This window comes from Streptococcus sp. Marseille-Q6504 (assembly GCF_965111625.1).
The window spans coordinates 230,687-286,907 of record NZ_CBCOON010000001.1; the positions used below are offsets into that span (position 1 = coordinate 230,687).

Annotated in this window: 61 protein-coding genes (2 of these 61 cut by a window edge); 44 read left to right on the forward strand and 17 right to left on the reverse strand. The window is 39.7% G+C overall.

Annotated elements, in window-relative coordinates; translation table 11 throughout:
- Positions 1-3,207: the 3' end of an SIALI-17 repeat-containing surface protein gene (locus ACWPUA_RS01105; protein WP_454378641.1), read on the forward strand. Its footprint begins 5,289 nt before the window's first position; only the last 3,207 of its 8,496 coding nucleotides appear in the window; its start codon lies off the left edge, out of view; its stop codon occupies positions 3,205-3,207.
- A gap of 144 nt (positions 3,208-3,351) precedes the next feature.
- Here the strand turns inward: ACWPUA_RS01105 and ACWPUA_RS01110 are convergent, their stop codons facing one another.
- The gene (locus ACWPUA_RS01110; protein ID WP_371500712.1) at positions 3,352-3,753 is read right to left on the reverse strand and encodes a DUF6556 family protein; all 402 of its coding nucleotides are present in this window, start codon (positions 3,751-3,753) and stop codon (positions 3,352-3,354) included.
- Positions 3,754-3,889: 136 nt separating this feature from the next.
- On the opposite strand from ACWPUA_RS01110, the gene ACWPUA_RS01115 reads away from it, so the two are divergent.
- The 10 genes from ACWPUA_RS01115 to abc-f all read left to right on the forward strand — a co-directional run bounded on the left by ACWPUA_RS01115 (position 3,890) and on the right by abc-f (position 14,037).
- Positions 3,890-5,032 (forward strand): cysteine desulfurase family protein, encoded by a 1,143-nt coding sequence (locus ACWPUA_RS01115; protein WP_223332786.1) that lies wholly within the window; start codon positions 3,890-3,892, stop codon positions 5,030-5,032.
- An 8-nt stretch (positions 5,033-5,040) separates the two neighbouring features.
- Complete coding sequence (gene thiI, locus ACWPUA_RS01120; protein WP_454378644.1) at positions 5,041-6,255, forward strand: tRNA uracil 4-sulfurtransferase ThiI; 1,215 nt, start codon at positions 5,041-5,043, stop codon at positions 6,253-6,255.
- A gap of 135 nt (positions 6,256-6,390) precedes the next feature.
- On the forward strand, positions 6,391-7,215 hold the full coding sequence (locus ACWPUA_RS01125) for an alpha/beta hydrolase (protein WP_368910780.1): 825 nt from the start codon (positions 6,391-6,393) through the stop codon (positions 7,213-7,215).
- A 21-nt stretch (positions 7,216-7,236) separates the two neighbouring features.
- Entirely contained in the window at positions 7,237-7,977 is a 741-nt protein-coding gene (locus tag ACWPUA_RS01130) for an esterase family protein (RefSeq protein WP_075567841.1), read from the forward strand.
- Positions 7,978-7,989: 12 nt separating this feature from the next.
- The gene (locus tag ACWPUA_RS01135) at positions 7,990-9,156 is read left to right on the forward strand and encodes an ATP-grasp domain-containing protein (RefSeq protein ID WP_454378647.1); all 1,167 of its coding nucleotides are present in this window, start codon (positions 7,990-7,992) and stop codon (positions 9,154-9,156) included.
- A 158-nt stretch (positions 9,157-9,314) separates the two neighbouring features.
- Entirely contained in the window at positions 9,315-10,220 is a 906-nt protein-coding gene (gene gla / locus ACWPUA_RS01140; RefSeq protein WP_006153421.1) for an aquaglyceroporin Gla, read from the forward strand.
- A gap of 163 nt (positions 10,221-10,383) precedes the next feature.
- Positions 10,384-10,917 carry a YutD family protein gene (locus tag ACWPUA_RS01145; protein ID WP_006148789.1) on the forward strand — a complete coding sequence of 178 codons (534 nt, stop codon included), beginning with the start codon at positions 10,384-10,386 and terminating at the stop codon, positions 10,915-10,917.
- Positions 10,918-10,933: 16 nt separating this feature from the next.
- A complete protein-coding gene (rlmN, locus tag ACWPUA_RS01150) occupies positions 10,934-12,019 on the forward strand; it encodes a 23S rRNA (adenine(2503)-C(2))-methyltransferase RlmN (protein ID WP_004253810.1) in 1,086 nt (361 codons plus the stop codon).
- 1 nt (position 12,020) lies between these two features.
- Positions 12,021-12,494 (forward strand): VanZ family protein, encoded by a 474-nt coding sequence (locus tag ACWPUA_RS01155; protein WP_025170416.1) that lies wholly within the window; start codon positions 12,021-12,023, stop codon positions 12,492-12,494.
- A gap of 1 nt (position 12,495) precedes the next feature.
- Positions 12,496-14,037 carry a ribosomal protection-like ABC-F family protein gene (abc-f, locus tag ACWPUA_RS01160; RefSeq protein ID WP_454378651.1) on the forward strand — a complete coding sequence of 514 codons (1,542 nt, stop codon included), beginning with the start codon at positions 12,496-12,498 and terminating at the stop codon, positions 14,035-14,037.
- A gap of 101 nt (positions 14,038-14,138) precedes the next feature.
- Here abc-f and ACWPUA_RS01165 read toward each other — a convergent pair whose 3' ends face one another.
- The 8 genes from ACWPUA_RS01165 to ACWPUA_RS01200 all read right to left on the reverse strand — a co-directional run bounded on the left by ACWPUA_RS01165 (position 14,139) and on the right by ACWPUA_RS01200 (position 19,604).
- A complete protein-coding gene (locus tag ACWPUA_RS01165) occupies positions 14,139-15,434 on the reverse strand; it encodes a hypothetical protein (protein WP_004253049.1) in 1,296 nt (431 codons plus the stop codon).
- Between the two features lie 111 nt (positions 15,435-15,545).
- Positions 15,546-15,785, reverse strand: coding sequence for a zinc-ribbon domain-containing protein (locus ACWPUA_RS01170; RefSeq protein WP_004253050.1), 240 nt, complete (start codon positions 15,783-15,785; stop codon positions 15,546-15,548).
- Between the two features lie 26 nt (positions 15,786-15,811).
- Complete coding sequence (locus ACWPUA_RS01175) at positions 15,812-16,618, reverse strand: peptidylprolyl isomerase (protein ID WP_004253053.1); 807 nt, start codon at positions 16,616-16,618, stop codon at positions 15,812-15,814.
- 65 nt (positions 16,619-16,683) lie between these two features.
- Complete coding sequence (locus ACWPUA_RS01180; RefSeq protein WP_004253054.1) at positions 16,684-17,502, reverse strand: Cof-type HAD-IIB family hydrolase; 819 nt, start codon at positions 17,500-17,502, stop codon at positions 16,684-16,686.
- A 13-nt stretch (positions 17,503-17,515) separates the two neighbouring features.
- Positions 17,516-18,259, reverse strand: a complete 744-nt coding sequence (locus ACWPUA_RS01185) for a DeoR/GlpR family DNA-binding transcription regulator (RefSeq protein WP_004253055.1) — start codon at positions 18,257-18,259, stop codon at positions 17,516-17,518.
- 112 nt (positions 18,260-18,371) lie between these two features.
- A complete protein-coding gene (locus ACWPUA_RS01190) occupies positions 18,372-18,581 on the reverse strand; it encodes a hypothetical protein (RefSeq protein WP_004253056.1) in 210 nt (69 codons plus the stop codon).
- Between the two features lie 199 nt (positions 18,582-18,780).
- A complete protein-coding gene (locus ACWPUA_RS01195) occupies positions 18,781-19,005 on the reverse strand; it encodes a helix-turn-helix transcriptional regulator (protein ID WP_216730594.1) in 225 nt (74 codons plus the stop codon).
- Between the two features lie 2 nt (positions 19,006-19,007).
- Positions 19,008-19,604, reverse strand: coding sequence for a DUF3796 domain-containing protein (locus tag ACWPUA_RS01200; protein WP_454378655.1), 597 nt, complete (start codon positions 19,602-19,604; stop codon positions 19,008-19,010).
- 484 nt (positions 19,605-20,088) lie between these two features.
- Between ACWPUA_RS01200 and rpsP the strand changes: the two genes are divergently transcribed.
- The 5 genes from rpsP (at position 20,089) to ACWPUA_RS01225 (ending at position 22,344) form a co-directional block, all read left to right on the forward strand.
- Positions 20,089-20,361 carry a 30S ribosomal protein S16 gene (rpsP, locus tag ACWPUA_RS01205; protein WP_004253064.1) on the forward strand — a complete coding sequence of 91 codons (273 nt, stop codon included), beginning with the start codon at positions 20,089-20,091 and terminating at the stop codon, positions 20,359-20,361.
- A gap of 19 nt (positions 20,362-20,380) precedes the next feature.
- Positions 20,381-20,620 (forward strand): RNA-binding protein KphA, encoded by a 240-nt coding sequence (gene kphA / locus ACWPUA_RS01210; RefSeq protein WP_454378658.1) that lies wholly within the window; start codon positions 20,381-20,383, stop codon positions 20,618-20,620.
- Between the two features lie 145 nt (positions 20,621-20,765).
- Positions 20,766-21,284 carry a ribosome maturation factor RimM gene (gene rimM, locus ACWPUA_RS01215; RefSeq protein ID WP_454378660.1) on the forward strand — a complete coding sequence of 173 codons (519 nt, stop codon included), beginning with the start codon at positions 20,766-20,768 and terminating at the stop codon, positions 21,282-21,284.
- On the forward strand, positions 21,274-21,993 hold the full coding sequence (trmD, locus tag ACWPUA_RS01220; protein WP_036754201.1) for a tRNA (guanosine(37)-N1)-methyltransferase TrmD: 720 nt from the start codon (positions 21,274-21,276) through the stop codon (positions 21,991-21,993). Before rimM ends, trmD begins: the two co-directional genes overlap by 11 nt.
- Positions 21,994-22,005: 12 nt before the next feature.
- Entirely contained in the window at positions 22,006-22,344 is a 339-nt protein-coding gene (locus tag ACWPUA_RS01225; RefSeq protein WP_004253071.1) for an ATP cone domain-containing protein, read from the forward strand.
- 29 nt (positions 22,345-22,373) lie between these two features.
- On the opposite strand, the gene ACWPUA_RS01230 is transcribed toward ACWPUA_RS01225, so the two are convergent.
- On the reverse strand, positions 22,374-22,694 hold the full coding sequence (locus ACWPUA_RS01230) for a hypothetical protein (protein WP_454378663.1): 321 nt from the start codon (positions 22,692-22,694) through the stop codon (positions 22,374-22,376).
- A gap of 92 nt (positions 22,695-22,786) precedes the next feature.
- On the opposite strand from ACWPUA_RS01230, the gene ACWPUA_RS01235 reads away from it, so the two are divergent.
- On the forward strand, positions 22,787-23,002 hold the full coding sequence (locus tag ACWPUA_RS01235; protein ID WP_006145796.1) for a YdbC family protein: 216 nt from the start codon (positions 22,787-22,789) through the stop codon (positions 23,000-23,002).
- Between the two features lie 54 nt (positions 23,003-23,056).
- Here ACWPUA_RS01235 and ACWPUA_RS01240 read toward each other — a convergent pair whose 3' ends face one another.
- Together ACWPUA_RS01240 and gor are read right to left on the reverse strand one after the other, a co-directional pair.
- On the reverse strand, positions 23,057-23,596 hold the full coding sequence (locus ACWPUA_RS01240; protein WP_006153208.1) for a biotin transporter BioY: 540 nt from the start codon (positions 23,594-23,596) through the stop codon (positions 23,057-23,059).
- Between the two features lie 140 nt (positions 23,597-23,736).
- The gene (gene gor, locus ACWPUA_RS01245; protein WP_454378666.1) at positions 23,737-25,083 is read right to left on the reverse strand and encodes a glutathione-disulfide reductase; all 1,347 of its coding nucleotides are present in this window, start codon (positions 25,081-25,083) and stop codon (positions 23,737-23,739) included.
- 237 nt (positions 25,084-25,320) lie between these two features.
- On the opposite strand from gor, the gene ACWPUA_RS01250 reads away from it, so the two are divergent.
- The 10 genes from ACWPUA_RS01250 to ACWPUA_RS01295 all read left to right on the forward strand — a co-directional run bounded on the left by ACWPUA_RS01250 (position 25,321) and on the right by ACWPUA_RS01295 (position 34,409).
- The gene (locus ACWPUA_RS01250) at positions 25,321-26,508 is read left to right on the forward strand and encodes an efflux RND transporter periplasmic adaptor subunit (RefSeq protein WP_454378668.1); all 1,188 of its coding nucleotides are present in this window, start codon (positions 25,321-25,323) and stop codon (positions 26,506-26,508) included.
- A complete protein-coding gene (locus ACWPUA_RS01255) occupies positions 26,492-27,193 on the forward strand; it encodes an ABC transporter ATP-binding protein (protein WP_036754211.1) in 702 nt (233 codons plus the stop codon). Before ACWPUA_RS01250 ends, ACWPUA_RS01255 begins: the two co-directional genes overlap by 17 nt.
- A 1-nt stretch (position 27,194) precedes the next feature.
- Positions 27,195-28,454, forward strand: a complete 1,260-nt coding sequence (locus ACWPUA_RS01260) for an ABC transporter permease (protein WP_036754215.1) — start codon at positions 27,195-27,197, stop codon at positions 28,452-28,454.
- A 133-nt stretch (positions 28,455-28,587) separates the two neighbouring features.
- A complete protein-coding gene (gene metG / locus ACWPUA_RS01265) occupies positions 28,588-30,585 on the forward strand; it encodes a methionine--tRNA ligase (protein ID WP_454378671.1) in 1,998 nt (665 codons plus the stop codon).
- Positions 30,586-30,684: 99 nt separating this feature from the next.
- A complete protein-coding gene (locus ACWPUA_RS01270) occupies positions 30,685-31,611 on the forward strand; it encodes an aldo/keto reductase (protein ID WP_454378673.1) in 927 nt (308 codons plus the stop codon).
- A 98-nt stretch (positions 31,612-31,709) separates the two neighbouring features.
- Positions 31,710-31,946, forward strand: a complete 237-nt coding sequence (locus ACWPUA_RS01275) for a DUF2829 domain-containing protein (protein WP_000141913.1) — start codon at positions 31,710-31,712, stop codon at positions 31,944-31,946.
- Positions 31,939-32,637, forward strand: a complete 699-nt coding sequence (locus tag ACWPUA_RS01280; RefSeq protein ID WP_454378676.1) for a 3-oxoacyl-ACP reductase — start codon at positions 31,939-31,941, stop codon at positions 32,635-32,637. Before ACWPUA_RS01275 ends, ACWPUA_RS01280 begins: the two co-directional genes overlap by 8 nt.
- 9 nt (positions 32,638-32,646) lie before the next feature.
- Positions 32,647-33,147 carry an NUDIX hydrolase gene (locus tag ACWPUA_RS01285; protein WP_371500747.1) on the forward strand — a complete coding sequence of 167 codons (501 nt, stop codon included), beginning with the start codon at positions 32,647-32,649 and terminating at the stop codon, positions 33,145-33,147.
- Complete coding sequence (locus ACWPUA_RS01290; RefSeq protein ID WP_454378678.1) at positions 33,125-34,000, forward strand: putative PEP-binding protein; 876 nt, start codon at positions 33,125-33,127, stop codon at positions 33,998-34,000. Before ACWPUA_RS01285 ends, ACWPUA_RS01290 begins: the two co-directional genes overlap by 23 nt.
- Complete coding sequence (locus tag ACWPUA_RS01295; protein ID WP_454378680.1) at positions 33,969-34,409, forward strand: ASCH domain-containing protein; 441 nt, start codon at positions 33,969-33,971, stop codon at positions 34,407-34,409. Before ACWPUA_RS01290 ends, ACWPUA_RS01295 begins: the two co-directional genes overlap by 32 nt.
- Positions 34,410-34,598: 189 nt before the next feature.
- Here the strand turns inward: ACWPUA_RS01295 and ACWPUA_RS01300 are convergent, their stop codons facing one another.
- Positions 34,599-36,539, reverse strand: coding sequence for a Cna B-type domain-containing protein (locus ACWPUA_RS01300; protein ID WP_454378682.1), 1,941 nt, complete (start codon positions 36,537-36,539; stop codon positions 34,599-34,601).
- Positions 36,540-37,238: 699 nt separating this feature from the next.
- Between ACWPUA_RS01300 and ACWPUA_RS01305 the strand changes: the two genes are divergently transcribed.
- The 3 genes from ACWPUA_RS01305 (at position 37,239) to ACWPUA_RS01315 (ending at position 41,899) form a co-directional block, all read left to right on the forward strand.
- Positions 37,239-39,785, forward strand: a complete 2,547-nt coding sequence (locus ACWPUA_RS01305; RefSeq protein ID WP_006153324.1) for a M1 family metallopeptidase — start codon at positions 37,239-37,241, stop codon at positions 39,783-39,785.
- Positions 39,786-39,900: 115 nt separating this feature from the next.
- Positions 39,901-40,572, forward strand: coding sequence for a response regulator transcription factor (locus ACWPUA_RS01310; RefSeq protein ID WP_006153276.1), 672 nt, complete (start codon positions 39,901-39,903; stop codon positions 40,570-40,572).
- Positions 40,565-41,899 (forward strand): sensor histidine kinase, encoded by a 1,335-nt coding sequence (locus tag ACWPUA_RS01315; protein WP_006153196.1) that lies wholly within the window; start codon positions 40,565-40,567, stop codon positions 41,897-41,899. The genes ACWPUA_RS01310 and ACWPUA_RS01315 overlap by 8 nt, the downstream gene beginning before the upstream one ends.
- 27 nt (positions 41,900-41,926) lie before the next feature.
- Here the strand turns inward: ACWPUA_RS01315 and ACWPUA_RS01320 are convergent, their stop codons facing one another.
- Positions 41,927-42,202: a DUF3270 family protein gene (locus ACWPUA_RS01320; protein ID WP_006153244.1), complete on the reverse strand. Its 276-nt coding sequence runs from the start codon at positions 42,200-42,202 to the stop codon at positions 41,927-41,929.
- 368 nt (positions 42,203-42,570) lie between these two features.
- On the opposite strand from ACWPUA_RS01320, the gene ACWPUA_RS01325 reads away from it, so the two are divergent.
- The 9 genes from ACWPUA_RS01325 (at position 42,571) to deoD (ending at position 51,071) form a co-directional block, all read left to right on the forward strand.
- Positions 42,571-43,626 (forward strand): ABC transporter permease, encoded by a 1,056-nt coding sequence (locus ACWPUA_RS01325; protein ID WP_414265421.1) that lies wholly within the window; start codon positions 42,571-42,573, stop codon positions 43,624-43,626.
- A gap of 13 nt (positions 43,627-43,639) precedes the next feature.
- Positions 43,640-44,320, forward strand: a complete 681-nt coding sequence (locus tag ACWPUA_RS01330) for an ABC transporter ATP-binding protein (protein ID WP_006153298.1) — start codon at positions 43,640-43,642, stop codon at positions 44,318-44,320.
- A gap of 111 nt (positions 44,321-44,431) precedes the next feature.
- Complete coding sequence (locus tag ACWPUA_RS01335) at positions 44,432-45,361, forward strand: peptidase U32 family protein (RefSeq protein WP_006153309.1); 930 nt, start codon at positions 44,432-44,434, stop codon at positions 45,359-45,361.
- A gap of 104 nt (positions 45,362-45,465) precedes the next feature.
- On the forward strand, positions 45,466-46,149 hold the full coding sequence (gene rpiA / locus ACWPUA_RS01340) for a ribose-5-phosphate isomerase RpiA (RefSeq protein WP_006153251.1): 684 nt from the start codon (positions 45,466-45,468) through the stop codon (positions 46,147-46,149).
- 23 nt (positions 46,150-46,172) lie between these two features.
- Positions 46,173-47,384, forward strand: coding sequence for a phosphopentomutase (locus ACWPUA_RS01345; RefSeq protein WP_006153223.1), 1,212 nt, complete (start codon positions 46,173-46,175; stop codon positions 47,382-47,384).
- A 1-nt stretch (position 47,385) separates the two neighbouring features.
- Complete coding sequence (locus ACWPUA_RS01350; RefSeq protein WP_006153279.1) at positions 47,386-47,946, forward strand: DUF1697 domain-containing protein; 561 nt, start codon at positions 47,386-47,388, stop codon at positions 47,944-47,946.
- The gene (locus ACWPUA_RS01355) at positions 47,943-48,752 is read left to right on the forward strand and encodes a purine-nucleoside phosphorylase (RefSeq protein ID WP_454378688.1); all 810 of its coding nucleotides are present in this window, start codon (positions 47,943-47,945) and stop codon (positions 48,750-48,752) included. The genes ACWPUA_RS01350 and ACWPUA_RS01355 overlap by 4 nt, the downstream gene beginning before the upstream one ends.
- A 2-nt stretch (positions 48,753-48,754) precedes the next feature.
- Positions 48,755-50,035, forward strand: coding sequence for a chloride channel protein (locus ACWPUA_RS01360; protein WP_454378690.1), 1,281 nt, complete (start codon positions 48,755-48,757; stop codon positions 50,033-50,035).
- Between the two features lie 325 nt (positions 50,036-50,360).
- On the forward strand, positions 50,361-51,071 hold the full coding sequence (gene deoD, locus ACWPUA_RS01365; protein WP_414277045.1) for a purine-nucleoside phosphorylase: 711 nt from the start codon (positions 50,361-50,363) through the stop codon (positions 51,069-51,071).
- Between the two features lie 170 nt (positions 51,072-51,241).
- On the opposite strand, the gene ACWPUA_RS01370 is transcribed toward deoD, so the two are convergent.
- The 3 genes from ACWPUA_RS01370 to coaA form a co-directional block, all read right to left on the reverse strand.
- Positions 51,242-51,757 (reverse strand): DNA topology modulation protein, encoded by a 516-nt coding sequence (locus ACWPUA_RS01370; RefSeq protein WP_454378693.1) that lies wholly within the window; start codon positions 51,755-51,757, stop codon positions 51,242-51,244.
- A 65-nt stretch (positions 51,758-51,822) separates the two neighbouring features.
- Positions 51,823-52,071: a 30S ribosomal protein S20 gene (gene rpsT, locus ACWPUA_RS01375; protein WP_006148721.1), complete on the reverse strand. Its 249-nt coding sequence runs from the start codon at positions 52,069-52,071 to the stop codon at positions 51,823-51,825.
- A 52-nt stretch (positions 52,072-52,123) separates the two neighbouring features.
- Entirely contained in the window at positions 52,124-53,044 is a 921-nt protein-coding gene (coaA, locus tag ACWPUA_RS01380; protein ID WP_006148720.1) for a type I pantothenate kinase, read from the reverse strand.
- Positions 53,045-53,167: 123 nt separating this feature from the next.
- On the opposite strand from coaA, the gene ACWPUA_RS01385 reads away from it, so the two are divergent.
- The 5 genes in view from ACWPUA_RS01385 to ACWPUA_RS01405 are tightly spaced (at most 57 nt apart) and all read left to right on the forward strand, a layout consistent with a single transcriptional unit that may run on beyond the window.
- Positions 53,168-53,446 (forward strand): 1,4-dihydroxy-2-naphthoate prenyltransferase, encoded by a 279-nt coding sequence (locus tag ACWPUA_RS01385; RefSeq protein WP_320693381.1) that lies wholly within the window; start codon positions 53,168-53,170, stop codon positions 53,444-53,446.
- Between the two features lie 57 nt (positions 53,447-53,503).
- Positions 53,504-54,094, forward strand: coding sequence for a class I SAM-dependent methyltransferase (locus ACWPUA_RS01390; protein WP_152905313.1), 591 nt, complete (start codon positions 53,504-53,506; stop codon positions 54,092-54,094).
- The gene (locus tag ACWPUA_RS01395) at positions 54,091-55,374 is read left to right on the forward strand and encodes a pyrimidine-nucleoside phosphorylase (RefSeq protein WP_454378697.1); all 1,284 of its coding nucleotides are present in this window, start codon (positions 54,091-54,093) and stop codon (positions 55,372-55,374) included. The genes ACWPUA_RS01390 and ACWPUA_RS01395 overlap by 4 nt, the downstream gene beginning before the upstream one ends.
- 17 nt (positions 55,375-55,391) lie before the next feature.
- Positions 55,392-56,054 carry a deoxyribose-phosphate aldolase gene (gene deoC / locus ACWPUA_RS01400; RefSeq protein WP_036754504.1) on the forward strand — a complete coding sequence of 221 codons (663 nt, stop codon included), beginning with the start codon at positions 55,392-55,394 and terminating at the stop codon, positions 56,052-56,054.
- On the forward strand, positions 56,041-56,221 hold the start of the coding sequence (locus ACWPUA_RS01405; protein WP_320693384.1) for a cytidine deaminase. Its footprint extends 209 nt past the window's final position; 181 of the gene's 390 nt are visible here — the first part of the coding sequence; it begins with the start codon at positions 56,041-56,043; its stop codon lies off the right edge, out of view. The genes deoC and ACWPUA_RS01405 overlap by 14 nt, the downstream gene beginning before the upstream one ends.

Genomic DNA, 56,221 nt, shown 5'->3' on the forward strand with positions numbered 1-56,221 from the left:
GAATTTGCTAAAATAAAAGCTGCAGCACAACTTTATAAAGAATCTGGTGACGAAAAGATGCGTGCTCAAATCCACTATTGGTTGGATAATGCTATTGACCAAATGGATGCTTTGAGTGCTTTCCTAGATGGATCAGAAGCTATTGAAAACAATGATTCTGCTAGACTTTGGGATAGCTATTACAAGGGCTTGAAACTTTATGAACAATCACAAACTTATACTTTCCATTATGTAGATCATGATGAAAGAGCTGAGTTGGGTGTACAACATATCCGTCCATTCTTGCTTGGCCTTCGTGAAGTATTGGCAACTGAAGTTCAAAAAGCCCTACACCCAGACCAAGTAATCAGCACCTTTATCACAAACCGTACAGGTGTAGAGGGTGGACTTGCTGAAGTCACTGACGGAGATTTAGGAACACATGCCCTTATCAAATCACCAAACAGCATCCAAACTGGTGACTATATTGGTTTGAAATTTAACAAAGCTGTTCCAATTCAAAACTTGACATTTGCAATGGGAACTCAAGCAAATCCACGCGATACCTTTAACAATGCTAAGGTTGAGTACCTCAATGAAAATGATGAGTGGGTAACACTTTCAGAACCAAGCTACACTGGTAATGAGCCTCTTCTTAAATTTGAAAATCTCAATATCAATGCTAAAGCTGTTCGAATGATTGCAACTTCTGATCGTGAGAACACTTGGTTTGCTGTCCGAGAAATCGCTGTGAACCGTCCTGTAGAAGTAAGTCGTCCTAAACAGGCAGCTACAGTGACCATCAGTCCAAATCTTATGTACAAGTACAATACGACAGTTGCTCAGATTACAGATGGTCGTGACAATACAGAAGCCATGCTAGCAAATGTCGATCGAACAGATACAACTCCAGTCGGTGGTTGGGTTCAACTAGACTTGGGTGGAATCAAACCTGTAACTAAGGTTCGCCTCGTTCAAGGTTCTGGAGATAAATTGGCAGAAGGTGTTCTTGAGTATTCTACAGATGGTACTTCATGGCAAGAATTGGATCGTTTAGCTGGTGAACAAACCAAAGAAATTGAAACTCCAATTTCAGCTCGCTACATCCGTGTACGTAACACCAAGAATATCAATCTATGGTGGCGTATCGCTGACTTCTCAGTTGAAACACGTGCTGGCAATAGCGAGATGACAGATACTAATGTTGAAAGTTTGAAATCAACACCAGTATATGACAGTCTCGGTCGTTATGACATGCAAATTCCAAGTGGAACTAAGCTTCCAGCTCATAGCTACTTGGGTATGAAGCTAGACCGTCTACACCAGGCTGAAAGCATTCAGGCTATTGGTATTGGAAATCCAGCCCTTGACTTGGAATTCTCTCCAAATGCACAAGAATGGTATCCAGCTAGCCAAGTGACTGATAAGTCCTTGGTACGTTATGCTCGTTTGGTTAATAAGACCGACCAAGAACAAGCAGTGACAGCAACATCTCTACTCGTTAAGACAAAAGAAGTGGAGCCAACTAAACTTGATTCTACATCAATGGGAATTGATGCCTACTATGGTGCAAATGATGTTCGTAAGATCAAGAATTTGGATCAGTTGTTTGATGGTGTTTACAATAACTTTGTAGAGTTCTCTGACTATGCACGTAAAGATGGTCATATTACCTTGAAACTTGGTAGTGAACGTGAAATCAAGAAGATTAGAGCCTATATCCAAGATGGTACGAAGAACTATCTTCGTGATGGTAAGATTCAGGTTAGCCAAGACGGCAAGACATGGACAGATGTTGTGACAGTAGGTGATGGTGTCGCTAATGAAATGCGTGATGATTCATTGACAGATGGATGGACACATGATTCTAAGATGCCTGGAAATCGCTACATCGAAGGTGAACTTGCAAGTCCAGTTAAAGCTAACTATCTCCGTGTTCTCTTTACTGCTAATTACGATGCTCGTTTTGTTGGATTTACTGAGTTAGTTATCAATGACGGCGAATTTGTGAAACCTATCAACGACCCAACTGTTCAAGGAAACGGTGGAGAAAGTAGAGGCAACCTTTACACAAATCTTGTAGATGGCAAAGTATTGACAAGCTATAAGGCTGAGAAAGACCAAGGTGAGCTGGTTTACCACTTGTCAGAACCAACAGATGCTAACCACATCCGACTTGTTTCTAGTCTGCCTCAAGGAGTAGCAGCTCGTTTACTCGCTCGTACTCTGAAAACAGACAGAGACGGTGCTTGGACAGATTTGGGAGCAATTACTTCAAGCTTCCAAACATTTGCAGTCAGAGATAAGGCTCCGTTACTTGATGTCAAACTTGTTTGGGAAGGTGGCAAACCAGAGTTCTATGAAATGACGACTTACTATCAAGAACTTTCAGAAGAACCTGAGCAACCAACTCCAGATCCAGAGCCAACTCCAAATCCAGAGCCAACTCCGGATCCGAAACCAACTCCAGATCCAGAACCAACTCCAGATCCGAAGCCAACTCCAGATCCAGAACCAACTCCAGATCCGAAGCCAACTCCAGATCCAGAGCCAACTCCAGATCCGAAACCAACCCCAAATCCAGAGCCAACTCCAGATCCAAAACCAACTCCAGATCCAGAGCCAACTCCAGATCCAGAGCCAACTCCAGATCCAGAGCCAACTCCAGATCCAAAACCAACTCCAGATCCGAAACCAACTCCAGATCCAGAGCCAACTCCAGATCCGAAACCAACTCCGGAACCTGAAGTCCTTTCAAGTAAGGGAGATCAGCAACCACCAGTAGTTGAAATTCCTGAATTTACAGGTGGAGTTAATGCTGCAGAAGCAGCTGTTCATGAAATCCCAGAGTTCAAGGGCGGTGTTAATTGGGTTGAAGCGGACAAGAATGAGCTTCCAGAATTCAAGGGCGGCGTTAATTGGGTTGAAGCGGACAAGAATGAGCTTCCAGAATTCAAGGGTGGCGTTAATTGGGTTGAAGCAGCTAAGAATGAGGTTCCAGAATATAAAGAGCCTGTTGCAAACCCAGTTACACCAATTGCGGATCACAAGCAACCTTCAAGTTCAACAAACCAAAAACAAGAACCAAAAGGACCAAATGCACCAGTAACTGAAGCAAAAGGTCAACTTCCAGCAACTGGTGAGCAAGATTCAGTAGGCTTAGCCTTCCTAGCTAGTCTTGGATTGGTTCTCTCTGCAACCTTTATCAAAAAAGGGAAAGAAGACTAAGTACGAATCTTCATTCGATGCAGAATATCTTGTTTTAAAAAAGAAAAACCAGGGACATTAGTTCCTGGTTTTTTGTGATAAAAATGAAATGAAAAACTAGCAAATAAAAACACCAACGAAGTAACTGTTGGTGTTGAGCAATGTTTAGGATGCTCCGTTATTAGCGCTAACTCCTGCTTCAGTAGTTGGAGTATTTGATGAAGAATCAGATTGCTCATTTTTCTGAGAATTGTCATCTGATTTTGTATCTTCTTTCTTGCTAGGTGTTTGAACTTCTTCTTTTTGAGTTGTTTCTTGATTATTAGACTGACTTTGTGCAGGTGCATTGGATTCAGCGGGAGCTTCCTTTTGAACTTCCTTGATAATGGTTGTTTGTGGAGTCGTATCTTTATGATCTTTGCTTTTATCTAAAGCATTCATGATAGTGATACTAGCTGTAATCAAACCAAGGATACTGGCTAAAGTTGCAATTGTTTTTTGAAAGACGGTAAAGCCTTTTTTGATATGTTCAGTTTTAGGTTTTGATTTTCTGCGATAGTTAGACATAATTTCTCTCCTTTACCATGATTCATTATACCCAAAATCTTTAAAAAAAACTTAAATGAACCTGAACGGCATTTCTTGTCGCCTGAACTGTTTCGTGTTACAATAGAAGGAGTGATTTTAGAAAGCGTGAGAAACAATGATTTACTTTGATAATTCGGCTACGACCAAGCCTTATCCTGAAGTACTTGAAACTTACATGCAGGTGTCTGCAAAAATTATTGGTAACCCATCTAGCCTTCATCGTTTGGGTGATCAGTCTACCAGAATTTTAGAAGCTTCTCGTCAGCAGATTGCAGATTTAATTGGTAAGAAAAGCGAAGAAGTATTCTTTACCTCTGGTGGTACCGAAGGAGATAACTGGGTTATCAAAGGTGTCGCTTTTGAAAAAGCTCAGTTTGGTAAACACATCATCGTGTCAGAAATTGAGCATCCAGCGGTTAAGGAGTCTGCTCTTTGGCTTCAGACTCAAGGATTTGAGGTGGATTTTGCACCAGTAGATGAGCAAGGTTTTGTGGATTTGGAGATATTAGAAAGTCTAATACGACCTGATACCACACTTATTTCCATCATGGCTGTTAACAATGAAATCGGCTCAATCCAGCCTATTGAAGCTATTTCAGAACTTTTGGCAGATAAGCCAACGATTTCCTTCCATGTTGATGCCGTTCAAGCTTTAGCTAAGATTCCGACAGAAAAGTATTTGACTGACCGAGTGGATTTTGCGACCTTCTCTAGTCATAAATTTCACGGAGTTCGTGGTGTTGGATTTGTCTATATCAAGTCTGGCAAGAAAATCATCCCCCTATTAACTGGTGGTGGCCAAGAGCGTGACTATCGTTCAACAACTGAAAATGTAGCAGGAATTGCAGCAACAGCCAAGGCCTTACGTTTGGCCATGGAAAAACTGGATTTGTTTACAATCAAAACAAGTCAGATGAAGGCAGTCATCCGTCAAGCTCTACTCGAATATCCAGATATTTTTGTTTTCTCAGGTGAGGAAGACTTTGCTCCTCATATTCTGACTTTTGGAATTAAGGGTGTCCGTGGTGAAGTCATCGTTCATGCATTTGAAGACTATGATATTTTCATTTCCACAACCTCTGCTTGCTCGTCCAAGGCAGGAAAACCTGCGGGTACCTTGATTGCCATGGGTGTTGAAAAAGATAAGGCTCAGTCAGCAGTACGCGTCAGCCTAGACCTAGAAAATGACATGAGTCAAGTTGAGCAATTTTTGACCAAACTAAAATTAATTTACAATCAAACTAGAAAAGTAAGATAGGAGCATTCATGCAATATTCAGAAATTATGATTCGCTACGGGGAACTTTCAACCAAAGGTAAAAACCGTATGCGTTTCATCAATAAACTACGTAATAATATCTCAGATGTTTTATCTATCTATCCTCAAGTCAAGGTAACTGCTGATCGCGACCGTGCCCATGCTTATCTTAATGGAGCCGACTATGCAGCAGTAGCTGAGTCTCTCAAACAGGTTTTCGGGATTCAAAACTTTTCTCCAGTATATAAGGTTGAAAAATCTGTAGAAATTCTTAAATCTGCTGTTCAAGAGATTATGCAGGACATCTATAAGGAAGGTATGACCTTTAAGATCTCTAGTAGACGTAGTGATCACAACTTTGAACTGGATAGTCGAGAACTCAATCAAGTTCTTGGTGGTGCTGTTTTTGATGCCATTCCAAATGTACAAGCCCAGATGAAAAATCCCGATATCAATCTGCAAGTGGAGATTCGTGAAGAAGCAGCCTATCTTTCTTATGAGACCATTCGAGGAGCAGGTGGGTTGCCAGTTGGAACTTCTGGGAAAGGTATGCTCATGTTGTCAGGTGGGATTGACTCACCAGTAGCTGGTTATCTTGCACTTAAACGTGGAGTAGATATCGAGGCTGTTCACTTTGCTAGCCCACCCTATACTAGTCCAGGTGCCCTCAAGAAAGCGCAGGATTTGACCCGTAAATTGACCAAGTTCGGTGGGAATATCCAGTTTATCGAAGTGCCATTCACGGAGATTCAAGAAGAGATTAAGGCTAAGGCTCCAGAAGCTTATCTCATGACTCTGACTCGCCGCTTTATGATGCGGATTACCGACCGTATCCGTGAAGTGAGAAAAGGTTTAGTCATCATCAATGGCGAAAGTCTTGGTCAGGTGGCAAGCCAAACTCTTGAAAGTATGCAGGCTATCAACGCCGTAACCAATACACCGATTATCCGACCAGTTGTGACCATGGATAAGTTAGAAATCATAGATATTGCTCAGGAAATTGATACCTTTGAAATTTCTATCCAACCTTTTGAAGACTGCTGTACGATTTTTGCACCTGATCGTCCCAAAACAAATCCTAAAATTAAGAATGCGGAGCAGTATGAAACACGTATGGATGTTGAAGGATTGGTTGAGCGAGCAGTAGCAGGAATTATGATTACTGAAATTACCCCTCAAGCTGAGAAAGATGCGGTTGATGAGTTAATTGATGACCTCCTTTAATCAGAAAAACCAGAGGAAAAAATAAAATAAGTAAAAAAAGTTAGTTTATTGTCCTAAATTTGGACGGAAACTGACTTTTTTTCTATTTTTATGATATAATTAGGTAAAATTTTGAATATAGAGAGTTTTCTGACAATGAATCAATCCTACTTTTACCTGAAAATGCGAGAACATAAACTCAAGGTTCCATACACAGGCAAGGAGCGCCGTGTACGTGTTCTCCTACCGAAAAACTACGAGAAAGACACGGATCGAACTTATCCGGTTGTCTATTTCCATGATGGGCAAAATGTCTTTTACAGTAAAGAATCCTATGTCGGTCATTCATGGAAGATCATTCCTACCATTAAACGGAATCCGGATATTAGCCGTATGATTGTAGTGGCCATTGATAATGATGGTCTAGGACGAATGAATGAGTATGCGGCATGGAAATTCCAAGAGTCTAATATTCCCGGTCAACAGTTTGGTGGTAAGGGAGTCGAGTACGCTGAGTTTGTAATGGAAGTGGTCAAACCCTTTATCGATGAAAACTATCGTACAAAATCAGACCGCAAGCACACTGCTATGGTTGGGTCTTCTCTAGGCGGCAACATTACCCAGTTTATTGGCTTGGAGTATCAGGATCAGATTGGCTGCTTGGGTGTCTTTTCATCAGCCAACTGGCTTCACCAAGAGGCCTTTGATCGCTATATGGAGCGTAAAAAACTATTACCTAATCAACGAGTCTTTATCTATGTCGGGACGGAAGAAGCAGATGACACGGATAAGACCCTTATGGCTGGTAATATTAAGCAGGCCTATATTGACTCTTCTCTTCGCTATTATCATGATTTGATAGCAGGAGGAGTTGAGTTGGGAAATATCTCTCTCAAGGTTCAGGCTGGAGCCATTCACCATGAAGTGCCATGGTCAGAAAATCTTCCAGCTTGCCTACGCTTTTTTGCAGAAAATTGGTAATTAGTATAAAGGAGACAGGATATGCATATTGAACATCTTAGCCACTGGAGTGGTCATCTTAACCGTGAAATGTATGTCAATCGATACGGACATGGAGGCATCCCAGTTGTTGTCTTTGCTTCTTCAGGTGGTAGCCACAATGAATATTATGATTTTGGAATGATTGATGCTTGTGCGTCCTTTATCGAGGAAGGTCGCGTGCAGTTCTTTACCCTTTCAAGTGTAGATAGTGAGAGCTGGCTTGCGACTTGGAAAAATAGTCATGATCAAGCTGAGATGCACCGTGCTTATGAACGATATGTGATTGAAGAAGCTATTCCTTTTATCAAGCACAAGACAGGCTGGTTTGACGGTATGATGACAACAGGATGCTCTATGGGAGCCTATCACGCTTTGAATTTCTTCCTCCAACATCCAGACGTCTTTACCAAGGTAATTGCGCTCAGTGGTGTCTATGATGCTCGTTTCTTTGTTGGAGATTACTACAACGATGATGCTATCTATCAAAATTCACCAGTAGACTATATCTGGAATCAAAATGATGGTTGGTTTATCGATCGTTACCGTCAGGCTGAGATTGTGATTTGTACTGGACTAGGTGCTTGGGAACAGGATGGCCTGCCTTCTTACTACAAGTTAAAAGAAGCCTTTGACCAAAAACAAATTCCTGCCTGGTTTGCAGAATGGGGGCACGATGTTGCACATGACTGGGAATGGTGGCGCAAACAAATGCCTTATTTCCTCGGTCATATGAGTCTATAAAAGGAGTTGCTTATGAATTATCTTGTAATTTCACCCTATTACCCACAAAATTTTCAGCAATTTAGTATTGAGCTAGCCAATAAAGGAATCACAGTTCTAGGGATTGGGCAAGAACCCTACGAACAGCTAGATGAACCATTGCGCAATAGCTTGACGGAGTACTTCCGAGTTGATAATCTTGAAAATATCGATGAAGTTAAACGTGCAGTTGCCTTTCTTTTCTATAAGCATGGTCCAATTGACCGCATTGAATCACACAATGATTACTGGCTAGAGTTGGATGCTGCCCTTCGTGAACAGTTCAATGTTTTTGGTGCCAAACCAGAAGACCTCAAGAAGACCAAGTTCAAGTCTGAAATGAAAAAACTCTTCCAAAAAACTGGAGTTCCAGTTGTGCCAGGTGCTGTCATTGAAACAGAAGCAGATGTTGACAAAGCTGTGAAAGAAATCGGTCTTCCCATGATTGCCAAACCTGATAATGGAGTTGGTGCAGCAGCAACCTTCAAACTTGAAACAGAAGATGATGTAAACCACTTTAAGGCTGAATGGGACCATTCAACAGTTTATTTCTTTGAAAAATTTGTTACCTCTAGTGAAATCTGTACCTTCGATGGTTTGGTGGATAGAGATGGGAATATTGTCTTTTCAACTACCTTTGACTATGCACATACACCCCTTGATCTCATGATTTACAAGATGGACAATTCTTATTATGTTCTTAAAGATATGGATCCGAAACTTCGCAAGTATGGTGAGGCTATCGTCAAGGAATTTGGTATGAAAGAACGTTTCTTCCATATCGAGTTCTTCCGTGAGGGTGATGATTATATTGCCATTGAGTACAATAACCGTCCAGCGGGTGGCTTCACTATCGATGTCTATAATTATGCGCATTCCTTGGATTTGTACAAGGGCTATGCAGCTATCGTTGCAGGTGAAGCATTCCCAGAGTCTCCGTTTGAAACCCAGTATTGCTTAGCAACATCTCGTCGCGCCAATGCTAACTATGTTTATTCAGAAGAAGACTTGCTCGCTAAATATGGTCAGCAGTTCAAAGTAAAGAAAATTATGCCGGCAGCCTTTGCTGAATTGCAAGGAGACTATCTCTATATGCTTACGACACCAAGTCGTGAGGAAATGGAGCAGATGATTAAGGATTTTGGTCAGCGTCAAGAATAATCGAAATTAGGACTTAACAAAGGATGTTTGTTAGGTCTTTTTTGTAGACTTGAAATAAAAGCGTTTTCCCCTTGGATTCTTTTAGAAAATCTGTTGCTAAAAGGTTTAAAAATTGATAGAATAGGGATTGTCTAAAAAATAATAAGGAGAATCTATCAATGGATTTCACATGGGCAGTCAAATATGCCACTGAATTTTTGGGAACAGCTATCTTGATTATCTTGGGTAATGGTGCAGTTGCCAACGTTGAACTTAAAGGTACGAAAGGCCACCAAAGTGGCTGGCTCGTTATCGCTGTTGGTTACGGTATGGGGGTTATGATCCCAGCTTTGATGTTTGGTAACGTTTCTGGTAACCATATCAACCCAGCCTTCACTCTTGGACTTGCAGTTAGCGGTCTCTTCCCTTGGTCACAAGTAGCCCAATACATCATCGCGCAAGTTTTGGGAGCAATCTTCGGACAAGCCTTGGTTGTTGCGACTCACCGTCCCTACTACTTGAAGACAGAAAATCCAAATAACATCTTGGGAACTTTCTCAACAATTTCAAGTATCGACCACGGTACAAAAGAATCACGTTATGCAGCAACTGTGAACGGATTTATCAATGAGTTTATTGGATCATTTGTTCTTTTCTTTGCAGCACTTGGTTTAACAAAGAACTTCTTTGGTGCTGAGTTAGTTACAAAAGCTCAAGCGTTGATTAATGAACAAGTGGCACAAGCGACTGCACAAGGTCAAACAATTCCTCAAGAACAAGTCGCTGCAGCCCTTGAACAAGCAAAAACTCAAGTAGCTCCATTCTTGTCACCAGGTCTTGGAATTGCACACTTGGCACTTGGTTTCCTAGTAATGGCATTGGTTACATCACTTGGTGGACCTACAGGACCAGGTTTGAACCCAGCTCGTGACTTTGGACCACGTCTTCTTCACGCAGTACTTCCTAAATCAATCCTTGGTGAACACAAGGGTGATTCAAAATGGTGGTATGCTTGGGTACCAGTAGTTGCACCGATTGCTGCTGCTATTGCCGCTGTAGCACTTTTCAAGTTACTTTACCTATAATATTTAAAAACTGGGTTTTCCCAGTTTTTTCTTTTTAGTACAGTTGTGTCTTATAAAATTAAAGGGTGAAATCGTCAGACTTTTTTCATTTTAAATCAAAAGATGTAAATATGGCAAAAATATGGTAAAATAGAGTATTAAGTAAACGTTAAAAAGGAATATTATGCGTAAAGAAATTGCACCTGAATTATACAATTACAATAAATTCCCTGGTCCAGAATTTCATCTATCTGGAGATAAAGTCGAGGCTGAAGGTTTTACCTTCAACTTGGTTGAAAATAGTAAGGAAGCCTTTGATGCAACAGCTTTTACTCAACGCTTTTCGGAAGTTTTAAACAAGTATGATTATATTGTAGGAGACTGGAGCAATGAGCAGTTGCGTTTGCGAGGATTCTACAAGAATGAGCGAGCTGAAGAATCTCTCGAGAAAATCAGTCGTTTACAAGATTATCTACTCGAGTATTGTAGCTATGGATGTGCCTACTTTGTCTTAGAAAATGAGACTCCTAAACGAGCACCATTTGACCAAAAAATGCGCAAGAAAGAAGAAGAGAAAGACAACCGTAAAGGGAAAAAGTCTTCTCAAAATAAGAAAAGAAATCATACGGACAAGAGAAATAGACGTCGTCGTAAAGAGCAGAAACCACAGAATGAAGAAAAGGGACAACGTCATTTCGTCATCCGTAAGAAAGACTAGAAAATAAGGAGAAAAGATGAAACCGTCGATTTATAGTTTAACACGCCAAGGTATGCAAGAATGGGTCTTAGAGCAAGGAGAAAAGAAATTCCGAGCGGATCAAATCTGGGAATGGCTTTACCGTAAACGTGTTCAGACATTTGAAGAAATGACTAACTTGTCTAAGGATTTGATTGCCAAACTCAACGAGCAGTTTGTAGTCAATCCCTTGAAACAACGTATTGTTCAAGAGTCAGCCGATGGTACTGTGAAGTACCTCTTTGAGTTACCAGATGGTATGCTGATTGAGACTGTGCTTATGCGTCAACACTACGGTTTATCAGTCTGTGTAACAACTCAAGTAGGATGCAATATCGGTTGTACCTTCTGTGCATCAGGTTTGATCAAGAAGCAACGTGACCTCAATAACGGGGAAATCGTTGCGCAGATTATGTTAGTTCAAAAATATTTTGACGAACGTGGACAAGATGAACGTGTTAGCCATATCGTTGTTATGGGGATTGGAGAACCATTTGACAACTACAATAACGTTTTGAACTTTATCCGTACCATCAATGATGACAAGGGAATGGCAATCGGAGCTCGCCATATCACTGTTTCAACCTCAGGTTTGGCCCACAAAATCCGTGAATTTGCTAATGAAGGTGTGCAGGTCAACCTTGCTGTTTCTCTTCATGCTCCAAACAATGAACTGCGTTCAAGCATTATGAAGATTAACCGTGCCTTTCCAATTGAAAAACTCTTTGCAGCGATTGAGTATTACATCGAAACAACCAACCGCCGTGTAACTTTTGAGTATATCATGCTTAATGAAGTCAATGATGGAGTTGAACAAGCGCTTGAGTTGGCAGAATTGCTGAAAAACATTAAGAAATTGTCATATGTCAATTTGATTCCTTACAACCCGGTCAGTGAGCACGACCAATACAGTCGTAGTCCTAAAGAGCGTGTAATGGCCTTCTATGATACACTCAAGAAAAAAGGCGTCAACTGTGTTGTTCGTCAAGAACACGGTACAGATATCGATGCCGCATGCGGACAATTGCGTTCAAATACCATGAAACGTGATCGCCAAAAAGCAGTAGCTGAAGTAAATCCATAAGATGAATCGAAAAACATTACTAAGCCTGGGAATCGTGTTATACAGTCTTTGTATCGTCTGTTTTTGTTTTACTCCCCAGCCTCAACTTCCTACAGGAGTGGAAACTCCAGGTATTCAAACTTTTGGACGCCTGGTTTTTCTTTTGACGCCTTTTAACTCCCTTTGGAATCTGGGAGAAGTAACCAGCCCTATACAACTGTTTTGGACTTTTTTGCAAAACGCTCTAAATATCCTCTTGCTCTTCCCGTTGATTTTCCAACTTCTCTATCTTATACCTGCACTAAGAAAAACGAAGAGAGTGATTTTGTTTAGCTTTTTATTGAGCTTAAGCATCGAGTGCACACAGCTAGTTTTAGACTTTTTCTTTGATTTTAACCGGGTATTTGAGATTGATGATTTATGGACCAATACTTTGGGTGGCTACCTGGCTTGGGTCCTTTATAAACTACTACATAGAAACAAGATAAGGAATTAGAATGAGTATCTTAGAAGTTAAAAATTTGAGTCACGGTTTTGGAGACCGTGCGATTTTTGAAGACGTGTCTTTCCGTCTCCTCAAAGGTGAACATATCGGTCTGGTCGGTGCCAATGGTGAAGGGAAATCAACCTTTATGAGCATCGTGACTGGTAAGTTGGTACCTGATGAAGGTAAGGTGGAATGGTCTAAATACGTGACAGCTGGTTACCTGGACCAGCATGCTGTGCTCAAAGAAGGTCAAACTGTGCGTGATGTTTTGCGTACAGCCTTTGATGAATTATTCAAAGCAGAAGCACGTATCAATGAACTCTACATGGAAATGGCAGAAGAGGGCGCTGATATTGATGCATTGATGGAAGAAGTTGGAGAACTTCAAGACCGTTTGGAAAGTCGTGATTTCTATACCTTGGATGCCAAGATTGATGAAGTAGCGCGTGCCCTTGGTGTCATGGACTTTGGGATGGATACGGATGTAACAGCCTTGTCAGGTGGACAAAGAACCAAGGTACTTTTGGCAAAACTCCTCCTTGAAAAGCCAGATATCTTGCTTCTGGACGAGCCGACCAACTATCTCGATGCCGAACATATTGACTGGCTCAAGCGTTATCTTCAGAACTATGAGAATGCCTTTGTCCTCATTTCGCACGATATTCCTTTCCTCAACGATGTAATCAATATCGTCTATCACGTTGAAAATCAACAGTTGACACGCTATTCAGGCGATTACTACCAGTTCCAAGAAGTCTATGCCATGAAGAAATCGCAACTGGAAGCAGCCTATGAGCGTCAACAGAAAGAAATTGCGGATCTCAAGGATTTCGTGGCTCGTAATAAAGCTCGTGTCGCAACTCGAAATATGGCCATGTCTCGCCAGAAGAAATTGGACAAGATGGACATTATCGAGCTCCAAAGTGAGAAGCCAAAGCCTTCCTTTGATTTCAAACCAGCTCGTACACCAGGTCGCTTTATCTTCCAAGCCAAGGATTTGCAGATTGGTTACGACCGCCCACTTACAAAACCATTAAATCTTACCTTTGAGCGCAATCAAAAGGTTGCCATCATCGGTGCCAATGGTATCGGGAAAACAACTCTATTGAAGAGTCTTTTGGGTATTATTCCACCCATTGCTGGTGAAGTTGAACGCGGTGATTATCTAGAACTTGGCTACTTTGAGCAAGAAGTGGAAGGCGGCAATCGTCAGACACCTTTAGAAGCTGTTTGGAATGCCTTTCCAGCTCTCAACCAAGCTGAAGTTCGTGCAGCCCTTGCTCGCTGTGGCTTGACGACTAAGCATATCGAAAGCCAGATTCAAGTTCTATCAGGTGGGGAGCAAGCCAAGGTTCGTTTCTGTCTCTTGATGAATCGTGAGAACAATGTCCTTGTTCTAGACGAGCCAACCAACCACTTGGATGTGGATGCCAAGGATGAGCTAAAACGAGCTCTGAAAGAATATAAAGGCTCTATCCTTATGGTTTGCCACGAACCAGACTTCTATGAAGGCTGGATGGATCAAATCTGGGATTTCAATGAACTAACATAAATAGCCATAAAAAAGCCAAGTCTATTTGACTTGGCTTTTTTACGAGGATTGCAACTAGTAGAAGTCATAATGCTATCTCCTAGTTTTTGTATCAAAAATAACTAATTGGTTTGATTTCCCACGATTTCATCCTCTTCAAAGTGTCCCACACCATCTTCAACAACAAATGGGCAAGTAACTTTCTTTTTTATTCCATTTTCATCATAGGAACTAGTAATGTTATAGATTCCATCGGAAAATGAATTTTTTGGTAAAGATAAGATTCTTTCCTTAAAGGCATCCACAGGACTACCATTTTCTGCCTTTATAATCGAAAGGTCACAATCAAAATCGAGAGTAAGACCTTTGTTTTTCATGAGATCTTTTGTTGTAATATTATAAAATCCAGCTGCGTCAGAATCTCCTTTTTCTCGATTGCTGACAGCCTGCGCCATAATTGCCACATAGTAGTTTTCTATTGGATATTTTCCAAATTTAAAACTAGAAGCTATTGGTGTATCAAAAAGCTTATTTATTTTGTCAGCAGTAGTATTTTTGATACTATCTTCTTCTTGTTGTAGATTCGGTCTTTCTTTGTATACATCTAGTAAGAAACTGAATTCATCTTGTTTGACAGTGTGAAACAGTGCCTTTTCTTTGTCGTTAAGAAGTGTTTCAAGATCTGTTCCTGAAAGAAGAAAGAAATTTGATAAATGTTCTCCACTTCTTCCTTGAATTTGTGCAGTAGTAGTTTCTTTTAAAATAGTTCCATCGGATAATTTTTCTGTATATGTTAGCTTGTAGGCTGTTCCATAAAATGCTTCAATCTCTCTGTGTTTATCAACTACTTCAACCTTTCCTTTAAGCCCAAGTGATTGAAATTCTTCAGCGAAAGAAGGAGTAGTGTGTTTAGTAGTGTGTTTAATTGATGGAGAAGTGATTATAACTAGTGCTATGATAGTGAGAAAAATGATCATCCCCCCAAAGATAAAGCCAGCTATGGTAGCATTATCTTTTTCTTGCCCTAGCTTTATTGTCTGATAAATAGCAATCATGATAATGATAGAGTATACAATACTTGCGCAAACCAGTACGGGATAATTATCAATGTAATTAAGTGGAGCTCCCTTGAAACCTATTATTTGCATAAAAAATCCAATTGTAGCTAGGACTAACTGTATTGTAGAAGATTTTTGAATAAACGCATTATCTTCAAAGGAGGCTTTTAATTTTGAAATATCTCTAAACATAAAAATATTTCCTAGCACAATTGCCCCATATGAAAAGATAAGTTCTTTCCCCATGGATATAAAAGCAAAACCTCCGGAATCATAAGTAATCGAATAAGCATAATTAAAGATAAAGTATCCTATCATGATAAGACTGAGCCGAGCTACACTAATTTTGTATGGTTTCATAGGAGAACCTCCTCGTTACTATTGACTAAATTATATCATATTTGAAGTGGAAAAGAGAGCGTTTACATAAAAGTGTAAATAAAAAAGATAGGCCGAATGACCTGTCTTTTTTTAATAGTTTAAATATTGTTCAATCTCAGATTTTTGGATTTCTTTACCGTAGTGACAAATCGGACAAGAAACGAAATAAGTTTTTCCGTAAGGAAAGAGTGGAATCCAATAAAGAGTGAACTTGCGTCCATATTCCGTAATTTCCCAAGTATCAACATTGTTACAATGGCCACATTCGATAGTAGTCTGTGTATGTCCCAACACTTTTTGGTAACCTTTTGACCCCCAAAATAGAATCATTTTACATCTCCTTATAACTAATGATGTTATTGTTTACTGAAATCGTAGTCTTTAACAATTTCGATACTATCGATAGTGATAGCAGTAGTTGGTTTGTCTTTTTCGTCTTTTTCAGCCTTGGCGATTTTATCTACTACGTCCATCCCATCGATCACTTGTCCAAAGACGGGGTGTTTCCCATCAAGAGTTGGATTTCCACCTTCTTTGTAGGCTTCGATAATTTTCTTAGGATAGCTACTTGTAGGAAGTTTAGATGAATAGTCTGTTGTACTTTGGTTAATGAAGAATTGGCTACCATTTGAATTTGGTTGACCAGTATTGGCCATAGATAGAGAACCACGGATATTATAGAGATATGGAGAAATTTCGTTTTTGAAACCTGTTCCCTTGTCCTTGGTTTTATCCTTATCATGCCAGATAGATTCACCACCTGTTCCATCTCCCTTAGGATCCCCAGTTTGTACCATAAAGCCGTCAATTACACGGTGGAAAGTCACACCATTGTAGTAACCTTCTTTAGCATGAGTAAGGAAGTTTTCAACCGCAAGTGGAGCTAACTTAGGAAAGAGTTTGATACGAATATCACCTTGACTTGTGTGAAGGATAGCTTCAGCCTCATCTTCAGCTACTTCCTTAGAAAGTTGAGGGAAGTTAGCATTTTCGTTTGTTAAGGCATCTTTCAAATCTTTTTCTGCTTGGGCAGCAGCTTTCGAACTCTCTTCAGCAGCAATTTTAGAATCCACGTAATCATCACCACGAAGTGCACGTTGGATGCTTGTGCATCCACCAAGAGCAAAAGTTGAAATGAGTAGTAGTGTAGCTAATTTTTTCATATTAGTCCTTTCAAAAATCATTTTTACTATTGTACCGTAAAAGAAAGGGGATTTCAAATTTTCAATTAAGAATATTTATCTAACACATGTAACTTTATAGCTTTACTTACTCCATTTTGTTCATTAGAGTCAGTAACTGCTTTTGCACAAGTTTTGACATCTCTAGGAGCATTCCCCATGGCTATACCTAGCCCTGCGGTTTCAATCATGGGAATATCATTATAATTGTCACCGAGAGTCATAATTGAGGTAAGGGGAAGTTGATAGTAATTTGCTAATTCTAACAGAGCTTGTTTTTTGGATACTTGATTATGTGTAACTTCTAGATAGTTATCTTTAGAGAGATAGAAGTCGGTTTGAGGGAAATCTATTGAGGATAAGGTTTTTTGAAGTTTCTGTATGGTATCCGTATTATCTATCAGCAAAAGTTTATGAACAAGAGTTTTCTCGTCTCTTATAAAATCTGCTAAAGATGTAACTTTTGGACTTTCTCCAGTAATAGTTGCTTCGATTTCTACCCATTCATCAATAGTATTCACAAGCCAATCTTTTCCAGAATAAACATTTATAGAAACTGTCGGGAATTCTTTTTTCAAAAAGTCATGAAGTAAGAGCAATTCGCTTTTATCAATAGAATACTGACTTAGGATTTTATCTCCTAAACTGATGAGTGCTCCATTATAGCAGGCAATAGGACAGTCGGTGATGCCAAGTTCTTTAGAAATTGGAGCTATACCGAGAGGAGATCTAGCAGAAGCTAGAACAAAAGGAATATTACATTGTTTTAAAAGTGGCATCAGTTCTATCAAATAAGAATCTAATTGGTGATTTTTATCCAAAATAGTGCCGTCAATATCACTCATAATTAATTTAATTCTTGACATATTTTGCTCCTTTTTAAAATAGTATTGTTGTTCTACCATCTAAAGATTCTTGTATTTCTACATCAGGCTCTTTATCTGTAATCCAGTAATCAAAATCAGCTAGTTCAGAAAGTATAAAATGAGAGTGTTTGTTTATCTTTCCTGTTTCAGCTAACAAGACGCGAATTTTACTAGTTTTAAATGCTCTTTTTTTCATGAGAACATCTTCTTGATCCTCAAAACTAACTTGTCCGTCTGAAAGACTAGCAGCGCCAAAAAATGCTACATCAAATCTAATTCCCTCTAAAGTATTGGATTCTTCTAGTGAATAATAAAAACGATTCTGTCTATGAAATTTTCCACCGAGAATATGAAAATCGACATTTTCATTATTTCCTAAGATAAGTGCGTTATCTAATGAATGACTGAAAATAGTAACTTTTTTATCTATAATTTTTGCTAACTCAAGTATAGTGGTTGAAACATCAAAGAATATCAGTTGTGAATCAGAAATGAGTTGGGTAGCTAAATGAGCAATTTTCTCTTTTTCTTTAGAAGATTGTTCTGCTCTACCTTGAAAATCAAGAATCCTTTGCTTTTGAATTGGCAATAAACCTCCATGAGTTCTTCTTGCTCGTTTTTCCTTTGCGAGAATTGAAAAATCTCTACGGATGGTATCTTTGGAAACATGGAAATGGTCAACCATTTCTTTTGCTGACAGACTTCCTCTATCCTCTAAAAGTTTTATGATTTCTTCTAATCGTTGTTCTTGGTACATAGGAATTCCTCCTTTTTTTAATACTATACTCTTTTTATAAGCATTTGTCAATAATTGTAATGATTTGTAAGTGTTTTAAAAAATTACAAAAAAATCAACCAGCTTTGGTTGATTAAAGATTCTTTTTAGGATGGAGGTCAATGATTACTTGATGGTCTTTGAGAGCTTGTTCACCTTTTGGAGTTAGTTTATAGCCACGAATCGAAAAGCGGTTAGCTAATTCTTCTTCTGAAAAATGATCATGAAGTGCTTGATTCAATTCGGTGGCCTTCATCTTGGAGAGTCCAGTAACACCCTTCTTTTTAAGGATACTCTTTTTCATAGTAGCATTTAGATGGTAAAGCGAGTCAAAGGCGGTTTCGATAATAGCATATCCTTTTTCAACAAGCGTATCTAAATGTTTTGGGATATCAATGCCATAAGAATTACTATATTTTAAAAGAGCACATTTTCAAAGGATTTTTTCTTTTGGCTTCAATTCCTAATTAATCAATGAACTTAATACTAGGTTTCGAAAAGAATTATGCTTCCTCTTTCTGTCTGAGTTCAAAGAGGTCTTCTACTTTCAGATTAAAAACTTGAGCAATTTTAAGAGCCATTTCCAGCGAAGGATTGTAACGATTATTTTCCAAGTGCAGAATTGTCTCGCGTCGCATGCCGATGAGGTCGGCTAACTCTTGCTGGGTCATGTCTGTGGACTCACGAACAGATTTGAGATTAGTAATAATATTGCTTTCTTTGGCCATACTTATCCTCTCCGTTCCAAGATAAAATAGACAACCGCAAAGATGAAAATCAAGGCAGCTATGCTAATAAATATCTGACCCATGTAAAGAGTGAGAGACCCCATATACCCAATGATAACTGCTAGGATCATCAGTGCGCCTAGTATAAAAACAAACATCAAGCTAGCTGCCTTGGCTAAATTAGCATAAAAGCGTTCGTCCGGAGTTTCCTTGACATTTTTCAAACAGAAAAAAACAAATAAAATCACTTCAATAACGAGGCCAATTCCCAAAATCCATTCTTTAATACCAGAACTTAAGCTTGGGGTCGCAACCCAAATTCCTAATGTATAAAAAATACTTGCTGCAAACAAAAGTATCGTGTAAAGCTTAGCAGACAAGTCAAAAATAATCTTTCCCTTACCTTTCTGATTTTTATGAGACCATAGTTTCATATGTAGCCAGCTCCAAATAGCTATAATTTGGCCTGACACTGAAATACCAGTAATAACTAACTTGGGTCCCCAACTAAGATTAGAACCAAATAAAACAATAAAATCAATAATGAGAGCTACGGCAATCATTGCAATGAGGCCACGCATTTTTTGACTTTTTTTCATGATAGACTCCTTTTTTTGTGTTATAAATATATAACATTTAAATGTTATGTTATAAATATATCACACTTAAATTTAGAAAGCAAGAATTTTATGTGTCAATGTGGTAATTATTTGAAAAAATTTTTTAATTAAAGACCTCGCTAGTCAAACAACTAAAGAATTCTTTGAAGCAATGCATCGAATTTGGTTTGGATAGTTTCGTTAATAGTATTTGATGATAAAGAATTTTTGGAAAATCTAGATACTGTATGAATCTTTACTTTTTTCTTAGACAGTTATAAAGTCGATCAGAGTAAGCTTTGTAGGTGTAGAAGTTAATTTTTTCTTTCTAATTTATCCCTATTAGTCTAAAAAATTTAAAAATATTTAAACTCTGTCAAGTTTTTTTCTTGACACCATCCAGAAATCTGCTATAATAGAACATGTGCTAAATAGCTTAGCTATTTCACCGAAATAAAAAATAAAAAGAAAAGAGATATTAAAAATGGCAGTTAAAATCCGTTTGACTCGTATGGGTTCTAAGAAAAAACCTTTCTACCGTATTAACGTAGCAGATTCACGTTCACCACGTGACGGACGTTTCATCGAAACAGTTGGGACTTACAACCCACTTGTTGAAGAAAACCAAGTAACTTTGAAAGAAGACCGTATTTTGGCATGGTTGGCTGATGGAGCTCAACCTTCAGATACAGTTCGCAACATCCTTTCAAAAGAAGGTGTATTGAAGAAATTCCACGATTCTAAATTCTCAAAATAAGTTTAAAGTAGGTTGACAGATGGATACGATTGAAAATCTCATTATTGCAATTGTGAAACCTTTGATTTCACAACCAGATGCCTTAACTATCAAGATTGAAGAAACACCAGAATTTTTGGAGTATCATTTGGATCTTGACCAAAGCGATGTGGGTCGTGTAATCGGTCGTAAGGGTCGCACTATTTCTGCGATAAGAACGATTGTCTACTCTGTCCCAACTGAAGACAAAAAAGTAAGAATCGTTATTGATGAAAAATAAGAAAAGCGGGACATGGTCTCGCTTTTTTTTTGCAAGAAAATCCATGAATGTTCTTCATAATTAAAGAATCGTTATCCCTTTCTCCAACTTGTGAAAATCCCTATAACATGATAAAATAAAGGGAGAAACAGATACAGGAGATCAGATGAACTACTTTAACGTTGGGAAAATCGTCAATACGCAAGGTTTGCAGGGTGAAATGCGGGTCTTATCAGTGACAGATTTTGCTGAAGAACGCTTTAAAAAAGGGGCAGAGCTTGCCTTATTTGATGAAAAAGATCAGTTTGTGCGAACAGTGGTTATCGCTAGCCATCGTAAGCACAAAAACTTCGATATCATCAAGTTCAAGGATATGTACCATATCAATGACATCGAAAAATACAAGGGTTACAGTCTAAAGGTTGCTGAGGAAAATCTCAATGATCTTGATGATGGTGAGTTTTACTACCACGAGATTATCGGCTTAGAGGTCTACGAGGGTGATAACTTGATTGGAACCATCAAGGAAATCCTTCAGCCAGGTGCCAATGATGTCTGGGTTGTTAAACGTAAAGGCAAACGTGACTTGCTCTTGCCCTATATTCCGCCTGTTGTCCTTAATGTAGATATTCCTAATAACCGTGTGGATGTTGAACTCTTAGAAGGGTTAGACGATGAAGATTGATATTTTAACCCTCTTTCCAGAAATGTTCACACCCTTAGAACATTCTATCGTTGGAAAGGCTCGTGAAAAAGGACTCTTAGATATCCAGTATCATAATTTTCGTGACTACGCTGAAAAGGCTCGTCATGTTGACGATGAACCTTACGGTGGTGGTCAAGGGATGTTGCTAAGAGCGCAGCCCATCTTTGATGCCTTTGATGCCATTGAAAAAAAGAATCCGCGCGTGATTCTATTGGATCCAGCCGGTAAGCAGTTTGACCAAGCCTATGCGGAAGATTTAGCTCAAGAAGAGGAACTCATCTTTATCTGTGGGCACTACGAAGGTTATGATGAACGGATTAAGACCTTGGTAACAGATGAGATATCTCTTGGAGATTATGTCTTGACCGGTGGAGAACTAGCTGCAATGACCATGATTGATGCGACGGTTCGCTTGATTCCAGAAGTTATCGGGAAGGAAGCAAGTCACCAGGATGATAGCTTTTCATCAGGTCTCTTGGAATATCCTCAATACACGCGGCCTTACGATTTTCGTGGGATGTTAGTTCCGGATGTGCTCATGAGTGGACACCATGAAAACATACGTCAATGGCGACTCTATGAGAGCCTCAAGAAAACCTACCAACGTAGACCTGATTTGCTGGAAGAGTATGAACTGACAGCAGAAGAAGAGAAAATGTTAGCAGAAATTAAAGAAAATAACAATTAAAAGGAGAAACCTATGCAAGTAATTAAACGTGATGGACAAGTCGCTGATTTTGATCCAGATAAAATCTACCAAGCTATCCTTAAGGCAGCTCAAACAGTCTATGTATTGACTGACGATTTGCGCCAAAACCTAGCTCAAGTTACTAAAAAGGTTGTGTTGGATCTAGAAGAAGCAAAAGTAGAACGTGCGACTATCAGTATGATTCAATCAATGGTTGAGCACCGCTTACTTGGTGCTGGCTACATTACAATCGCAGAACACTATATCTCTTATCGTTTGCAACGTGATTTGGAGAGAAGTGGTTACGGCGATCACATCGCTGTTCACCTTCATTTTGAACAAATTCGCTAAGATAAAAAGAGTGAGATGATAGAAGCATCTCACTCTTTCTTAAATCTTCTTTTTTGAGCCGTTTGGATAGTAGAGGGAACGAAAGTTACTCTTCGAATATCCGACACTCGAATAATACGGCTAACATTTTTGGCGAAATTTTTAACGATAATTTGTTGGCGGTCAGTATCATACTTGATAATATCGCCTGTAAAACTTGACTCAGCAAAAATGATGTGTACAGCTGTTTTTTTAGCTAAGGCTTCTTCAAGTCTAGCAATTAGGGAATCGCTTTTTTCAGGAATGGAATCTTCATGTCCATTGACAAAATCATGGACTTTTTGCAAAGCCTGTTTTAATAAATCTTTCATTCCGGCCTCCCTTCTTTACATCATTATATAAAAATTTTATGAAATCTACAAGATTTTTCGAATAATCAATTGAGAACAAAAAGGAGAAAAACATGGCAGAATTTACATTTGAAATTGAAGAACACTTGCTTACTCTATCTGAAAATGAAAAAGGATGGACCAAAGAAATCAATCGTGTCAGCTTTAATGGAGCTCCAGCAAAGTTTGACATTCGTAGCTGGAGTCCTGATCACACAAAGATGGGGAAAGGAATCACGCTCTCAAACGAGGAGTTCCAAGTGATGGTAGATGCCTTCAAGAATCAATAAGCGTTCATGCAAACATAAATGAAAAGAGGAAGGGAAAAAATTCCGACCTCTTTTTTATTTTTGTGAAAAGTAAGGTTGGCTACTAAGGCGTTGAAGGAGTGGTCGTCCGATAAAACTGATGGCAATAATTTTTGCAAGATCAGGAATGATGAAGGGAATGACGCCGACAGCGAGAGCCTTGTCAATAGGCATACCAGCAAGGAAGTGGAGGCTGAGGATACCACCGACAAAAACAAGTGAATCACCCAAGAGATTGGCTAGGAAGATACGTACAACACCACTATTTGTGTGTGTTAGATAAGATGCAAGTCCTGCATAGACTAGGTCAAACCAAAGATAACCAGCGCTTGGTCCAACTAAAACATGGAAACCAGCTCCACCGCTAGCAAAAACGGGAAGTCCAATAGCACCAAGCAAAAGATAAAGTCCTACAGAGAGAACAGCTTCCCTTGGTCTAAAAACAGTAGCAATGAGCCCGATTGCAAAGTTTTGCAGAGTAAATGGAACAGGTCCAATTGGAATGCTAATTTGGGCTAATACTGCAATCAGTGCAGCCCCGATAGCTGGGATAGCGTAAATGTGTGCTTTTTTCAAAATAGTTAACCTCTTCTATAAATTATAGTAACTATTATACTGGATGAGATAAAATTGTCAACCTATTTTAAAATAAAAGGTTACAAATTTGTAACGGCCGATTGAGATAAAAAAAGAGACCAAGGGGTCTCTCTTTTCTTTTAACGCATGGTCACAAATTCTTCTGAGCCGGTCGGGTGGATAGCGACAGTAGCATCAAAGTCTGCTTTTGTAGCTCCCATCTTGATAGCGACTGCGAAACCTTGGATCATTTCATCGACGCCATAGCCGATACCATGAAGTCCAACTACCTTTTCGTCTGCACCAGCTGTAACGAGCTTGAAGCGAGCTTCTTGACGGTGACTAGTAACGGCAGAATACATAGATGCAAATTTTGAAGTATAGACTTTGACGTTTTCTTGACCGTACTCTTTTATTGCTTCTTCCTCAGTCAGACCGACTGTTCCGATTGCTGGGTGTGAGAAAACTACAGTTGGAATAGTAGTGTAGTCCATTTTGGCATTGGTTTTACCGTTGAAAAGTCTCTCGGATAGGGTACGACCGGCTTTGATTGCGACAGGAGTTAGTTCCTTTTCACCTGTGACATCCCCAAGAGCGTAGATACCTTCAACGACTGTGTTCTGGTATTCATCAACCTGGATAAAGCCACGTTCATTGAGGGTAACACCAGCTTTTTCGAGTTGAAGTCCTTCAACGTTTGGACGGCGACCAGTTGCCCAGATAACTTGACTGGCAGTATGAGTGCTGCCATCTTCGAAATGAATGGTAATACCTTGTTCAGTTTCTTCAAGTTTTGCTGGAACCTTATGGGTGTGGAGGTTTAATCCAGTATTTTCCATTTCTTGAACTAGACTCTCAACGATATAGCTATCAAATCCACGTAGTGGACGTTCACGACGTACAAAAAGGTCAGTCTTTACTCCAAGTGTATGGAGTACACCAGCTAGTTCGACGGCAATGTAACCAGCACCTAGAATAGCTACCGATTCAGGTAACTCTTCCCAGGCGAAGACATCATCTGAGCTACCACCTAGTTCAGCACCAGGAATAGCAGGGATATGAGGATGAGCTCCAGTCGCAATCACAATATGCTTAGCGCTGATCAATTCGCCATTAACACTGACAGTATGAGCATCAACGAACTCAGCACGTCCTTCAATTAAATCAACTCCGTTACGCTTAAAGCTTCCATCGTAAGACGAGCGAGCACGGTCAATGTAGGCTTCGCGATTCTTACGAAGTGTTGCAAAATTAAATTCGTTATTAGTGCTTGTGAAACCATAGTCAGGTCCATATTTGTGGATACTCTCTGCAATTTGTGCTCCATACCACATGATTTTCTTAGGAACGCAGCCAATATTGACACAAGTTCCTCCTAATTTTTTTTCCTCAATAACTGCGGCTTTAGCACCATGTTCGCCAGCACGATTCATGGTAGCAATACCTCCGCTACCTCCCCCGATGGCGATAATATCATATTCTCTCATAGAAAGCTCCTTTAGTTGTTTTCTAGTCATATTCTATCTTTTTTTGGAAGTCAATGCAAAAATCTGCTACGCTTAAATTTCTTAAGAAAATGCTTGCAAAAATAAAAAAGAAGTTGTATTATATAACTAACACAACAATAAAAGATTTGGCAATTATTTTTGGATGGTCAGAAAGCAATTGTCCATTTTTATGACTTGTGCTATAATCTTAATATATGTTTATAAAAGAGGTATGATATGAAAAAGAAGTCAAAAGCTAAAAAATGGCCCCTATTTACAGCTATCGGAGTTACGTCAGTTCTTGTAGTAGGAGCAGCTGCTGTCCTTCTATTGAGACACCCAAATCAAGCTGCAACACAAGACGAAACTGCAAAAGTCGTTCTTGCCAAAGAGGGATCAGTGGCTTCATCGGTTCTCTTATCTGGTACTGTAACAGCTCAAAAAGAACAATATGTTTATTATGATGCTAGTAAAGGTGACTTGGATGAGGTTTCGGTCTCTGTAGGAGATAAGGTAAGTGAAGGCCAAGCCCTTGTTAAGTATAGTAGTACAGAAGCTCAGGCTGCCTATGATGCTGCCAGTCGTGCGGTTGCGAAAGCTGATCGTCATATCAATGAATTGAACGAGGCTCGAAATACTGCTGCAGCAACACCTGTACTCCCTCAAGCAGGGATTGAAGGCGCTACGGACCAAACTCAAGCGCAATCTTCTACATCAGCTACAGCTTCTATTGATTCACAAATCAGTGATGCCCGTGATGTTCGTGCAGACGCAGCGGCACAACTTGAAAAAGCCCAGGCTCAGTTGGATGCCGCTACAGTTTTGAGTACTGTAGAAGGTACAGTTGTTGAAGTCAATCGTAATGTTTCAAAATCTCCAACAGGAAATAGCCAAGTATTGGTACATATCGTTAGTAACGACAACTTGCAGGTCAAGGGAGAGCTTTCTGAATACAACCTTGCCAATCTATCTGTAGGCCAAGAAGTTACCTTTACTTCAAAGGTTTACCCAGATAAAACTTGGAATGGTAAGATTAGCTATATTTCAAATTATCCAAAGAACAGTAGCGAAGCAAGTAGTAGCTTAGCTGGATCAAACTCAGGTTCCAAATATCCATATACGGTCGATGTAACTAGTGAAATTGGTGATCTGAAACAAGGTTTTACTGTCAGTGTCGAAGTGAAAAGTATGAGTAAAGCATTGCTTGTTCCTATTACAAGTATCGTCATGGAAGAAGATAAAAACTATGTTTGGATTCTTGATGAAAATCAAAAGGCCAAAAAGGTTGAAGTTGGATTGGGCAATGCAGATGCAGAAAACCAAGAAATTACATCTGGTCTGACAGATGGAGCAAAAGTCATCAGTAATCCGACAGCTTCCTTGCAAGAAGGAAAAGAGGTGAAGACTGATGAAGCAACTAATTAGCCTCAAAAATATCTGCCGTAGTTATCGAAATGGTGATCAAGAGCTTCAAGTTCTCAAAAACATTAACCTTGAAGTTCACGAGGGAGAATTCGTGGCTATCATGGGACCATCTGGTTCTGGTAAGTCCACCCTCATGAATACCATTGGTATGTTAGATACTCCTACAAGTGGTCAGTATTTTCTAGATGGAAAAGAAGTCGCTGGTTTGGGTGAAAAACAATTAGCCAAGGTACGAAATCAAGAGATTGGTTTTGTCTTTCAGCAATTCTTTCTCTTGTCCAAAATGAATGCTCTCCAGAATGTTGAACTTCCCTTGATTTATGCGGGGGTTCCTGCTTCAAAACGTCGCAAATTAGCAGAAGAGTATCTGGAAAAGGTTGAACTGACTGAGCGTAGCCATCACTTGCCATCGGAGTTGTCTGGGGGGCAGAAACAAAGGGTTGCCATTGCACGAGCTCTTGTCAACAATCCTTCTATCATCTTAGCCGATGAACCAACAGGAGCTCTAGATACCAAAACGGGTAATCAGATCATGCAACTCTTAGTTGAATTAAACAAAGAAGGAAAAACAATCATTATGGTTACGCATGAGCCTGAAATTGCCGCCTATGCGAAACGTCAAATTGTCATTCGTGACGGTATCATTTCGTCTGATAGCGCCCAAGTAGAAAAGGAGGAAAACTAAGATGCAGAATCTGAAATTTGCCTTTTCATCTATCATGGCCCACAAGATGCGTTCCTTCCTGACCATGATTGGGATTATCATAGGTGTATCCTCTGTTGTAGTTATCATGGCCTTGGGTGACTCTATGTCTCGTCAGGTCAATAAAAACATGACCAAGTCCCAGAAAGACATTCATGTCTTTTTCTCACCTACTAAGAGTAAGGACGGTTCCTTTACACAAAGACAATCTGCACTGACCTTGTCTGGCGGTCAAGAAGAAGATTTTGTTGAACCACCAAAACCTCAAGAAGCTTGGGTTAAGGAAGCTGCAAAGCTCAAGGGAGTAGATAGTTATTACGTAACCAACTCAGCCAATGTGACCTTGACTTATAAGGATAAAAAGGTCGAACACGCTAACATGACGGGTGGAAATGTCACTTATATGGATGCGGTCGAAAATGAAATCATTGCAGGTCGTGGACTTAAAGCACAAGATTATAAGGATTTCGCAAGTGTGATCATTTTAGATGAAGAGCTTGCCAATAGCCTTTTTGGTTCTGCAAAAGAAGCCCTCAACCAAATTGTTGAAGTAAATGAAATCAGTTACCGTGTTATTGGTGTTTATGCAAGTAAAGAAGCTAAGGCTGCGAAAACATTTGGAGTCGGAGGACTACCAATTACGACCAATATTTCCTTAGCGGCTAATTTTAACACAGATGAGATTTCAAATATTGTCTTCCGTGTCAATGATACTAGCTTAACCCAGACTTTAGGACCAGAGTTAGCAAGAAGAATGACAGAGATTGCAGGTCTTCAACAAGGGGAATATCAAGTTGCAGATGCGTCTGCCGCCTTCCAAGAAGTACAACAACTCTTCGGCTTCATAACAACGATTATTAGTGCCATTGCGGGAATTTCCCTCTTTGTTGGTGGTACTGGTGTTATGAATATTATGCTTGTTTCAGTGACAGAGCGTACTCGTGAGATTGGTCTACGTAAAGCACTAGGAGCAACACGGGCTAATATCCTGGTTCAATTTTTGATTGAATCCATGATTTTAACCTTATTAGGTGGATTCATTGGTCTACTGCTTGCTGCAGGGGTGACTATGCTTGCAGGTGTTCTTCTTCAAAACATGATTGCAGGAATCGAAGTTGGTGTATCCATCCCAATCGCTCTCTTTAGTCTAGCGGTCTCAGCTAGTATCGGTATGATATTCGGCGTTCTACCAGCCAACAAAGCCTCTAAGCTCGATCCGATTGAAGCTCTTCGCTATGAATAATTTAAAAGATAAAAAACGAGATAGACATCAGTCTGTCTTGTTTTTGTATGGATTTCTTTATCGAAAATCATTAAAAATATGGTATAATGAAGTGTTAGAAAAACAGGTTTCATTAGCCTGGAAAGGAAATATTATGTCTGAAAAGAATTTTTATATTACAACACCGATTTACTATCCATCTGGTAAACTTCATATCGGTTCTGCCTACACAACTATCGCATGTGATGTCTTAGCACGTTACAAACGCCTGATGGGCTACGATGTCTTTTATCTGACTGGTCTTGATGAGCATGGCCAAAAGATTCAACAAAAAGCAGAAGAAGCTGGCATCACGCCTCAAGCCTATGTTGACGGAATGGCAGTTGGAGTTAAAGAACTCTGGCAATTACTAGATATCTCATATGATAAATTTATCCGTACCACAGATGATTACCATGAAAAAGTGGTAGCACAAGTTTTTGAACGCTTGCTTGCTCAAGATGACATCTACCTAGGTGAATATTCTGGTTGGTATTCAGTCTCAGATGAGGAATTCTTTACAGAAAGTCAGCTTGCGGAAGTTTTCCGTGATGAAGCTGGAAATGTGACGGGCGGTATCGCACCATCAGGTCACGAGGTTGAATGGGTTTCAGAAGAGTCTTATTTCCTTCGCCTCAGCAAATACCAAGATCGCTTGGTCGAATTTTTCAAATCACATCCTGACTTCATCACTCCAGATGGTCGCCTTAATGAAATGCTTCGCAACTTCATTGAACCAGGTTTGGAAGACTTAGCAGTATCTCGTACAACCTTTACCTGGGGTGTACCAGTCCCATCAAATCCGAAACACGTTGTCTATGTATGGATCGATGCCCTTCTTAACTATGCGACAGCTCTTGGTTACGGTCAAGATACACATGGTAACTTTGATAAGTTCTGGAATGGAACAGTCTTCCATATGGTTGGGAAAGACATCCTTCGTTTCCACTCGATTTATTGGCCAATCCTTCTTATGATGTTGGATATCAAATTGCCAGATCGTTTAATTGCCCACGGTTGGTTTGTCATGAAAGATGGCAAGATGTCCAAGTCTAAAGGGAATGTCGTTTATCCTGAAATGTTGGTAGAGCGCTATGGTCTCGATCCACTTCGTTACTACCTCATGCGTAGCCTTCCAGTTGGTTCAGACGGAACCTTTACTCCAGAGGACTATGTAGGACGTATTAACTATGAATTGGCAAACGACCTTGGAAACCTCCTCAACCGTACGGTTTCAATGATTAACAAGTACTTTGATGGTCAAATCCCTGCCTATGTAGAAGGTGTAACAGACTTTGACAATGCACTTGCTCAAGTGGCAGAACAATCAATCGCTGACTACCATACCTACATGGAAGCAGTTGACTATCCACGTGCACTTGAAGCAGTCTGGACCCTCATCTCTCGCACTAACAAATACATCGACGAGACAGCTCCATGGGTACTGGCTAAGGACGAAGCGCACCGTGAGCAATTGGCAAGTGTGATGAGCCACTTGGCAGCTAGCCTTCGTGTCGTAGCTCACTTGATTGAGCCATTTATGATGGAAACCAGTCGTGCAGTCTTGACACAACTTGGTCTAGCAGAAGTTTCTAGCCTTGAAAACTTGAGCCTAGCTGATTTCCCTGCAGGTGTAACAGTAGTTGCCAAAGGAACACCAATCTTCCCACGTCTCGATATGGAAGAAGAAATCGCCTATATCAAGGAACAAATGGAAGGCAACAAGCCTGCCGTCGAAAAAGAGTGGAATCCAGACGAAGTTGAACTCAAACTTAACAAGGAAGAAATCAAGTTTGAAGACTTCGATAAGGTTGAAATTCGTGTTGCTGAAGTAAAAGAAGTTTCTAAAGTAGAAGGTTCTGACAAGTTGCTTCAATTCCGCTTAGATGCTGGTGATGGTGAAGACCGTCAAATCCTTTCTGGTATTGCAAAATACTATCCAAACGAACAAGAATTGGTCGGCAAGAAAGTACAAATCGTTGCCAACCTCAAACCACGTAAAATGATGAAAAAATATGTCAGCCAAGGGATGATTCTCTCAGCTGAACATGATGGTAAATTAACCCTTCTAACAGTTGATCCAGCTGTACCAAACGGAAGTGTGATTGGGTAAGATTTCAAAGGACCAGTTTGAACTGGTTCTTTTTTGTAAGGTGGCAGTTGATAAAAGAGGCATTCTGCTTTATAATGAATGAAAACGGAGGAAATTGCCATGAAATACATTCCATTTGGTCAAGAGAAAAGAGAATTGTCCGAAATCGTTCTAGGCATGATGCGAATCAGTGACAAGTCGGTTAAAGAGGTTGAGGAGTTGGTTGAAACAGCCCTATCTGTAGGAATCAATGCCTTTGACTTGGCAGATATCTACGGTGGTGGTCGTTGCGAAGAATTACTGGGTCAAGTGTTAAACAATCGTCCTGACCTGCGAGAGAAGATGTGGATCCAGTCCAAGTGTGGCATTCGCATAGAAGAATTTACCTATTTTGATTTTTCAAAAGATTATATTTTAGAATCAGTAGACGGGATTCTAAAAAGATTGCAGGTTGATTATCTAGATAGCTTGCTTCTCCATCGTCCAGATGCTTTGATGGAAGCTGATCAAGTGGCCCAAGCCTTTGAAATTCTACACACATCAGGTAAAGTTCGAGACTTCGGTGTCTCCAATCAAAATCCTATGATGATGGAATTACTGAAGAAAGAGGTCAAACAACCTTTATCTATCAATCAATTACAACTAAGCGCAGCTTTCACGCCAGGATTTGAATCAGGTTTCCATGTCAATATGGAAGGTGACAAGGCAGCTTTGCGTGATGGTAGCGTCTTTGAATACTGCAAATTAAACGACATGGTTATTCAAGCCTGGTCAGTCTTGCAGTTCGGATATTTCAAAGGGAATTTTGTCGGCAATGAGAAGTTCCAACAACTAAACCAAGTCCTAAATCGATTAGCCTTAAAATACGGTGTGAGCCCATCAGCTATTGCTATCGCTTGGGTGTTACGCTATCCAGCTAAGATGCAGGCAGTAGTAGGAACAACTAACCCTAAACATTTGATAGAAGCAAGCAAAGCAAGTCATGTCAACCTAACTCGAAAAGAATGGTATGAGGTTTACCTCGCAGCAGGGAATGATTTGCCTTAGGAAAAAATGCATTTTAAGAAATCACAGTCAAAAAGCCGTTGAAAAACGGTTTTTTGTTATAATGAAATTAAGATTTATAGATAACAAAGGAGAAAAACATGACATTTGAAGAAATTTTACCTGGACTAAAGGCAAAAAAGAAATATGTACGTACTGGATGGGGTGGGGCTGAAAACTATGTGCAGCTTTTTGATACCATTGAGCAAAATGGCGTCGCCCTTGAAGTGACACCCTATTTCCTCATCAACGTATCTGGTGAAGGAGAAGGTTTTTCTATGTGGAGTCCAACTCCTTGTGATGTCTTAGCGACGGATTGGGTGGAAGTGCATGACTAAACGTGTATTGATTACAGGTGTTAGCTCAGGGATTGGTCTGGCTCAAGCTCGACTCTTTTTAGAAAAAGGTTATCAGATTTTTGGAGTGGATCAGGGTGAAAATCCTGATTTACAGGGTGACTTTCACTTTTTACAACGTGATTTAACACTTGACTTAGAACCAATTTTTGACTGGTGCCCTCAGGTGGATGTTCTCTGCAATACAGCTGGAGTTTTAGATGACTATAAACCTTTACTAGAACAATCTGCCCAGGAAATCCAAGAGATTTTTGAAATCAACTATGTGACTCCAGTAGAGTTGACCCGCTATTATTTAACGCAAATGCTGGAGAATAAAAAAGGGATCATTATCAATATGTGTTCCATTGCTTCAAGTCTAGCAGGCGGTGGTGGACACGCCTATACCTCGTCTAAGCACGCCTTAGCTGGTTTTACCAAGCAGTTGGCTCTAGACTATGCTGAAGCTGGGATTCAGGTCTTTGGCATTGCTCCTGGTGCAGTTAAGACTGGTATGACAGCAGCTGATTTTGAGCCAGGTGGTCTGGCAGACTGGGTAGCCAGTGAAACACCTATTAAACGCTGGATTGAGCCAGAGGAAGTGGCAGAAGTCAGCCTCTTTTTAGCAAGTGGGAAAGCAAGCGCCATGCAGGGACAAATCTTGACTATTGATGGTGGCTGGAGCTTGAAGTAGGAGAATCTGATGGAAATCAAAAATCACTTTGGGGTATACGGAGTCTGTCTTCAAGAGGGAAAATTGCTCTGCATTGAGAAAACGAGAGGCCCCTATCAGCATCGTTTTGACCTACCAGGTGGTAGCCAGGAAGTAGGGGAGGGACTGACTGAAACCCTCAAGAGAGAAGTTCTGGAAGAGACGGGTTATATGCTTAGCCAGTATTTAAATCCTAGGATTTATGATGTGCTGGTTCATGAAGAAGGGCAAGACTTCGCCGTACATCATATCATGGCCTTTTATGATATTGTACTTGATTTAGAACGCTCTCAAAAATCCCTTCCTCAGGAAGTTTTTGACGGAAGCAATGATTCAGCAAATACCATTTGGGTCCCTATTGAGCAGATGACCCAAGAAAATGCCTCACCATTAGTATTGAAGGCGAAGGCAGAGTTACGAGGATTTCCAGAATTGGACAAGACCTCTTACATGAATTGGAAGGTAAAACATGCAAAATCAACTGGCTTTTAGTGGCGAAAGAATTGATGAAAAAGTTTATCCCCAGTTATTGAACCACGTCGGCTTGATTCGTGGGGAATACTTGTTGAGAGAGCTCAACCAAAACATCCTGTTACCAAGTTGTCAGCAATTTGTAAAAGATTATCTAGACACTATTTGCCATTTATACTCAGATGAAGAAGTCTGGTATCGCTTTTCAGAGTTAACAAATGCAGAAGCAAATAGTCTAGACGGGACTAAAGAGTATTTTAATGAACGCCACCCATTATTTGGATATAGAGGGACTAGGCGTTTATTGGCGTGTCCAGATGAATTTCAGGCTGAGGCATATGTCGTTACAGAAGTTTATCAAACCAATCCCAATCTGTCTGTTATTTTTCCTTTTGTGAATGATGCTGAACAGTTAAAACAAGCTATTAGAGTATTGCGCCAGCATGGTTTTACTGGAAAAGTTGGAACAATGATTGAATTGCCGTCAGCTTATTTTGACTTGGACAGGATACTGGAAACTGGTATTTCAAAGATTGTAGTGGGAATGAATGATTTGACTTCTTTTGTTTTTGCCACTGTGAGAAATAGTCAATGGCATGATATGGAAAGTCCCATTATGTTAGAAATGCTGAGACAGATGCAAAATAAAGCAAGGACGAAAAAGATAGATTTCGCCGTAGCAGGATATCTGAATGCTTCTTTCATACAAAAAATGAATCAAATGGATATCAAATGTATTATCCATTACAGTTCTATTCCAGAGATTTTTAATTTAGAGATTGACCATCCAGATCATCTCAAACGTGTAAAAGAAGAAAGTAAAAAATTACAAAGGAGAACCCATGACACCTCAAGAAATGTGGAATGCCTATAAGCAAATTAACCCCTTGATTGGAGATGAGATAGATGCCTGGGCTTTTGGAGTGGATCCAGACCTTTTAGCGGAACTGGTGTTTACAGGCGAAAAAACAGCAACCGCCTCTGCCTACGACCTTTACGCACTAGAGGACGAACCCCTTCCCCAAGAAGGGACCTTTGATGTTATTTTAGGCAGTAAGGATCAAGCTGTCTGCATTATTGAAATTACAAAGGTTTCCGTTCAGCCTTTCAAACAGGTTTCAGCCGACCATGCCTATAAGGAAGGTGAGGGAGACAAATCTCTGGCCTATTGGCGTCAGGTTCATGAAGATTTTTTCAAAGACTGCTTTGGAGAAGCAGGTCTGGCTTTTACACCTGACAGCAAGGTGGTTTTAGAAGAATTTCGCAAGGTCTACCCCTTGTAAAAAGCAGACATAAGAAAGTTTTGGAAATCACTATCCAAAACTTTTTTCTGACTTTAAATGATAAAATAGCCAAACAAAAAGCGGACAATCATGTCCGCTTTTTTGAATCTAACAAGTAAAGTTAGTGGATAAAGTATTCAAAGATGTGTATCTTTTGAATCCCTATTCAGTCACTTCTACATTGGTTGATTATTTTTTACGATAATGTAAAACTGTTCCTACAGCTACGATAAGCATTGCAACACCAGCAACAGAAACAATTAGGCTATTACGTTCACCAGTATTTGGAAGGCCTGGTTTGTTTCCAGTTGTTGTAGTGGTTGTTGAAGCATTAGATCCAGGAGTTGGATTCTCAGCAGTAGTTGTAGTTGTAGAGCCTGATTCTTCACTACTGTTTTGGCTAGTTGGCTCTTCTGGAGTCGTAGTTGAAGTTGTAGGCTCTGGAGTTGTAGTTGTAGAGCTTGATTCTTCACTACTATTTTGACTAGTTGGCTCTTCTGGAGTCGTAGTCGTAGTAGTTGAAGATGAAGTCTTAGGCTCTTCAGTCGTAGTTGTAGTAGTTGAAGATGAAGTCTTAGGTTCTTCAGTCGTAGTTGTAGTAGTTGAAGATGAAGTCTTAGGTTCTTCAGTCGTAGTTGTAGTAGTTGAAGTTGAAGCCTTAGGCTCTTCAGTTGTAGTTGTAGTAGTTGAAGTTGAAGCCTTAGGCTCTTCAGTTGTTGTAGTAGTTGAAGTTGTACTTGAAGTCTTAGGTTCTTCAGTCGTAGTTGTCGTAGTTGAAGTCGTAGACTCAGTTGTCGTAGTTGTAGTCGTAGTAGTGGTTGTTGAAGTTGTAGTTGGTTTGTTTGATGTGTTAACGACCTTAATCACGTTTGCATCATCAATTTTTTCAACTTTAGAAGTGTAACCTTCAGGTGTATTTGTTTCCACTACTGAGTACTCAATCTTCTTACCATCTTTGATACCTGGTAAATTAGTAAATGCTGCTTGCCAACCAGAAGCTTTTGTAAGAGTTTGTGTCATCCCTTCCAAGGCTTGGCCGTCAGCATACAATTGAACTGTGATATCTTTACGGTCAGATTCTTCGTCTCCAACCCATTCTTTTTGAACGGTCACAGTTGTGTCACCAGATACCCAGAATTTCAACTCAGTGTTGTTCCAGAAAGCTGGATCTTCTTGAGGAGTTGTGATTTCGTCAGATTTCAATGTAGCGTTGTTATCTACGCGAATGGTAGTCTTAGGAATTAATGTTTGGTATTCGATGATTAATTCTTCGTCCGTAGCTGTTTTGAAAACATCGCTGACGTCTGATAAATTAACGGTAAATCCATTACCGTCGGCATCGAATTTAACATGTTTCCAGAAGTCCCATCCTGAAGCAACCACTTGTCCACCTTTTCTCAATGTGAATGATGGTTTCAAGTAAGTTCCCACAAAGAATTCACTTGCAGCATGATTAGCTGCAGGAGCAAAAGTGATTTTTGAGTAATCTACAGATGGAGCTTGGATACGGTCACTAACAACTGGGTTTGTGAGGGCTTGTTTCTTACCATCTCCGTTGATACGGATGAACCATTTTGTTAGATAGTAGTCATCTCCAACATTCATCCATGCATAGTTTTCAGATGCATCTAATTTGAATTGTTTAGCTACATAGTCACCAGTAAGGTTGTACTTGTTCAACACAGATTCAAATACGCCAGGACCGTCAGGACGTGTGATGACAACTGATTCAGAACCTACTTTTGAAGTAGCTGTTTTGTTACCAGGATTTCCTGGTGTGTTATCCCATTCTGCTTTGTATGAGAATCCACCTTTAACGTTTTCGTTCATTGACTCGATTGCTTTTTTGAATGTAAAAGTAATCTTTTTGTTTGTCATTGAAATAGTCGCTACTTCAGCACCATTAGCTTGAAGTGATTGCGTTGCGAGTTCTGTGATATTGACACCTTCTGGAGCGTCAATGGTGAAAGTGTCCCCATCTTTAACAGATTTACCTGTTAAATCCCAGTCAAATGAGAAGGTAACTTTTTGTCCATTTGCTTGAGCTTTTAAATTAGTTACTGTCGGTGTAACAGTCGCTGCAGAAACTGGCTTGATGATTGAAAAACCAAGAGCAACTATACTGAACATTGCAACAAACGCGAATAATTTTTTATATAGAGATTTCAATTTCCCCAAATCCTTTCTTCTATAAAATCTTCTTGTTTGGTAATAACACCCAAAATATTGATTTATATCATTTAATAAAATTGACAGTCCTATTCTGACGAAAAATCCTTTCTTTATTGCAGTTTACTCCAGCTCCATTGAAAATAAATTAATGCAATAGTTCTGAGACTCCGTATGTTATCAACTACTTTATATTTAGAGTAACGATTAGACGTAAAAGGGATTTTCTGCTAGTTTATTTCATGGACGTGAATCCAATATTTAAAAAATAACTAATGAATTTTTTAAATATTGGATTCGATTCTGAAGAAAACTAATAATAGAAGTGCAATATATTAAAAAAGACATAATAATTGTCATAAATTAAGTATTAATATACCAAACACACTAATTTTAGCACTAACGTATGTATTAGTCAACGAAAATGACGCGAATTTCCTATAATTTTTGGTGTTTTTTGACTTGTTTTGACAAAATCCCAAAACAGGCTTAAAATATAGAAATTCTAGGCGTTCGCAAAACCGTTTTCTTATTATTTGAGTTTAAAAAGACAAAAATTGTATAAATGAACGTTCAAAGCTTTTTTCTGACTAAAAATATGATAAAATAGGTATGTTTGAACTAGAGCATTCGCTCATAAATTTAGAATAGGAGAATATGATGCAAGCAGTAGAACATTATATAGAAAAATTTGTTCCTGAACATTATGATTTATTTTTAGACTTGAGTCGTGAGACCAAGACTTTTTCAGGGAAAGTAACCATTACTGGTCAAGCTAAAAGTGACCGTATTTCCCTTCACCAAAAAGACTTGGAAATTGCTTCTGTTGAAGTAGCAGGACAAGCTCGTCCATTTACAGTTGATAACGAAAACGAAGCTCTTCATATCGAACTTACAGAAGCAGGTTCAGTTGAATTGGTTATTGCTTTTTCAGGTAAAATCACAGACAACATGACAGGAATCTATCCATCATACTACACAGTTGATGGAGTTAAGAAGGAAGTTTTGTCGACTCAGTTTGAGAGCCACTTTGCCCGCGAAGCCTTCCCATGTGTGGATGAGCCAGAAGCTAAAGCAACCTTTGACCTAGCTCTTCGTTTTGACCAAGCAGAAGGCGAACTTGCCTTGTCAAACATGCCAGAAATCGATGTTGAAAACCGCAAAGAAACTGGCATCTGGAAGTTTGAAACTACACCTCGTATGTCTTCTTACTTGCTAGCTTTCGTAGCTGGTGATTTGCAAGGGGTAACTGCTAAAACTAAAAATGGTACTTTGGTAGGTGTATACTCAACTAAGGCACATCCACTTTCAAACCTCGATTTCTCACTAGATATCGCTGTTCGTTCTATTGAATTTTACGAAGACTACTACGGAGTCAAGTATCCAATCCCTCAATCTCTTCACATCGCCCTTCCTGACTTCTCAGCAGGTGCTATGGAAAACTGGGGTCTCGTAACCTACCGTGAAGTCTACTTGGTTGTAGATGAGAACTCTACCTTTGCCAGCCGTCAACAAGTAGCCCTCGTTATTGCCCACGAGCTTGCTCACCAATGGTTCGGTAACCTCGTAACTATGAAATGGTGGGATGATCTTTGGCTCAACGAAAGCTTCGCCAACATGATGGAATACGTCTGTGTGGATGCGATTGAGCCAAGCTGGAATATCTTTGAAGATTTCCAAACAAGTGGAGTGCCAGCCGCTCTTAAACGTGATGCGACTGATGGTGTTCAGTCTGTTCACGTCGAAGTCAAACACCCAGATGAAATCAATACACTCTTTGACTCTGCTATCGTTTATGCTAAAGGAAGCCGTCTCATGCACATGCTTCGTCGTTGGCTAGGAGATGCTGATTTTGCTAAAGGCTTGCACGCTTACTTTGAAAAACACCAATACGGAAACACTATTGGTCGTGACCTTTGGAATGCCCTTGGTCACGCATCAGGCCGTGATGTAGCAGCCTTTATGGATTCTTGGTTGGAGCAACCTGGTTATCCAGTTTTGACTGCTACAGTTGAAAATGATGTTTTGAAGATCTCACAAAAACAATTCTTCATCGGTGAGCATGAAGACAAGAATCGTCTTTGGGTAGTACCCCTTAACAGTAACTGGAAAGGTTTGCCAGATACACTCGAAACTGAAAGCATCGAAATTCCTGGTTATGCAGCTCTTCTTGCTGAAAACAAAACAGCTCTTCGTCTCAACACTGAAAATACTGCCCACTACATTACTGACTATCAAGGTGAATTACTGGATGCTATCCTTTCAGAATTAGTTGAACTTGATAACACAAGTAAGCTTCAAATCGTCCAAGAACGTCGTTTGCTTGCTGAAGCAGGACATGTATCATATGCAGACTTGTTGCCAGTGCTTGATAAACTTGCTAAGGAAGAGTCTTACCTGGTTGTTGCTGCAGTTTCTCAAGTTGTTTCTGCCCTTGAGCGCTTTATCGATGAAGGAACAGAAGCTGAGAAAGCCTTTAACACTTTGGTTGCTAAATTGGCCCGTCACAACTATGAAAGACTTGGTTTTGAAGCGAAAGAGGGAGAATCTGATGAAGATGAATTGGTTCGTCAATTGACCATTTCTATGATGATTCGTTCAAATGATGAAGAAGCTAGTCAGGCAGCAAGTCAAATCTTTGCAGCCCATAAAGAAAAACTTGCAGGTCTTCCGGCAGCCATTCGTTCTCAAGTTCTTATCAATGAGATCAAACATCACGAAACTAAGGAATTGGTGGCGACTTATCTGGATCTATACACTCATGCAACGGATGCAGTTTTCAAACGTCAATTAGCAGCTGCGCTTGCATACAGTACAGATGCAGAAAACATCCAAACTCTTCTTGCAACTTGGAAGGACAAATTTGTCGTGAAACCACAAGACCTTTCAGCATGGTACCTCCAATTCCTTGGACACCAAGCTACCCAAGAAACTGTTTGGGTTTGGGCTCGTGAAAACTGGGATTGGATCAAGGCAGCCCTTGGTGGAGATATGAGCTTTGACAGCTTTGTCATCTTCCCATCACATATCTTTAAAACAGAACAACGTTTGGCAGAGTATAAGGCCTTCTTTGAACCACAACTTTCTGATCTTGCCCTTAGCCGTAATATCAGCATGGGTATCAAGGATATCGCAGCACGCGTTGAATTGATTAAACGTGAGAAAGCAGCAGTTGAAGCAGTTGTTGCACAATATGGCAAGGCTTAAAAACTTCTTGACTAAATAGTATATAAAAACTCAACTTTCTCTTAGAAAAACAAGGAAAGTTGAGTTTTTTTTAAGATATTTTTGCTATAATGGATATAATAAGGAGGAATTTTTGATGATTAAAATTCTATTAGTGGAAGATGACCTAGGCCTGTCAAATTCAGTCTTTGATTTTTTGGATGATTTTGCAGATGTTATGCAGGTATTTGATGGCGAAGAAGGTCTCTACGAGGCTGAAAGTGGCGTCTATGACTTGATTCTATTGGACTTGATGTTACCAGAAAAAAATGGTTTCCAAGTCTTAAAAGAACTACGTGAAAAAGGTGTTTCGACTCCTGTTCTCATCATGACAGCCAAGGAAAGTCTTGATGACAAAGGACATGGATTTGAGCTGGGAGCAGATGATTATCTAACCAAACCATTTTATCTAGAAGAACTCAAGATGCGTATTCAGGCCCTTCTCAAACGATCAGGGAAATTTAACGAAAATACCTTAACGTACGGTGATTTGACAGTCAATCTATCTACTAATGAAGTTAAGGTTCAAGATGCCTCTGTTGAGCTGCTTGGTAAAGAATTTGAACTCTTGGTCTATTTCCTCCAAAACCAAAATGTCATCTTACCAAAAACCCAAATCTTTGACCGTTTATGGGGATTTGACAGTGACACAACCATTTCCGTTGTAGAAGTTTATGTATCAAAAGTTCGTAAGAAATTGAAAGGTTCAACCTTTGCTGAAAATCTCCAAACTTTGCGTAGTGTTGGGTATATTTTAAAACATGTTTAAGAAATTAAAAAAGAATTGGTACGCAGAAGATTTTAGCTACTTTATTCGTAATTTTGGTGTGTTCACCCTAATTTTCTCTGCCATGACCTTGATTATCTTGCAGGTTATGCACTCCAGTCTCTACACATCAGTGGATGAGAAACTGCTATCTCTCAGCAACAATCCTCAGGACATCATTCAATTGGCCGTCAATCGTGCAACTGAAGACGTTAAGGATTTAGGTAGTGGCAGTGTCGCTTCAGCATCTGATAAAAAACCAAATGTGAGTTCCAATACTGAAGTGATTTTGCTAGATTCAAATTTGAATCAATTAGTGACTGGTAATCGCTTTTTAGGATTAGACAGAATAACGTTCAATAAAAAGGATTTAAACCATATCCGACAACTTCATGTTGTGAATAGCTACGGCCAGGATGAGATTTATCGGGTGGTCTTAACGGAAATGAATATTGATTCTGTTTCGACTAATATTAAGTATGCTGCTATCCTGATTAACACAAGCCAACTAGAGCAAATTAGTCAAAACCACGAGCAGTTAATCGTGGTGGTAATGGCAAGTTTTTGGATTCTATCTATCTTAGCCAGTCTTTATCTTGCACGTGTCAGTGTTAAACCCTTACTTGAAAGTATGCAAAAGCAAAAAAGCTTTGTGGAAAATGCCAGTCATGAATTACGGACTCCGTTGGCAGTTCTTCAGAACCGTCTGGAAACTCTTTTTAGAAAACCAGAGGCGACTATTATGGAGTCAAGTGAGAGTATCGCTTCTAGTTTGGAAGAAGTTCGAAATATGAAGTTTCTAACAACTAACCTTCTCAATCTGGCACGTAGAGATGATGGAATCAAGCCTGAGTTTGGAGAGGTAGAGCCAGACTTCTTTAATACAACCTTTACTAACTATGAGATGATTGCGTCCGAGAATAATCGTGTTTTTCGTTTCCAAAATCGTGTTCATCGCACCATTATCACAGATAAACTCCTCCTCAAGCAATTGATGACCATTCTGTTTGACAATGCGGTCAAGTATACAGAAGAAGAAGGAGATATATATTTTGAGATTTCAACGAAAGAACGAAGCCTCTATTTAACGGTAGCTGATAATGGGATCGGTATTTCTGTAGCCGATAAAAAGAAAATCTTTGATCGTTTTTATCGTGTTGATAAGGCACGTACACGGCAAAAGGGTGGTTTCGGTTTAGGCTTGTCTTTAGCTAAGCAGATCGTCGATGCCTTAAAAGGCTCTATCAGTGTGAAAGATAACAAACCTAACGGAACAATTTTTGAAGTCAAGATAGCTATCACAACACCATCAAAACGAAAGAATAAATAAAAAAAACCTTCGATTTATCGAAGGTTTTTATTTGAATTTTTTCTTGATAAAAGTGCGCTGAAATTGTAAAGCTACAAGACTGAGGCCGATAGCCAAAGCAAATGATAAAACAGTGTTCAATTTAAGCGATAAGAACATAAAACTAAAGATAGCTAAAAAGACACAGAAGCAAGCAATGTTTACAAAAAATAGGACTTCCTTTACACTAGCAACAGAAGTATTTTCTGGGACATAATCTTGAAACTGAGCAGCTTTTATACTTTCTTGTTCTAACTCATACGGGTGTAGTTTTCTTGCGGGCATATTTCTCTCCTTAACAGTACATTACTATTTTATCATTTTTTAAAGAGAGAATTATTACAGGATTGTTACAAATTGCATAAAATCTGTTATCAAGGCCAATTTCGGAAATCTTGACATGCTGATGGGAAAATGATAGGATGAGTAAACCGTTTAAACTTTATCATTTTCTCATATTATATACAAGGAAAATTTGATGGTTAAAACGAATAAAAATCATACACAGATGCAAATAAATTCAATTTTGAAGTAAGGACAGGATTCTTTTAAATTGATTCTAGTTTTTCATGACGAGATAGTTTTCTGTCTTTAGTGCTATGGTAAAGAGGAGATTTGTTCCCTCGACAACAGAATACTTAAAGGAGACTGGCATGTATCTTGCTATCAAAGAAATTTTACAGAATAAACTGCGTTATAGTTTAATTCTAACTACCATTTTTCTCATTGCTTTTATGGTCTTTTTTATGACCAGTTTGGCTCTCGGGCTTGTTCGAAATAACAGGGCTGCTATTGATAATTGGCAAGCAACAGGAGTTGTGCTATCCGATTATGCAAATGATAATTTGACTGCATCCTTTATACCAGAAAAAGACTACAAAGATAAAGTGTCTAAGGATGCTGTTCCCCTAAGCTACATGTTTGCGGTGACAAACCTTGTTAATAGTAATGACAAGATGAATGTCTCTATTTTTGGTCAAGAGTGGGACAGTTTTATCTCGCCAAGCTTGATTGAAGGGCGTTACCCAGAAAATGACCAAGAAGTGGTAGTGGATCAGTCTTTTGAAAATTACGGTATCAAACTCGGGGACGCTATTCAACTCAACGGAAGTGAGACAAGTTTTAAGATTGTAGGTTTGACCAGAGAAAATAAATTTTTCACGGAACCTGTTGTCTTTACAAGTTTAACAACGTATTGGGATTTACAAGGAATAACAAAAGGCAATCGTTCGATCTCTGCATTGGTATTGCAAAATGATTTAGAAGTGACTGGCGATGGTTTGAAGCAGATTTCTATTCAAAAAATGATTTCGAAAATTCCTGGCTATACCCCTCAGGTCAATGTATTCTCAGGAATGATTATAGCTATGATTGTCATTACAGGTCTGATTGTAGGAATTTTTATCTACATCATTACTATTCAAAAATTAGGCCTCTATGGAATTATGCGAGCGCAAGGGATTCAGATAAAATCCATCGTATGGTCCCTTTTCTGTCAAATCTTTCTCTTATCTGGTTTGGGTATAGGATTGGCTTTATTAGCTATTTGGGCTGTCATTTTAGTCTTACCTGCAACCTTCTTTTTCTACCCTAGTTGGTTGGCATACTTTGTCTTAAGCCTGGTCATTTGCTTGATGGCACTACTAGGTGGCGTCATTTCGCTTCCGCGTCTACTTAAAGTAGATCCAATTACAGCGATTGCAGAATGATAAGGAGAATGATATGACGACATTAATTGAGATGATTCAAGTGACAAAAACTTATGGCGAAGGCAATACGAAAGTTACAGCTCTCCATGAGACCAATTTTCAGCTAAATGCTGGTGAGTTTGTAGCGATTGTGGGGCCTTCTGGATCAGGTAAAACAACCTTTTTAACGACTCTAGGCCAACTTCAAGAAGCTTCAAGTGGAAAGATTCTAGTAAAGGGAAAAGAGACTGGGCATTTATCTGAAAAAGAAAAAACGGATTTACGCTTCAGTGAATTTGGTTTTATTCTCCAGGCTTCAAATTTGATTCCATTTTTAACAGTTAAGGAGCAATTAGATTTAATTGACCGTTTGGATAAAAAGAAATCTATAAAAAGTGACCGACAAGAGTTATTTAGTTTGTTGGATTTAGAAAAGGTTCAAAATCACTATCCCAAAGCTCTCTCTGGTGGTGAACGCCAACGAGCTGCAATTGCTAGAGCCCTTTATAATAATCCTAGTATCGTACTTGCAGACGAACCGACAGCTAGCTTGGATACACAACGTGCTTATCAAGTGACGGATATGTTGGCTTCAATTGCCCATGAGCAAGGTAGGGGAGTTGTCATGATTACGCATGATACTCGCTTGCTAGATAAGGTTGACCGTATTTATGTGATGAATGACGGACGACTTGTTGAAAAGACACAAGCATAAATCTAAAAAGTGAACTGTTATTGGTACGGTTCACTTTTTTTAAAAATTTCGAGTAACAAAACACACTTTTCTATATAGCTGATTTTTTTGAAATGTGGTATAATTTTCTTTATGGAAAAGATTATCATTACAGCAACTGCTGAAAGTATTGAACAAGTAAAACAGCTACTTGAAGCTGGTGTTGACCGCATTTATGTCGGTGAGAAAGATTTTGGTCTTCGTTTGCCTACTACCTTTAGTCTTGAAGAATTGCGTGAAATCGCAAAAATTGTTCATGATGCCGGTAAGGAATTAATCGTTGCGGTCAATGCTCTTATGCACCAAGACATGATGGACCGTATCAAGCCCTTCTTGGACTTTTTAGAAGAAATTAAAACGGACTATATCACAGTTGGGGACGCAGGTGTTTTTTATGTGGTTAACCGTGATGGCTATTCTTTTAAAACCATCTACGATGCCTCAACCATGGTTACCAGCAGTCGTCAGATTAACTTCTGGGGACAAAAAGCAGGAGCATCAGAAGCAGTTTTGGCGCGTGAAATACCATCTGCAGAACTTTTCAAAATGCCTGAAATTTTAGAAATTCCTGCTGAGGTCTTGGTATACGGTGCTAGTGTCATCCACCATTCTAAGCGTCCACTCTTGCAAAACTACTATAATTTCACACAGATTGATGATGAAAAATCTCGTCAACGTGACTTGTTCTTGGCTGAGCCAAGTGACCCAGAGAGCCATTATTCTATTTTTGAAGACAATCATGGGACTCATATCTTTGCTAACAATGACCTTGATTTGATGACCAAATTGACAGAACTAGTAGAGCATGGATTTACCCACTGGAAACTGGAAGGTCTCTACACTCCAGGCCAAAACTTTGTAGAAATTGCAAAACTCTTTATCCAAGCGCGAAACTTGATTCAAGAAGGGAACTTCACACATGACCAAGCCTTCTTGCTCGATGAAGAAGTTCGCAAGCTGCATCCTAAAAATCGTTTCTTGGATACTGGATTTTACGACTATGACCCTGATATGGTTAAGTAAACATCACAAAACCCGACATAAATTGTTCGGGTTTTTCTAGTGTAAGGATGAATTTGAAGCGTATTCATGATATAATAGAAGTAGCTCTATTTGGAGGTGTATAAGTGGAAAATCTGAAAAAAATGGCAGGGATTAAAGCTGCCGAGTTCGTCAAAGATGGTATGGTTGTCGGGCTTGGAACAGGCTCAACTGCCTACTATTTTGTAGAAGAAATAGGTCGTCGTATCAAGGAAGAGGGCTTACAGATTACAGCTGTAACGACTTCTAGTGTGACCAGCAAGCAGGCAGAAGGACTCAATATTCCTCTTAAGTCAATTGATCAAGTGGACTTTGTAGATCTGACAGTTGATGGTGCAGATGAAGTAGACAGTCAGTTTAACGGCATCAAAGGCGGTGGTGGGGCCCTTCTCATGGAAAAGGTTGTCGCAACTCCATCTAAAGAATATATCTGGGTAGTTGATGAAAGTAAGCTAGTAGAGAAACTCGGTGCCTTTAAATTACCAGTAGAGGTTGTTCAATATGGTGCTGAACAGGTCTTCCGTCGATTTGAGCGAGCTGGCTATAATCCGAGCTTTCGTGAAAAAGATGGGCAATGTTTTGTGACGGATATGCAAAACTTTATCATCGATTTGGCCTTGGAAGTGATTGAAGACCCAATTGCTCTTGGACAAGAATTGGATCATGTCGTTGGTGTCGTCGAGCATGGATTGTTTAACCAAATGGTGGATAAGGTCATCGTTGCTGGACAAGAGGGCGTTCAGATTTTAACTTCAACAAAAGCAAAATAATCAAAATAAAAAGGAGACACACTATGCCAAAATTTAATCGTATTCACTTGGTGGTACTAGATTCTGTAGGAATCGGTGCAGCACCAGATGCTCATAACTTTGTCAACGCTGGTGTTCCTGATGGTGCATCAGACACGCTTGGACACATTTCAAAATCAGTAGGTTTGAATGTTCCAAATATGGCAAAACTTGGTCTTGGGAACATTCCTCGCGAAACACCATTGAAGACAGTTCCAGCTGAGAGCAATCCAACAGGTTATGCGACTAAGCTTGAAGAGGTATCTCTAGGTAAAGATACCATGACTGGTCACTGGGAAATCATGGGGCTCAATATCACTGAACCTTTCGATACTTTTTGGAATGGATTCCCAGAGGAAATCCTTACTAAAATCGAAGAATTTTCAGGACGTAAGGTTATTCGTGAAGCCAACAAACCATACTCAGGAACAGCTGTCATCGATGACTTTGGACCACGCCAAATGGAAACTGGCGAGTTGATTATCTATACATCAGCTGACCCAGTTCTTCAAATCGCAGCTCACGAAGATATCATTCCTTTGGATGAACTCTACCGTATCTGTGAATACGCTCGTTCGATTACTTTAGAGCGTCCAGCCCTTCTCGGACGCATTATTGCTCGTCCTTATGTTGGTGAGCCTGGAAACTTCACTCGTACGGCTAACCGTCGTGACTTAGCTGTATCTCCATTTGCTCCAACTGTTTTGGACAAATTGAATGAAGCTGGTATTGATACATATGCAGTTGGTAAGATTAACGATATCTTCAACGGTGCTGGTATCAATCACGATATGGGTCACAATAAGTCAAATAGTCATGGAATTGATACACTATTGAAGACTATGGGACTTCCTGAATTTGAAAAAGGATTCTCCTTCACAAACTTGGTAGACTTTGATGCTGTATATGGACACCGTCGTGATCCACACGGCTATCGTGATTGTTTGCATGAGTTTGATGAGCGCTTGCCAGAAATCATGGCAGCAATGAGAGAAGACGATCTTCTTTTGATTACTGCTGACCACGGAAATGACCCAACCTATGCTGGTACTGATCATACTCGTGAATATATTCCACTTTTGGCATACAGTCCATCCTTTAAAGGCAATGGATTAATTCCAGTTGGACACTTCGCCGACATATCAGCAACGATTGCAGAGAACTTTGGTGTTGAAAAAGCCATGATCGGTGAAAGTTTCTTAGATAAATTAGTTTAAGATGATTCGCTACGCTCTACTTGTTAGGGGAATTAATGTCGGTGGGAAGAACAAGGTGGTCATGGCTCAATTGCGTCAAGAATTGACGGAGTTGGGATTAGAAAATGTAGCAACCTACATCAATAGTGGCAATATTTTCTTTAATAGCATTGTGCCTAGAACTAAATTAATAGAGAATTTACAGGCTTTCTTTGAAAGACGTTATCCATTTATTCAGAGTTTTTCCTTGTTGAGTCTTGAAGACTATGAAAAGGATCTTAGAAATCTTCCTGATTGGTGGAATCATGAGATGGCTCGCAAGGATGTGCTCTTCTACACGGAGAGCTTGGATGTGGATCAAGTCATCGAGAAAGTGAACAGTTTGGAACTGGTCGATGAAGTGCTTCATTTTGGGAAATTAGGGATCTTCTGGGGTAAATTGTCAGAAGCTAGCTACTCTAAAACAGCTTATCACAAGCACTTGCTTAAGATGCCTTTCTATCGCAATATTACCATTCGTAACGCTAATACCTTTGACAAAATTGGTCAATTTTTAAAACATAAAAAAGGAGATAGACAATGACATTATTAGCAAAAATCAATGAAACAGCAGCATTTTTGAAGGGCAAAGGAATCGAAGCTCCTGAGTTCGGTTTGATACTTGGTTCAGGTCTTGGAGAATTGGCTGAAGAAATCGAAAATGCAGTCGTAGTAGACTACTCTGACATTCCAAACTGGGGTCAATCCACAGTAGTCGGACATGCTGGTAAATTGGTTTATGGTGATCTTGCTGGACGTAAAGTCTTGGCTCTTCAAGGTCGTTTCCACTTCTACGAAGGAAATCCTATTGAAGTGGTGATTTTCCCAGTTCGTGTCATGAAAGTTTTGGGATGTGAAGGAGTGCTTGTAACCAACGCTGCTGGAGGTATCGGCTTCGGTCCTGGTACTTTGATGGCTATTACTGACCACATCAATATGACTGGTCAAAACCCATTGATCGGTGAAAACTTGGATGACTTTGGTCCACGTTTCCCTGATATGTCGAAAGCTTACACTCCAGAATACCGTGAGACTGCTCATCAAGTAGCAGACAAATTGGGCATTAAACTGGATGATGGGGTTTATATCGGTGTGACAGGTCCAACTTATGAAACTCCAGCTGAAATCCGTGCATATAAGACTCTTGGTGCAGATGCTGTCGGTATGTCAACTGTTCCTGAAGTTATTGTGGCAGCCCACTCAGGCTTGAAAGTTCTAGGAATTTCATGTATCACTAACCATGCTGCTGGTTTCCAAGAAGAACTCAACCACGAAGAAGTAGTGGAAGTGACAGAACGCGTCAAAGGCGACTTCAAAGGATTGCTGAAAGCGATTCTTGCTGAATTATAATCATGATACATGAGTTGAGGAGGAGTCTTCAGAAAATCCCATATAACCTCAAATTAGTTCTAGCGGTCATCATGCTAGGGCTAGTTTCAGGTATATTCGGAATTTTGCTCCATTATCTTTTAGAGTTGGTTGAAGGGATTGCTTTTGGTCAGACAGAGCATAACACTGGATTCTTGACAGATGGTGTTGCCTCATCACGAATAGGCTTCAGTTTAATCATCGTGGGCGTCAGTTCTGCCTTGGTCTGGTATTTCTTGCAAAGAAAAGCAAAGATTTTTTCCATCAAAGCGCAGATGAAAGATGAAACATCACAATACAAACTTCATTTTTTAAAACAGCTAGTTCATTCAATTTGGCAGATTGTTGCAGTTGGAGGAGGAGCGCCTATCGGTAAGGAAGCTGCGCCGCGGGAGATTGGAGCTTTATTTGCAAGACCTATTGCCAATATTTTTTCTCTCTCTGTGAAGGACCAAATCTTTCTCATTGCCTGTGGAGCTGGCGCGGGTTTAGCGGCTGTCTATCAGGTTCCGTTAACGAGTGTGTTTTTCGTTTTTGAAACCTTGGGAATTGCTTTATCTGTCAAACGTTTTTTCTTGGTCGGTTTGACTACCTATGTATCAGCCTTTACAGCAGGCTTTGTTGTTTCAGATCATGCTCTCTACCAGCTTCCGGCTCTGACTTGGCCACTAGGTGATATGTGGCTTGTTCCCTTATTAGTTCTTTTCCTGACTCCACTCGCTTGGCTTTTTAGTCGCTTCAACAAACAAGCTTCTTCAAAGAGAATAAAGGACAAGCGGATACTCTATACTCTGCCGGTAACATTCCTTTTCCTTGTTGGATTAGCTAGCCATTTGCCTCATCTACTTGGTAATGGGCGTATGATGGCTCAGGAGATTTTAAACGGCAGTAATGCCAAGACGGTAATCCTCTTGTTTGTCTTGAAAGCATCGGTCGTTTTAGTTACCCTTTGGGCAGGTGCCTATGGCGGTACCTTGACCCCATCTTTTGCCTTGGGGATGGCAGGAGCTGCACTCTTGACCATGATTTTAGGTAGTGGTAACCAGCCAGCACTCTTACTATTAGGTTCGGTTTGCTTTTTAGCAGTGACCTTGAAGGCTCCCTTGTCTGCAACTGGATTGGTAATGGGTTTCACTGGTCAATCATTAGAGGCTATACCTTTTCTTTTGGTGACTGCTTACTTGGCATTTGGTTTTGCTAAAATGCTGGACCGAATCCCTTGGGAGAAATACTTACGACCAAAGACAAGGATAATAGAAAATTAATAAGAATACTCTAGTTTTTCTAATCCAAAATATATTTTAAATTTATAATCAATATCATTTAATAAAGAAAGGTAGAGCGTGTGTTCTAATTTGAACACGAGCGGAAAGCTTTTCTAATTACTCAATAAAAAAAGAAAGGATGGGTTTACCGTATTTGTTGAACTGAATACGGGTTACTCTCCTCTAAATCATCAAAATAAAAAAAGAAAGGAATTGAACCCACCCTAAAAGCAGTGGAAAAAAGATAGTTGGTCTAGCGAGCGTCGCTCACTGCGCCCAACTCCTATTTTCCCTTCGCTTTTTGACGGGTTTGGTATCTTATATTATGTCTATCCATATTGCTGCTAAGCAGGGTGAAATTGCTGATAAAATTCTTCTTCCTGGGGATCCTCTTCGTGCGAAATTTATCGCTGAGAACTTTTTAGAAGACGCTGTTTGCTTTAACGAAGTTCGTAACATGTTTGGTTACACAGGTACTTACAAAGGTCACCGTGTATCTGTTATGGGAACTGGGATGGGAATGCCATCCATCTCTATTTATGCGCGCGAGTTGATTGTCGACTACGGAGTAAAGAAATTGATCCGTGTGGGAACGGCTGGATCTTTGAATGAGGATGTTCACGTCCGTGAATTGGTCTTGGCTCAAGCAGCTGCAACCAACTCAAACATAATCCGCAACGATTGGCCTCAATACGATTTCCCACAAATTGCTAGCTTTGATCTTTTAGACAAGGCTTACCATACTGCCAAAGACCTTGGTATGACTACTCATGTCGGAAATGTCTTGTCATCAGACGTTTTCTATTCAAACTATGGTGAAAAGAATATCGAGCTTGGTAAATGGGGTGTGAAAGCTGTAGAAATGGAAGCAGCAGCTCTTTACTATCTTGCTGCTCAACACCACGTCGATGCTTTAGCTATTATGACGATTTCTGATAGCTTGGTTAATCCAGATGAAGATACAACTGCAGAAGAACGTCAAAACACTTTCACTGATATGATGAAGGTTGGTCTAGAGACTTTAATTGCAGAATAAGAAAAGAGGCTGGGACAAAAGTCCTAGCCTCTCAATTGTCTTTGGATTGTCGAGCAAGACGCAGTGGTTGAGTGGGCTCTACTACGCTGATTTCATCAGCTTTTACAGCCCTACTCAACTGTGCGGAGGTGGGACGACGAAATCGAATTCTAACGAATTACCGATTTCTGTCACACACTCTCTTTTTTATGAAGAAAGCTATCTAGTTCTTTTTGATTAGTGATTATGGTTACTTTGTCAGCATAGTCTGAACAGATCTGTTGATAATGGCCTTTGTGAGAAGAGTTACGTCCATCCCAAAGAATCCAGCGGATAAACTCCCAGTCAAAACGTTCAGGACAACCGTCTGCCATACTTTCTCTAACTTTTCCTCTGTATCTTAGATAGCGTTTAAAGGCTCTTGCTAAACAATTCCATGCTGAGAAGTTTAAAAAGATAATCTGATCAGCTTGCTCCATTCTTTCCTCGTAGCAACACCATGTATAGTTGCCGTCGATAACCCAATCCTCATGTTTAGAAAGGAAAGTCTTCATCTCTTTTAACATCCAATCGTGGTCGCTATCTTGCCACCCAGGCTGAAATTGCAATCGGTCTATATGGAGTTTGGGAATGGAGTAGTAGCTGGAAAGTTTTTCTGCCAGAGTAGATTTACCTGAGCCTGAATATCCTATAACAGCAATTTTCATGATAACCTCCAGAAAAATGTGTACAAAAAAAGCTCCGAAGAGCTCATTTTGTATCCAGTTAAAGATTAACCAAGTTTAGATGCAAGACGTGCTTTATCACGGTTAGCTTTATTCTTGTGGATCAAACCTTTAGTTTCTGCTTTATCGATGGCTGAGCTAGCAGCACGGTAAAGTTCTTCAGATGGGTTTGCTTCAAAAGCTTTGATAGCAGTACGCATAGCTGATTTTTGAGCTGAGTTCTTTTCGTTTTGTTTAACGTTCAATTCAGCGCGTTTGATAGCTGATTTAATGTTTGCCAATGTTCTTACCTCCATATTTACTAACTATACCATTATATCTGAAAACTATTATTTTGACAAGGGGAAATCACTTTTTTAAATAAATTTCATCAATTTCATGATTTTTAGATTTATGAAGAATGACTTCTGCCCGATTTCTGGTTGGTTCGATGTAGTTTTGTAGATTGGTCAAATTAATACTTGTCCAAACCTGATGGGCAAAATCTTTGACTTCACTAATTGGTTGCTGGGTGAAACGATAGTAATAGTTGTTTGGATCATCTTGTGCAAAGCTAAGGAGTTTCAAGAAACGGTCCAAATACCAGCTCTCGATATCCTCGACTGCAGCATCTACATAGATTGAAAAATCGAAGAAGTCTGTAATATAAAGACGGCTGTTATGTGGTGTTTGAAAGACGTTGATACCTTCTACAATGACAAAATCCGCTGCTTGAACTCTTTGTGTTTTATCAGGTACGATATCGTAGATTTCGTGAGAATAAACGGGGATATCTACATCCTGACCGTTTTTAAGTTGATCAAGGAAATCGAGCAAGCTTTCCATATCATAACTCTCAGGGAAACCTTTTCGGTTTAGGATATTTCGCTCATTTAAGATACTGTTAGGATACAGAAAGCCATCAGTTGTCACTAATTCAACACTTGCTTCTGGAAAAATACGGGAAAGCAAAATTTGTAAGAGTCGGCTAGTAGTTGATTTGCCAACAGCGACACTACCTGAAATTCCGATAATAAATGGCTGATTTTTACTCTCCCTTTGGAGGAAAATCCCTTTTGAAAAGGCTAGGTCTTCTTTGGAGCGTTTGTAGATTTGAATCAGATGAGCTAGCGGCAGGTAAATATCTGTTACATCTTGGAGACTAATCTGGTCATTAAAACTCTTAATCGAATCCAATTCCTCCTCGGTTAAAGGAGGTGTAGTTTTACGATGTAAAGATTGCCAAGTTCCGCGACTGATTTTTTCATAATGTATAAATTCGTTGGTCATAAAATTTCCTCGTTTGATACCTCAGTATACCATAATTTACAAAGAAAGACATCTGAATCATTTGAGAAAAAGCGCTTTCTTTGTTAGAATAGAGGTAGAATAAACATCAAAAGAGGTGGTGTTATGAGACTAGAAATAAGTGATAAAATACTAAAACTAAGTTGTTTACTTGTTGCTATTTTGTGGTTGTCTCCAACATTGATTGAGTTTACTGTGAGTTTAGGAAGTCAAACCTATAGTTGGTCTGCCTTTGTCTTGTTATTCTTGCTACCAATTATTGGTTTTATTTATTTGATTCTCGCCATTTTAACAAGAAAATGGTGGCTGATATTGATTGGTCTAGCTTGTCTATTTTCATTTTTTATTAGTATGTTCCTAGGTTATTTCTTCTTAGGGCCTTAGATGGTATAGACCGTGTAAACGATTTAAAATATCTAAATTTTATGGTAAAATGAAACTATGAGTAAAATGTATTATGCAGAAAATCCAGATGCAGCCCATGATGTTCATGAGCTTAGAGTTGAGCTACTTGGGCAAAAGATGACCTTTTTGACAGATGCTGGTGTCTTTAGCAAAAAAATGATTGATTTCGGAAGTCAGCTGTTGTTAAGATGTCTGGATGTCGAAAAAGATGAAAAAATTCTTGATGTTGGTTGTGGCTACGGTCCAATAGGCTTGTCTTTGGTTAAAGCTTATGGTGCCCAAGCGACCATGGTGGATATCAATAATCGTGCCCTGGATTTAGCCCAGCAAAATGCAGTAAAAAACAATGTTCAAGCGACTATCTTCCAGTCCAATATTTATGAGCAGGTAGAAGGTCAATTCGATCATGTCATTTCGAATCCGCCCATTCGTGCAGGCAAGCAGGTCGTTCATGAAATCATCGAGAAAAGTATTGATTATCTTGTTGACGGTGGAGATTTGACCATTGTCATCCAGAAAAAACAAGGAGCTCCTAGTGCCAAAAACAAGATGGAAGAAGTCTTTGGTAATTGTGAGGTCGTGAAGAAAGACAAGGGATATTATATCCTTAGAAGTGTGAAAGAATGAGAGCAGTAGATCTAATCCAGAAAAAAAGAGACGGACAAGAACTCAGTTCCAATGAAATCCAATGGTTGGTTGAAGGCTATGTTGCAGGAACTGTTCCTGATTACCAGATGTCAGCATTTGCTATGGCTGTTTATTTTAAAGGCATGACCACTAGAGAGATTTCCGATTTGACTATGAACATGGTCAAGACAGGTCAGGAATTTGATTTATCTGCTATTGAAGGTATCAAGGTCGATAAACACTCCACTGGGGGAGTAGGAGATAAGGTTACCTTGATTTTAGCTCCATTAGTCGCTAGTTTTGATGTACCAGTTGCAAAGATGAGTGGTAGAGGTCTAGGACATACTGGTGGAACAATCGATAAATTAGAATCTATCAAAGGTTTTCAAGTCGAACGCAGTCAAAATGACTTTATCAAACAGGTTCAGGATATCGGGGTTTCAGTTATTGGTCAATCTGACCAACTAGTCAAAGCGGATAAGCTGCTCTATGCACTACGTGATGTGACAGCAACAGTTGATACTATTCCACTGATTGCTAGTTCTGTCATGAGTAAAAAGATTGCAGCTGGAGCGGATGCTATTTTGCTTGATGTTACTGTCGGTGAAGGTGCCTTTATGAAAACAGTCGACGAGGCGCGTGAACTGGCTCAAACCATGGTGAATCTCGGGAAAGCTGTTGGTCGCAAGACAGTAGCAGTCATTACGGATATGAGTCAACCTTTGGGACGTGCCATTGGGAATCGCTTGGAAATTCTAGAAGCACTAGAAATTCTTCAGGGTAAAGGACGCGGGGATATTAGTCACTTTATCTGTGAGTTAGCCCAGATTATGCTTTCTCTGGCAAATGTTGAAAAAACAGTCGAGGAAGTAAGGCAACATCTTGAAAATGGGCAGGCACTCAAGAAATTCGAAGCGATGGTCCTCGCTCAAGGTGGAGATTTAGAAGATCTTTATCGACCTGTAACAGTTGATCATGTGGTAGAAATTCCTGCCCAGGAAGATGGTGTTATTGAGGCACTGCCAGCCATGGAGTTCGGTCTTTTCGCCATGAGATTAGGTGCTGGTCGTGCAGTCAAAACAGATGCTCTTGACTATGAGACAGGAATTGTTTTTGAGAAGAAAGTTGGAGAATCGGTCAAAAAAGGTGAAATTGTCGCAAAAGTATATGCAAATGGCAAAATTTCTCCGGAACTAGTTACAGATTTCCAAAAATATGTTAAAATTAAAATGAGTGATGGAACGCTAAAAATGCGTGAAATCATCGAAATTATCTCCTAATTTAAGGAAAATCCGAAATGAAATTAAATAAATACATTGATCATACACTTTTAAAGCAAGATGCAACCGAACAACAAATCGATCGTTTGCTATCTGAAGCAAGAGAGTACGATTTTGCCAGTGTTTGTGTGAATCCTTGCTGGGTTTCTCATGCAAAAGCTGGTCTAACAGATACTGATGTCAAGGTTTGTACAGTTGTAGGTTTTCCTCTTGGAGCTACAACTTCAGCTGTCAAAGCCTATGAAACCAAAGAAGCCATCCAAAATGGTGCTGATGAAATTGATATGGTTATCAACGTTGGAGCGCTTAAGTCTGGGAATGCTGACTTGGTCGAATCAGATATTCGAGCAGTTGTTGAGGCTAGCGGTGACAAACTCGTTAAGGTTATTATTGAAGCTTGTTTGTTAACGGATGAAGAAAAAGTTCTGGCTTGCCAACTTGCTCAAAAAGCTGGTGCAGACTTTGTCAAGACTTCTACAGGATTCTCGACAGGTGGTGCGACCCTACCAGATGTTCAATTAATGCGTCAGACAGTTGGTCCTGATATGGGGGTCAAAGCAGCTGGTGGAGCTCGTTCTTATGCAGATGCAGTTGCCTTTGTTGAAGCAGGAGCTACTCGAATTGGAACATCTTCTGGTGTTGCAATCTTAAAAGGAGAATTAGCTGATGGCGACTACTGAGTTGATTGAATTAGCGATTGAAACTAGTAAAAAAGCTTACGTTCCCTACTCACATTTTCCGATTGGCGCTGTTTTGGTAGCCGAGGACGGAAGTATCTATACAGGGGTTAACATTGAAAATGCTAGCTACCCCTTGACCAACTGTGGCGAAAGAACTGCAATCTTTA

What these genes read in the sequence shown, in the direction of transcription:
- trmD (WP_036754201.1), top strand. Translation starts at nt 21,274, where the DNA reads ATGAAGATTGATATTTTAACCCTCTTTCCAGAAATGTTCACACCCTTA.
- ACWPUA_RS01350 (WP_006153279.1), top strand. Translation starts at nt 47,386, where the DNA reads ATGATTCGCTACGCTCTACTTGTTAGGGGAATTAATGTCGGTGGGAAG.
- deoC (WP_036754504.1), top strand. Translation starts at nt 55,392, where the DNA reads ATGAAATTAAATAAATACATTGATCATACACTTTTAAAGCAAGATGCA.
- ACWPUA_RS01115 (WP_223332786.1), top strand. Translation starts at nt 3,890, where the DNA reads ATGATTTACTTTGATAATTCGGCTACGACCAAGCCTTATCCTGAAGTA.
- kphA (WP_454378658.1), top strand. Translation starts at nt 20,381, where the DNA reads ATGGATACGATTGAAAATCTCATTATTGCAATTGTGAAACCTTTGATT.
- rpsP (WP_004253064.1), top strand. Translation starts at nt 20,089, where the DNA reads ATGGCAGTTAAAATCCGTTTGACTCGTATGGGTTCTAAGAAAAAACCT.
- deoD (WP_414277045.1), top strand. Translation starts at nt 50,361, where the DNA reads ATGTCTATCCATATTGCTGCTAAGCAGGGTGAAATTGCTGATAAAATT.
- ACWPUA_RS01320 (WP_006153244.1), bottom strand. Translation starts at nt 42,202, where the DNA reads ATGCCCGCAAGAAAACTACACCCGTATGAGTTAGAACAAGAAAGTATA.
- ACWPUA_RS01165 (WP_004253049.1), bottom strand. Translation starts at nt 15,434, where the DNA reads ATGAAACCATACAAAATTAGTGTAGCTCGGCTCAGTCTTATCATGATA.
- ACWPUA_RS01395 (WP_454378697.1), top strand. Translation starts at nt 54,091, where the DNA reads ATGAGAGCAGTAGATCTAATCCAGAAAAAAAGAGACGGACAAGAACTC.
- metG (WP_454378671.1), top strand. Translation starts at nt 28,588, where the DNA reads ATGTCTGAAAAGAATTTTTATATTACAACACCGATTTACTATCCATCT.
- ACWPUA_RS01145 (WP_006148789.1), top strand. Translation starts at nt 10,384, where the DNA reads ATGCGTAAAGAAATTGCACCTGAATTATACAATTACAATAAATTCCCT.
- gor (WP_454378666.1), bottom strand. Translation starts at nt 25,083, where the DNA reads ATGAGAGAATATGATATTATCGCCATCGGGGGAGGTAGCGGAGGTATT.
- rimM (WP_454378660.1), top strand. Translation starts at nt 20,766, where the DNA reads ATGAACTACTTTAACGTTGGGAAAATCGTCAATACGCAAGGTTTGCAG.
- ACWPUA_RS01235 (WP_006145796.1), top strand. Translation starts at nt 22,787, where the DNA reads ATGGCAGAATTTACATTTGAAATTGAAGAACACTTGCTTACTCTATCT.
- ACWPUA_RS01310 (WP_006153276.1), top strand. Translation starts at nt 39,901, where the DNA reads ATGATTAAAATTCTATTAGTGGAAGATGACCTAGGCCTGTCAAATTCA.
- ACWPUA_RS01370 (WP_454378693.1), bottom strand. Translation starts at nt 51,757, where the DNA reads ATGAAAATTGCTGTTATAGGATATTCAGGCTCAGGTAAATCTACTCTG.
- ACWPUA_RS01355 (WP_454378688.1), top strand. Translation starts at nt 47,943, where the DNA reads ATGACATTATTAGCAAAAATCAATGAAACAGCAGCATTTTTGAAGGGC.
- ACWPUA_RS01315 (WP_006153196.1), top strand. Translation starts at nt 40,565, where the DNA reads ATGTTTAAGAAATTAAAAAAGAATTGGTACGCAGAAGATTTTAGCTAC.
- ACWPUA_RS01300 (WP_454378682.1), bottom strand. Translation starts at nt 36,539, where the DNA reads ATGTTCAGTATAGTTGCTCTTGGTTTTTCAATCATCAAGCCAGTTTCT.
- ACWPUA_RS01360 (WP_454378690.1), top strand. Translation starts at nt 48,755, where the DNA reads ATGATACATGAGTTGAGGAGGAGTCTTCAGAAAATCCCATATAACCTC.
- ACWPUA_RS01185 (WP_004253055.1), bottom strand. Translation starts at nt 18,259, where the DNA reads ATGTACCAAGAACAACGATTAGAAGAAATCATAAAACTTTTAGAGGAT.
- ACWPUA_RS01260 (WP_036754215.1), top strand. Translation starts at nt 27,195, where the DNA reads ATGCAGAATCTGAAATTTGCCTTTTCATCTATCATGGCCCACAAGATG.
- ACWPUA_RS01180 (WP_004253054.1), bottom strand. Translation starts at nt 17,502, where the DNA reads ATGTCAAGAATTAAATTAATTATGAGTGATATTGACGGCACTATTTTG.
- ACWPUA_RS01250 (WP_454378668.1), top strand. Translation starts at nt 25,321, where the DNA reads ATGAAAAAGAAGTCAAAAGCTAAAAAATGGCCCCTATTTACAGCTATC.
- ACWPUA_RS01190 (WP_004253056.1), bottom strand. Translation starts at nt 18,581, where the DNA reads ATGAAAAAGAGTATCCTTAAAAAGAAGGGTGTTACTGGACTCTCCAAG.
- ACWPUA_RS01305 (WP_006153324.1), top strand. Translation starts at nt 37,239, where the DNA reads ATGCAAGCAGTAGAACATTATATAGAAAAATTTGTTCCTGAACATTAT.
- ACWPUA_RS01175 (WP_004253053.1), bottom strand. Translation starts at nt 16,618, where the DNA reads ATGAAAAAATTAGCTACACTACTACTCATTTCAACTTTTGCTCTTGGT.
- ACWPUA_RS01330 (WP_006153298.1), top strand. Translation starts at nt 43,640, where the DNA reads ATGACGACATTAATTGAGATGATTCAAGTGACAAAAACTTATGGCGAA.
- ACWPUA_RS01285 (WP_371500747.1), top strand. Translation starts at nt 32,647, where the DNA reads ATGGAAATCAAAAATCACTTTGGGGTATACGGAGTCTGTCTTCAAGAG.
- ACWPUA_RS01280 (WP_454378676.1), top strand. Translation starts at nt 31,939, where the DNA reads ATGACTAAACGTGTATTGATTACAGGTGTTAGCTCAGGGATTGGTCTG.
- rpsT (WP_006148721.1), bottom strand. Translation starts at nt 52,071, where the DNA reads ATGGAGGTAAGAACATTGGCAAACATTAAATCAGCTATCAAACGCGCT.
- coaA (WP_006148720.1), bottom strand. Translation starts at nt 53,044, where the DNA reads ATGACCAACGAATTTATACATTATGAAAAAATCAGTCGCGGAACTTGG.
- ACWPUA_RS01135 (WP_454378647.1), top strand. Translation starts at nt 7,990, where the DNA reads ATGAATTATCTTGTAATTTCACCCTATTACCCACAAAATTTTCAGCAA.
- ACWPUA_RS01170 (WP_004253050.1), bottom strand. Translation starts at nt 15,785, where the DNA reads ATGATTCTATTTTGGGGGTCAAAAGGTTACCAAAAAGTGTTGGGACAT.
- ACWPUA_RS01255 (WP_036754211.1), top strand. Translation starts at nt 26,492, where the DNA reads ATGAAGCAACTAATTAGCCTCAAAAATATCTGCCGTAGTTATCGAAAT.
- ACWPUA_RS01295 (WP_454378680.1), top strand. Translation starts at nt 33,969, where the DNA reads ATGACACCTCAAGAAATGTGGAATGCCTATAAGCAAATTAACCCCTTG.
- thiI (WP_454378644.1), top strand. Translation starts at nt 5,041, where the DNA reads ATGCAATATTCAGAAATTATGATTCGCTACGGGGAACTTTCAACCAAA.
- ACWPUA_RS01290 (WP_454378678.1), top strand. Translation starts at nt 33,125, where the DNA reads ATGCAAAATCAACTGGCTTTTAGTGGCGAAAGAATTGATGAAAAAGTT.
- ACWPUA_RS01200 (WP_454378655.1), bottom strand. Translation starts at nt 19,604, where the DNA reads ATGAAAAAAAGTCAAAAAATGCGTGGCCTCATTGCAATGATTGCCGTA.
- ACWPUA_RS01195 (WP_216730594.1), bottom strand. Translation starts at nt 19,005, where the DNA reads ATGGCCAAAGAAAGCAATATTATTACTAATCTCAAATCTGTTCGTGAG.
- ACWPUA_RS01275 (WP_000141913.1), top strand. Translation starts at nt 31,710, where the DNA reads ATGACATTTGAAGAAATTTTACCTGGACTAAAGGCAAAAAAGAAATAT.
- ACWPUA_RS01110 (WP_371500712.1), bottom strand. Translation starts at nt 3,753, where the DNA reads ATGTCTAACTATCGCAGAAAATCAAAACCTAAAACTGAACATATCAAA.
- ACWPUA_RS01385 (WP_320693381.1), top strand. Translation starts at nt 53,168, where the DNA reads ATGAGACTAGAAATAAGTGATAAAATACTAAAACTAAGTTGTTTACTT.
- ACWPUA_RS01230 (WP_454378663.1), bottom strand. Translation starts at nt 22,694, where the DNA reads ATGAAAGATTTATTAAAACAGGCTTTGCAAAAAGTCCATGATTTTGTC.
- ACWPUA_RS01325 (WP_414265421.1), top strand. Translation starts at nt 42,571, where the DNA reads ATGTATCTTGCTATCAAAGAAATTTTACAGAATAAACTGCGTTATAGT.
- rlmN (WP_004253810.1), top strand. Translation starts at nt 10,934, where the DNA reads ATGAAACCGTCGATTTATAGTTTAACACGCCAAGGTATGCAAGAATGG.
- ACWPUA_RS01225 (WP_004253071.1), top strand. Translation starts at nt 22,006, where the DNA reads ATGCAAGTAATTAAACGTGATGGACAAGTCGCTGATTTTGATCCAGAT.
- gla (WP_006153421.1), top strand. Translation starts at nt 9,315, where the DNA reads ATGGATTTCACATGGGCAGTCAAATATGCCACTGAATTTTTGGGAACA.
- ACWPUA_RS01130 (WP_075567841.1), top strand. Translation starts at nt 7,237, where the DNA reads ATGCATATTGAACATCTTAGCCACTGGAGTGGTCATCTTAACCGTGAA.
- ACWPUA_RS01335 (WP_006153309.1), top strand. Translation starts at nt 44,432, where the DNA reads ATGGAAAAGATTATCATTACAGCAACTGCTGAAAGTATTGAACAAGTA.
- ACWPUA_RS01125 (WP_368910780.1), top strand. Translation starts at nt 6,391, where the DNA reads ATGAATCAATCCTACTTTTACCTGAAAATGCGAGAACATAAACTCAAG.
- ACWPUA_RS01155 (WP_025170416.1), top strand. Translation starts at nt 12,021, where the DNA reads ATGAATCGAAAAACATTACTAAGCCTGGGAATCGTGTTATACAGTCTT.
- ACWPUA_RS01270 (WP_454378673.1), top strand. Translation starts at nt 30,685, where the DNA reads ATGAAATACATTCCATTTGGTCAAGAGAAAAGAGAATTGTCCGAAATC.
- ACWPUA_RS01390 (WP_152905313.1), top strand. Translation starts at nt 53,504, where the DNA reads ATGAGTAAAATGTATTATGCAGAAAATCCAGATGCAGCCCATGATGTT.
- ACWPUA_RS01345 (WP_006153223.1), top strand. Translation starts at nt 46,173, where the DNA reads ATGCCAAAATTTAATCGTATTCACTTGGTGGTACTAGATTCTGTAGGA.
- abc-f (WP_454378651.1), top strand. Translation starts at nt 12,496, where the DNA reads ATGAGTATCTTAGAAGTTAAAAATTTGAGTCACGGTTTTGGAGACCGT.